The following is a 57,671-nucleotide window of genomic DNA, read 5'->3' as shown; positions in this document are numbered from 1 at the left end:
CCCGCGCACCTCGTGCTGGACGACGACACCGCCGTCGCGTTCCTCGACACCCGGCCGGTGTTCAAGGGGCACGTGCTGGTGATCCCGCGTCTCCACGTCGAGACCCTGACCGACCTGCCGGTCCCCGTCGTGGGGCCGTTCTTCGAGCGGGTGCGGCAGGTGGCGGGGGCCGTCGAGGAGGGGCTGTCGGCGGCGGGCACGTTCGTGGCCATGAACAACCGGATCAGCCAGAGCGTGCCGCACCTGCACGTGCACGTGGTGCCGCGCAACCGCAAGGACGGCCTGCGGGGATTCTTCTGGCCAAGGGTGAAATACGCGGATGACGCCGAGGCCGCGGCTTACGCGGAAAAGATCCGCTCCGCTCTTCACCTCTGAGGGGTTAGCCTGCCGCTGTGGCAACAGTGGAACCCCTCGTCGCGGTGCTGGTCGTGACCTTCCTGCTGGTGGTGCCCGCGTTCGTGCTGTGGCGCCTACTCGGCGGGCGTCGTGAGCTGGGCAGCAGCCCCGCCGAACGGGCCACCTTCGAGACCCTGCACACCGCCTCGCTGGCCGCGCCGCCGCTGCGGGCCGGGCTGACCGAGACCGGGGCCACCAAGGCGTCGCGCTACCTGCGCGAACTGCTCGGCTCGCACGCCCTGGCGATCACCGACGGCGAGCGCCCGCTGGTCTACGATGGCGCGGGCGAGCACCACGCCGCCGCCGCCTTCGACCTGGCGGGCGTCACCTTCAAGGACGGCAGGACTCACGTCTTCGGCCCCGACGTGGTCACCTGCGACGTCCCGGAGTGCCCGATCAGGTTCGCGATCGTGGTCCCGCTGACGCCCGACGACCGCGTGGTGGGCACCCTGACCTCCTACGGCGACCACGCCTCCGCCGGACTCGTCCGCGCCGCCCAGGAGGTCGCCCGCTGGGTCGACTCCCAGCTCGAACTGGCCGAGCTCGACCGCTCGCGGACCCTGCTGATGGAGGCCGAGGTCCGCGCGCTGCGGGCGCAGATCTCCCCGCACTTCATCTACAACTCGCTGACCACGATCGGCTCGTTCGTCCGCACCGACCCCGAGCGGGCCAGGGAACTGCTGCTGGAGTTCGCCGACTTCACCCGCTACTCCTTCCGCAGGCACGGCGACTTCACCACGCTCGCCGAGGAACTGCGCTCCATCGACCGCTACCTCATTCTGGAACGCGCCAGGTTCGGCGACCAGCTCCAGGTCACGCTGCGCATCGCCCCCGAGGTGCTGCCGGTGGCCGTGCCGTTCCTGTGCCTGCAGCCGCTGGTGGAGAACGCGGTGCGCCACGGCCTGGAGAGCAAGCCGGGCACCGGCCGGATCGCGATCGTCGCCGAGGACGCCGGGGCGGAGTGCTCGATCAGCGTCGAGGACGACGGCGTCGGCATGGACCCCGAACGGCTGCGGCTCATCCTGTCGGGCGACGGGGCCGATCGCTCCGGCGCGGGCGGGGTCGGCCTGGCCAACGTGGACGTGCGGCTGCGCCAGGTCTACGGCGACGAGTACGGCCTGGTCGTGGAAACCGCCTCCGGCGCGGGCACCAAGGTCAACGTGCGGGTGCCCAAGTACCATCCGGGTGTCTCGGTGCGTTGATCTTCGGTCCACCGTTGACTTCTGGTGCCGGTTTCATCACTCTCTAGTGCATTCGCACGTAAGGAGGAACCCGGTGGTCGGCCTGCGCGTACTGGCGGTGGACGACGAACTGCCCGCGCTGGAGGACCTCGCGTACCTGCTGCGGGCCGACACGAGGATCACGGAAGTGGAGACCGCCCGCGACGGCGCCGCCGCGCTGCGGCTGCTGGACCGCGGCATCGCCGAGGGCCGCCCGATCGACGCCGTCTTCCTCGACATCCGCATGCGCGGCCTGGACGGCGTGGTCCTCGGGCGCCTGCTGTCCCGCTTCGCCAACCCGCCGAAGGTCGTCTTCGTCACCGCCTACGAGGAGCACGCGGTGGACGCCTTCGAGATCAAGGCCGAGGACTACCTGCTCAAACCGGTCAGGCCGGAACGGCTGGCCGAGGCGATCCGTCGCGTGTGCGTGGCCGCCGACCTGCCGGAATCCGACGCGGCCGGCCGCGAGCCCGACACCATCCCGGTCGAGCTGGGCGGCGTGACCCGCTTCGTGTCCAGCACCGACGTCAAGTTCGTGGAGGCCCAGGGCGACTACGCCCGGCTGCACACCTCCACCGGCAGCCACCTGGTCCGGATCTCGCTGGCCACGCTGGAGGAGCGGTGGGCCATCGCCGGCTTCGTCCGCGTCCACCGCAGCCACCTGGTGGCCGTCAAGCACATCGACGAACTGCACATCGACTCCGGCCGCTGCGTGGTGCGGGTCGGCGACACGGAGATCCCGGTCAGCCGCCGTCACACCAGGGGGCTGCGCGATCTGCTCGTCCGCAGGGCCCGCCGCGCGCAGGCCTAGACCCAAGCACGACCACCAGGGGAGACGATGACAGACAGATCGCGTAGGATCTCCGCGTCCGGCGACCGTTCGCGCCGGGTGGTCGTGACCAGCCCGCGCACCGTCGCGGCGCGCCGTCCGCGCTATCCGGTCGCCCGCGAGATCGACGAGCAGACCCGGCTGGGCGAGGTCTACCTGCGCTCGCTGATCAGGACCCAGCTCCGGCTGGCGGTGTTCGTCTGCACGCTGCTCGGCTGCGTGATCGGCGGGCTGCCGCTGCTGTTCCTGCTGGTGCCCGAGCTGGGCGCGGTCCGCCTGGCCGGGATCCCGTTGCCCTGGGCGGTGCTGGCCGGTCTGATCTTCCCCGCCTTCGTGATCGGGGCCTGGCTCTACGTCCGGCAGGCCGAGCGCAACGAGCGCCACTTCGCCGACCTGGTGGACGGCGGCGAGTGAGCACCGCGTACGGCCTCACGTCGGTCGTCCTCGTGGTGCTCGCGGCGGTGCTCATCGGCGCGTTCGGGCTGCGCCTGTCACGCACCACGTCGGACTTCTACGTCGCCTCCCGGACCGTCTCCCCGCTGTGGAACGCCTCCGCGATCGGCGGCGAGTACCTGTCGGCCGCGTCGTTCCTCGGCGCGGCCGGGCTGATCCTCGCCTACGGCGCCGACATGCTCTGGCTGCCGGTCGGCTGGACCGGCGGCTACCTGGTGCTGCTCGTGCTGGTCTCCGCCCCGCTGCGCCGCTCCGGGGCCTACACCCTCCCCGACTTCGCCGAGGCGCGGCTGTCGTCGATGACGGTCCGCCGTACGGCCAGCGTGCTCGTGGTGCTCATCGGCTGGCTGTACCTGATGCCGCAGTTCCAGAGCGCGGGCCTGGTGCTGCGCACGGTCACCGGCGCGCCGGTGTGGGTCGGCGGCGTGCTGGTGGCGGTGGTGGTCGCGGTCAACGTGCTGTCCGGCGGCATGCGCTCGATCACGTTCGTGCAGGCGTTCCAGTACTGGCTGAAGCTGACCGCGCTGGCCTTCCCGGCGATCTTCCTGCTGCTCGCCTGGCGCTCCGGCGGCTCGCCGGGCATCAGCGAACAGGACGCGTCCACCTGGGCGCTGCCGCTGGCCAGCGAGCGGGAGTACCCGCTGTACTCGACGTACTCGCAGATCCTGGCGACCTTCCTGGGCACGATGGGGCTGCCGCACGTGCTGGTGCGGTTCTACACCAACCCGGACGGGCGGGCGGCGCGCCGTACGACGCTGGTGGTGCTGTGCCTGCTCGGGGCGTTCTACCTGCTGCCCGCCGTGTACGGCGCGCTCGGCAGGCTGTACGCGGCGGACCTGATCGGCAGCGGGCGCACCGACGCCGTCGTGCTCACCCTTCCGGGCCGGCTGATCGCCGGGTCGTTCGGCGAACTGCTGTCCGCGCTGGTCACGGCCGGGGCCTTCGCCGCGTTCCTGTCCACCTCCTCGGGCCTGACGGTCTCGGTGGCCGGCGTGATCGCCCAGGACATCCTGCGCGGCGGCGTTCGGTCGTTCCGCGTCGCCACGGTGCTGGCGGTGATCGTCCCGCTGGTGCTGGCCGGCGCCGCGCGCTCGCTGCCGGTGGCCGACGTGGTGGGACTGGCCTTCGCGGTGGCCGCCTCGTCGTTCTGCCCGCTGCTCGTCCTGGGCATCTGGTGGTGGCGGCTGACCTCCACGGGCGCCATGGCCGGGCTCCTGGCGGGCGGCGGGCTCGCCTCGGTCGCCGTGCTGACCACCATCGCGATCGGCCCGCACGACGGCTGGCCGGGGGCGATGCTCGCCCAGCCGGCCGCCTGGACGGTGCCGGTGGCGTTCGTGGTGATGATCGTGGTCTCGCTCGCCACGCCGAGCCGCGTGCCCCCCGACGTGGCCCGCACGATGGTGCGCCTGCACGCCCCCGAGACCCTCAACCTGAACCGCGGCGACTGGCGTCCCCGCCGGTCGTAGAACGGTCATCGGCCCCGGTCGTGAGGGGAGCGGCGACCGTTCGTCGTGGATATCCGACCTTTCACCGCATTGCCCCGCCTGCTGAACGCCACGCGCCGACGACTCGGCGAACGGCACCGCCGCGCCTCTTCTGAGGGGGTGACTTCGCCTCTTACCGTATCCGTGATCCACATCACAGCCTCGGGAGGGCTCGGTGACCACCAGAGAACATGACGCGTCCGTCTACGAACAGGTGCAGTCCAGTCAGGAGTTCCAGGAGCTGAAACGCCGCTTCCGCTCATGGACCTTCCCGATGACCGTGGCCTTCCTGGTGTGGTACCTGCTCTATGTGGTGCTCTCCGGCTGGGCGCGGGACTTCATGGGCATCAAGCTGTTCGGCAACGTCAACGTGGCGTTGGTGTTCGGCGTACTCCAGTTCGTCTCCACGTTCTGGATCGCCTGGGCGTACTCCAGGCACGCGGCGAAGAAGCTTGACCCCCTTGCCGACAAGCTCCGTCATGAGGTCGAGGAGAGGCAGCAGTGAGTTCTCAGGCCCTTTCCACCACACTGTTCCTGCTGTTCGTCGCGGCGACGCTGGCGATCACCTTCTGGGCCAGCAGGAACACCAAGGACGCGACCGACTTCTACGCCGGCGGGCGCTCGTTCAGCGGCGCGCAGAACGGCCTGGCGATCGGCGGCGACTACATGTCGGCCGCCTCGTTCCTCGGCATCGCCGGCATCATCGCACTGTCGGGCTACGACGGCTTCCTCTACTCCATCGGGTTCCTGGTCGCGTGGCTGGTGGCGCTGCTGCTGGTCGCCGAGCTGATGCGGAACTCCGGCAAGTTCACCATGGCCGACGTGCTGGCCTTCCGGATGAGCCCGCGCCCGGTGCGGACCGCCGCGGGCGTGTCCACGATCACGGTCAGCATCTTCTACCTGCTGGCCCAGATGGTCGGCGCGGGAGCGCTGGTAGGCCTGCTGCTGGGCGTCGAGAGCGCCGCCGGCAAGGCGCTGACCATCGTCGGCGTCGGCGTGCTGATGATCGTGTACGTGGTCTTCGGCGGCATGAAGGGCACCACCTGGGTGCAGATCGTCAAGGCCGTGCTGCTGATGAGCGGCGCGGCTCTGATCACGATCCTGGTGCTCTCGCACTACGGGTTCAACTTCTCCGGACTGCTCGGCGACGCCGCCGCGCAGAGCGGCAAGGGCGCGGCGTTCCTGGAGCCCGGCCTGAAGTACGGAACCGAGGCGCAGGGGCTGGCCGGGAAGATCGACCTGATCAGCCTGGGCCTGGCGCTGGTGCTGGGCACCGCGGGCCTGCCGCACATCCTGATCCGCTTCTACACGGTGCCGACGGCCAAGGACGCCCGTAAGTCGGTCATGTGGGGCATCGGCATCATCGGCGTCTTCTACCTGCTCACCCTGGTCCTCGGCTTCGGCGCCGCGGCGCTGGTCGGCGGGAAGGCGATCGCCGCGCAGGACAAGGCGGGCAACGCGGCGGCGCCACAGCTCGCCAGGGCCATCGGCGACCTGCTGTTCGGCAGCGTGGGCGGCACGATCCTGCTGGCGGTGATCGCGGCGGTGGCCTTCGCCACCATCCTGGCCGTGGTCGCGGGCCTGACCCTGGCCTCCTCCTCCAGTTTCGCCCACGACCTGTACGCCCACGTGATCAAGCGGGGCAAGGCCACGGAACGCGACGAGGTGAGGGTCGCCCGGATCTCCGCCTTCGTGATCGGCGCGGTGGCCATCGGGCTGGGCATCCTGGCCCAGGGCCAGAACGTGGCCTTCCTGGTCGCGCTGGCCTTCGCGGTGGCTGCCTCGGGCAACCTGCCCGCGATCCTCTACAGCCTGTTCTGGAAGAGGTTCAACACGGTGGGCGCGGTCTCGGCCATCTACGGCGGCCTGGGGTCCGCGCTGGTGCTGGTCATCTTCTCACCAGTGGTGTCCGGCAGCGCCACGGCGCTGTTCCCGGGCGCCGACTTCTCCTGGTTCCCGCTGCAGAACCCGGGCATCGTGTCCATCCCGCTCGGCTTCCTGGCCGGCTGGATCGGCACCCGGCTCAGCAAGGAGTACAACGCCGCCAAGTACGCCGAGATCGAGGTGCGCTCGCTCACCGGCGTCGGCGCCGAGCAGGCCGTGAAGCACTGATCGGCCCGGCCTTGGCGTTCACAGTGTGCAAGGTGTGCAAGGTGTGCAAGGTGTTCACCGTGTGATCCGCGGCGTGCGGACGGGGCCCCGGCGAGCGACGCTCGCCGGGGTCTCGCCGTCCCTAGGCGGGCACGCGGACCTTGGCCCGCTCACCGGGCACCGGCGGCGGACCGGCGAGCGCGGTCAGCTCCGTGAGAGCCGCGCGCAGATGCCCGAACAGCCGCCACACGTCGTCCACGTGGCGGGGGCAGGCCAGCAGCCCGAAGCAGAGCGAGCCGTCGTAGGAGAAGCAGGTGACGCTGAGCCCGCCGCTCAGGTCGGTGACCACCGACATCGGGTAGTACGCCTCGACCCGGCCGCCGCACAGGTACAGCGGGAATCTCGGGCCTGGCACGTTGGAGACGATCAGGTTGATCGGCGGGAACGCCATACCGGCCAGGCGGAAGACCGGCGCGGTGGCCAGCGCGGTCACCGGCGGCGGCAGGATCGTGGACAGGTCGCTCAGCCAGGTCGCGGGCGACGACGCGAAACGCCGCTTGGCGGCGGCCATCGCGCTCTTGGTGGCCAGCAGGCGGCGCAGCGGATCGGCCACGTCGGTGGCGATCGGCACGGCCATGGCCGAGATCCGGTTGCCCGGCTCGCCGGAGCCGCGCCTGCGTGCGCCGACCGGCACGGCGGCGATCAGCGGGCGCTCCGGCAGCGCGTCGCGCTCGCGCAGCCAGGTGCGCAGAGCCGAGGCGCACAGCGCCATGACGACGTCGTTGACGCTCATCCCGAAGGCCCTGCCGACGCGCCTCAGCTCGGCCAGCGGCAGTGAGCCGTACGCGAACCGGCGCTGGCCGCTCACCGGGCCCGTGAGCGGCGTACGGGGCACGTCCAGCGGGGGCAGGGCGGGCACGTCCGGCTCGCCGCCGAGCAACCGCGCCGCGCGCGCCACCCAGCGCGCCCCGGGCAGTGTGGCGGCGACCGGCACCGCGTCCAGATCGGCCGCCGTACGGCGGAGCGAGTCCAGCGCGCGCACCGGATGCGTCACCGAGCGCATCGCCGCCCCGGCCAGCATGGTCAGCGGCCCAGGTGCCGTGACCGGCTCGGCGGGCTCGGCCGGAGCGGGCTCGCGGCCCTCCGGGGCGAGGTCCAGCACGGCGGCCAGGGCCTCCGCCCCCGACACGCCGTCGATCGCGCAGTGGTGGACCTTGGTGTAGATGGCGACCCGCCCGCCCGACAACCCGTGGATCAGGTGCATCTCCCACAGTGGGCGGTCCCGGTCCAGGCGCCGCTCGTGGATGCGGGCCACGACGTCGGTGAGCAGCTCGGGGGCGGGCAGCGTTGTCTCGTAGACGTGTTCCGCGGGGTCGAAGCCCGGATCCTCGGTCCAGTAGGGGAGGTCCAGGCCGAACGGCACCTCGGCCAGGCGCATCCGCAGTGCCGGTGCCAGATGGATCCGGCGGCGCAGCAACGCCGCCAGTGTCCTCGCGGTGATCGCGCCAGAGGGGGCGCGGGCCGGATCGACGATCGCCACACCCGCCACGTGGGCGGTGGTCGTCGGCGACTCGGCGTGGAGGAACTGCGCGTCGAGCGCGGTGAGCTGGCGCATCATCTCCACCCTCCTGCCGGGAACGTCCGTGGGATCATCATCGTGCCGTCGCGTTTCTGGGATGTTTCATACCGGTCTCGGGGATATTCTCCCAGGTGAAATCCCGGCAATTAGCCGTTAAGCGTGGTATTTCTTAGTGATTCTTTGCGGTCCGGACCCGTGTGTGGAAAAAATTATCCCTGATCATCGGTGCCGTTACGGTTTGTGAGCCATGCTCATGCACGTACGACACGCACCGGATGCGACACTACCGCCCCGAACATGTACCCATGGACGTTGAAGGGCATGTATCCGGGTTGTGTGCCACCGGTCTCATCGGCCGCGCGGGCGAGCAACGTGTGCGCGCCGGGCCGCGGTGACCTCCACGTATACCGCCAGCGGACCCACCCGGCGGCCGGCCGTGGACCGCGCAGCCGGGCGCGTTCCCAGCTCGCGCCGCCGTCCGTGCTGACCTCCACCCGCACCACGCGGCCCGCGCCCGACCACGACCTGCCGCGCAGCACCAGCGTCCGGTGGGCGGGCAGCACGGCGTCCCAGGGCAGCTCGAAGGCGCTCTTGACCCCCTGAGCGGTCAACGGCGGACCACCGCCGGGCGGGTGGTCCGGGCCGAACATCCGGTAGAAGCGGGTGTTCCACGGCGAGAAGAGCGGCTCGGCCGACACCTCGATGTCGCCCACCCACTTGATCGACGCGACCCCCACCCAGGACGGCACGACCAGCCGTACCGGGAAACCGTGGTCGGGCGGCAGCGGCTCGCCGTTCATCTCATAGGCCAGCAGCACGTCGTCGCACGCCTTGGCGATCGGCAGCGGCCGGCGGACCCTGCCGTAGTCGATCCCCTCGCAGACGTAGGGAGCGTCCAGCCCGCTGGGCAACACGTCCACCGCCTCCGGTGAGAGCCCGGCCCGCCGCAGCACCTCCACCAACGGCACCCCCCGCCACCGCGCCACCCCGACCCCACCCAACCGCCACGGCACCCCGGGAACCGGAGTCCCCTGCTGCTCCCCGAACAGCACCCGCCCATTCCCCGCACACTCAATGGCGGCGTCCACGGTCACGGCCGGCATCTCCAGGATCTCGCCGTACCCGAAGGAACAGTCCTCGCGCACCCCCGCCCCATGAACCCGCAACCGCCATCCCGCCGCGTCGATCACCGGCGTAGCGGTGTGATTCCGTACAAAGAACCGATCATTGGGCACGAAGTAGCCGGCATCCGCGAGCGCCTCCCAACGAGTCTCCGCACTGGCCCCATGCACAACGAACCACCCGTCCGGCAACGCTTTGACGATCCCACCCACCACCCCACCCCCCGTCCCCACCGGCCCGCCCCGACGCCAAGCACCACCCGCCCACGACCGGCCCCTCGCCCCCCGATCCGCCCGCCACCGGTTTCCCCCATTGCATCCGTCCCGGTATGGAGCGCCATCTCGCCCGCAACCTCGCCCTTCGGCCCCTTGCCCCGTCCGCGGCCTCCCCGCCTGGGTGGCCCGTGACTTCGTCCCGCGTCGCGTCCGCAGGTCGATCGGCCGTCCCTTCGCCTGGTCCACGGCGGCCTGTCGTCGCCTCTCTGTCTGGCCCCTCGCTGGTCGCGGGGTGGTTTTCCCGTATACCTACCAATCCGGCGGTGTGCCTTATGGGTGGTATGTGGGCAAATGTCGGTATGAGTGGTGAGTCGAAGGATCTGGACGGCACGCGGGCGAGGCGGGCCGATGTTGAGCCTGGGGGGCGTGGGCGGCGGCGGGTGGTGCGGCGGCCGCATCGAGGGAAGGGGCGGTTGGCCGCGCCGCCGGCGGACGGCGAGTTGGCCGCCACGTTCCAGCGCGGGCCGATGCCGAGTTTCCTTGGGATGAACACGTTTCTCGGGGTTCCCTACCTGGAGGATCCGCTGCGCGTCGGTGAGCATGAGGTGGCCGTGGCCGGAGCGCCGTTGGACACCGGTGCCGCGCATCGGCCCGGTCCCCGGTACGGCCCGCAGGGGATGCGGCGTGCCTCGTCGCGCAGCGCCCCCGCCGACACCGCGCTGCGCGACCGCCTGGACATCGTGGACGTCGGCGACGTCTTCATCGCCCCCGCCGACACCGCGAAGGCGTTCGACCAGATCACCAAGGCCGTGCAGCACATCGTGTCGAACGGCGTGTTCCCCGTGATCCTCGGTGGTGACCACTCGATCGGGTTCGCGACCGCGCGCGGGGTGACGAACGCGCTGGGGGAGCGGATCGGGGTGATCCATTTTGACCGGCATCTGAGCGCCGGGGGGAGCGGCTCCAGTGATCGGCCGCCCGCCGTCCAGGGGTGCTGGGCGGCGCACGAGGTGCACTTCGACGCGGGCAACCTGGTGCAGATCGGAGCCCGGCAGGCCCCCACGGACGACGCACGCGCAAGTGGCGGCGGTGGCCTGGTGATCACAGTGGCGGATGTCGAGGAACGCGGTCTGGAGGCCGTCGCGGATGTCGCGCTGGAGGCGGCCTGGGCAGGCGGGGCGCGCGGGGTGTTCCTGTCGTTCGACGTCGACGTGGTGGATCCGGGGTTCGCGCCGGGGACGGCGTGGCCCGAGCCGGGCGGGCTGACCCCCCGGGAGGTGCTCCGCCTGGTGCGGCGGTTCGCGGCGGAAGGGCTGGCCGGAATGGAAGTGGTGGAGGTCTGCCCGCCGTACGACTCTTCGGACGTGACCTCGCTGCTCGGGGTGCGGCTGGTCTGCGAGGTGCTCACGGCCTCGGCGGACGCCGGGCACCTCGGCCGCGCACGGCCCTGACGCTCGGCCGCGAAGGGCGCTAGCGCCCCTCGCGGCCGAGGAACGCGAGCAGCCGGTCGAGCGGCCAGGTGTTGATGACGTCGTCGGTGGTCAGCCAGGCCCGCTGGGCGATGCCGACGCCGTAGCGCTGGTTGACCAGGTGCGGGATGGCGTGGGAGTCGCTGTCGATGGAGAACTTCACCCCGTGGTGCCTGGCCAGGCGGACCAGGTCGTCGGGCAGGTCGGAGCGGTCGGGGTAGGAGTCGATCTCCATGGCGGTGCCGGTGGCGGCGGCGCGGCGGAAGACGGCGTCCCAGTCGGCGTCCACCGGGCCGCGCTTGCCGATCTTCCGGGTGGTCGGGTGCCCGATGATGTGCACCTGCGGGTTGTCGCAGGCCGCGATGAACCTGGCCGTCATCTCGTCGCGGGACTGGTTGAAGTGGGAGTGGACGCTCGCCACCGTGACGTCGAAGCCGGCAAGGACCTCGGCGGGCCAGTCGACCGAGCCGTCGGGGCCGATGTTGAGCTCGGTGCCGTGCAGCAGTCGCATGCCGGGATACGACTCCTGCAGCCGGGCCAGCCGCTCCCGCTGGGCGAGCGCCTTGTCCAGCGTCATCCGCTGCATGACCAGGTCAGGGGCGTGGTCGGTGACGGCGTAGTAGGAGTAGCCCAGCCCGGCCGCCGCGGCGACCATGTCGCCGAGCGATGCGATGCCGTCGGTGAGGTCGGTATGGGTGTGCAGGTCGCCCCGCAGGTCGTCGAGGGTCACCACCTCGGGCAGCTCGCCGCGCAGCGCGGCGGCGACCTCGCCGCCGTCTTCGCGCATGGTGGGCGGGATCCACGGCATGCCGAGGGCCTCGTAGATCTCCTCCTCGGTGCGGGAGGCGATCACCCGCTCGCCCTCGAACAGGCCGTACTCCGACAGCTTCCAGCCCTTCTTCACGGCCATCTCGCGGATGCGGACGTTGTGCTCCTTGGAGCCGGTGAAGTACTGCATCGCCGCGCCCCACGACTCGGCGGGTATCAGCCGGAGATCGACCTGCACGCCGCCCGTGGTGCGGATCGAGGTCTTCTTCTCCCCGGCCGCGATCACCTCGGCGACGTAGGGCATCGCGCGGAAGTCGGCCATCAGCTCGGCGGGCCCGACCGCCAGCACGTCGATGTCGCCGATGGTGTCCTTCATCCGGCGCAGCGAGCCCGCGTAGGCGATGCGCTCCACCCGGTCGTCCGACAGCGAGGCGATGACCTTTTCGGCCAGCTCGGTGGCGATGCCGATGTGCACCCGGCGGCCCGCCTGCTCCATCTGCTCGATGCCCTTGAGCAGGTTCTCGGCGGTGCGCGGGCCGAGGCCCTTCACCCCGCTCAGCCGCCCGGCGGTGATCGCCTCGCGCAGCGCGTCGGGCGAGTCGATGCCCAGCTCGGTGAACAGGAAGACGGCCTTCTTCGGGCCGAGGCCGGGGATGCGCGTCATCCGCCGCACGCCCTCGGGGATCCGCCCGCGCAGGTCGTCGAGCTGACGGAAGCTGCCGCGCTGCAGGAACTCCTCGATCTTCTTGGCGATCGCCTCGCCGACCCCCGGCACCGAGCGGACGTCGCCGCCCGCGATGTCCTCCGGATGCCCGGCGATGGCCTTCGCCGCCTTCTGGTAGCTGCGCACGCGGAAGGCGTCGCCCCCCGTCATCGCGAACAGGTCGGCGTATTCCTGCAGTGCCGCCGCGGCCTCATCGTTTGCCCGAGCCATGCCCTCAGCGTAGGGGGTGACTCCGACGTTTCCGGGACGGGCGCTCCGGACGGCTCCCGGACGCGCTCAGTGCCGGGTATAGCGGTGTTTGACCCCGGGCGGGAAGTGCTCGGGGTCGCCCGCGGGCCGCAGGCGGATCACCGGCGGCTGCCTGTCCGGCGGTACGTAGGTGGCGAACTCGCCGTTGAGCCTGCGGAGCTGGGCCAGGACGGCCACGCCGATCGCGAGCTCGGCGCCCCGGTCGCCCGCGAGGTCGAGCCCGGGGGCCGCCTCGACGGTGATGTGCAGGCGGCGGTCCCTGGACTCGTCCTCGACCACCTCCATCACGAACTTCCCGGTGACCATGGCGTTGACCTCGGGTTGCTCCAGGCCGACCGAGACGTTCTCCGGGTATACGTTGGCCCCGTAGTAGGAGACGGCGAACCGGCCGCGCCCGAAGACGTAGACGAACGGCAGGGCGGGCTCGGTGGGGACGGCCGGGCGGTGGCCGCGGGCGCGCAGGAAGGACAGCAGCTCCTCGTGGCCGATCAGGCCGCCCTCGTCGGCGATGTGGTACCTGATCAGTGGCACGCCGTTGTCGCCGGTGAACAGCAGCGTGCCGCCGTCCGTCTCGAACAGGCGGCTGTAGGGGTCGTACTGGGCCAGCGTGGGCAGCCGCGCCGCGCCGAACAGCTCGCGGGCGGCCTCGGGACGCGACGCCAGGAAACGGCGGGCGTCGATGGACAGGGGCGTCTCGTTGGCGAGCACCCCGGCGTCGGCGGTGCCGTACAGGGAGGCGGTGCGCAGCACCGGGTCGGGGATCCCGGCGCGCTCGCAGACCAGCGTGCGCCACTCCTCGCTGAACACCTCGCCCGCGGTGACCAGCCCGAGCCGGTAGTCGGCCCAGGGCACGCCCGCGGCGGCCCCGGCGTCGATGACATCCTTCAGGAACGGCGGATAGCCGAGCAGCACCACCTGGTCGAAGTGCGGCGCCAGCTCGGGGATCACCCGCAGGATCTCCCGCTTGTCGGTGCCCGGCGCGATCGCGGTGATCGGCAGCCCCCTGGCGGCGAGGTGGCGGCAGCACGCGAGGGTGAACAGCCCGCCGACCCAGGTGCCGAGCGCGAAGCACACCACGGCGAGGGTGCGCTCTCCGCGTGCGCCGAACGCGTCGGCGAGGACCTGCTCGAAGCGGTCGGCCACGGCCGCCTCGTCGGCGGCCGAGCGGGGCCAGAAGGTCGGCGCGCCGGTGGAGCCGGAGGAGACCGCGATCATGTCGCCGATCACGCCGTCCCGGCAGACGGCGGGCAGCGGATGACGCCGGATGTAGTTCTCCTTGGTGGTCATCGGCAGGCGAGCGAAGTCGGCGGGCGTCGTGACGTCACCGGGACGCACGCCGTGCTCGGCCAGAAACGCGCCATACCCCGGCACCCGCTCCGCCACCTGCCGGAACAGCGCCAACGCCGCCTGCTCGGGAGACCCGCCACGCTCGGAAGTGTTCGCCACGGCCCGACCTTAACGCGCCCCCGCCCGCCGGGGGTTCATACGCGACCGGCCACGTGGCGGGCCCCGGCCCGTTCCCGCATGACGCCGCCGTGGCTCATCCTGATGATCTCTATTCGTATGTGTTGACATGGCCTGACTTACCCTGACTTAGGCGTATTTGCAGGGCTTCGGGGACCTATCGGACTCCGTGATGCCGAGGATCCCGCTCAAGCGCCCTGCCAGGGAGCCCGTATCGCGTGGGCATCGTGCGATCCGCCGGATTGCCTTTACAGAATCTGTTAGATCCGCAGGATTGGAGGAAGGATAGGCCCGTCCGCGCTTCCCGCCGAGCACCCTGGCCCCCGGCGGCGGGTCGTGGCGACCTTGCCAACCTTGCGTGTCCGGCGGATACGGCTGCACGAACGTTGTTGGGATGCGATGGAGCGATTGCAAGGGAGTGACGCGCCGCGCCCGGCGCGACTCCGGCGGCTCGGCGCCACCTGGCTGGGCCGCCTGCCCCTCTTACCCCGTTTACCGGAACTGTCTCCCGCGTGGCTGAGCGGTCTGGCGCTGGCCACCGGCATCGCCGGTCTCGTCGGCCGCGTCCTCGCGGGCGTGGCGGCGCCGTCCGCCGAGGGAACCCAGACGATCCAGACGGTTCAGAGCATGGACACGATATGGCCGGTGGTCGCGATCGCGCTGCCGGCCTTTCTGCTGCTGCACGCGGGAGCGGTCCAGCGGGCGCTCTGCGGCGGCGGCGCCCCTTGGTGGGCGATCGGCGGGCAGGCCGCCCTGCTCTACCTGCCGCTGCCGCTGCTCGGGCCCGGCTGGAGCCCGTTGTGCGGCCTGCTGACCGGCGCCGTGCTGGTCACGGCGGGCCGGCGTCGTTCACCGCTGATCCTGGCCCTGGCCCTCGCGTGCGGCCCGGCGCTGCTGATCGTGCCGGGCGAGGCGAGCGCCGTGTGGGCCGCCGCCGCGCCGGGGGTCGGCCTGGCCGAGTACGCGCTGATCGCGCTGGCCGTACGGGCCCGGCGGCTGCAGGACGCCCAGGGCGAGCTGGTACGGCGGACCGTCGGCCTGGAACGCCGCAGGTTCAACCGTGACCTGCACGACCTTGTCGGACACCGGCTGGCCGTGCTGGTCCTGAAGATCGAGCTGTCCCAGCGGCTGTACGACGACGGCGACGCCCGCGTCCGGGACGAGATCAAGGAGCTCCTCGACCTCGCCAGGAACCTGACCGGCGACGTGCGCTCGGTGGCCCACGGGCTGCGCTCCTCCTCGCTGGAGACCGAGCTGAGCTCGGCCCGCGCCGTGCTGGAGTCGACGGGCGTGCGCTGTCAGATCAAGGTGGTATGCCGCACCCTGCCCGCCGAGGCCGCCGACGTGCTCATTCACGTGCTCCGTGAGGGCGTGACCAACATCCTGCGGCATACCCGCGCCCGTGAATGCGCGATTCATCTAGTCGAGCGCGACGGGCTCGTGCGGTTGTCGATGACCAATGACGGAGTGCTGCCCGCCTATCGCCGTAATCGGGAGGATTCCGCCACTGGCGGTAACGGCCTGTCGAATCTCAGCGAGCGGGTGTCCGAGCTGGGCGGATGGCTCGACGCCGTCGCCAGCCAACGCGGACTTTTCCGACTTGCCGTATATTTCCCCCGAAACTTATAAGGCGCTCCACACCCTCATATTTCACAGAACGTCCACGCCTTTTGTGTAAATCTCACATACGACTGTGAAGGAAATCTATCCTAGTAATGTGACCTGTAACTAGACGAAACCCCGCCTCAGTCGGCAGTCTTTCTTACGTAATCCAAGCGTGATCGGCGACCGGGAGGACAAGGGCGATGGACCAGTATGAGCTCTACTGCCTCGCGGATCCCAATTTCTACGACACGCTTGAGCACAGCACCGCGCAGGACGCCGACTTCGCGATCGTCCGCCGGCCGGTCCCGGACAACTGGGTCCACCACCCGACCGACACCTGGATGTACTACGCCCCGACCGGCGAGGCCCCGCTGCCCGCCCAGGGCTGGAAGATCCACGTGTCCGCCCGCGTCGACGACGCCGAGCGCGCGCTCGCCACGATCTGGGACTACTGCGTCCCGCGCGGCATCGCCTTCAAGTTCCTGCGCGGCGCTCCCGTCCTGATCATGCTGAACTCCAAGGCCGCGTCCCGTGCCTCCAGCGGCAAGCTGGTCACCATCTACCCCAGGGACGAGGGCCAGCTCGAACTCGTGCTCAAGGAACTGCACGAGCTGCTGGACGGCGTCGCCGGCCCCTACATCCTCAGCGACCTGCGCTACGGCGAGGGCCCCCTGTTCGTGCGCTACGGCGGCTTCGCCGAGCGGCACACCCTGTCCGGCTCCGGCGAGCGCGTGCTCGCCGTGGAGGACGGCGACGGCAACCTCGTCCCCGACGTGCGCAACGCCGTCTTCGCCGTCCCGCCGTGGACCACCCTGCCGGAGTTCCTGGAGCCGCACCTGGCCGCCCGCAACGCGGTGACCACCCAGGAACTGCCCTACCAGGTCGAGAGCGTGCTGCACTTCTCCAACGGCGGCGGCGTATACCTGGCCAAGGACACTCGCACCGGCGAACGGGTGGTGCTCAAGGAGGCCCGGCCGTACGCGGGCCTGGACGCCGCCGGACGCGACGCCGTCGCCCGCCTCGCCCATGAGCGCGACGTGCTCGAACGCCTGGCCGGCCTTCCCGCCGCCCCCGAGCTGCGCGACTACTTCGCCCTCGGCGAGCACCGCTTCCTGGTCATGGAGTTCGTGGACGGCAACCCCCTGCAGCGCAGGCTGGTGCAGCGCTACCCGTTCACCCGCGCGGACTGCGACGCCGACGCCGTCGCCGACTACACGCGCTGGGCGCTGGCCACCCTCGAACGCGTGCAGCACGCGGTGGACTCCATCCACGAGCGCGGGGTCGTCTTCGGCGACCTGCACCCCGACAACATCCTGATCACCGAGGACGAGCGGGTCGTGCTGATCGACTACGAGGTCGCCACCCTCGCCGGCGAGGGCGCACGCGCCGCGCTGGCCCACCCGGCCTTCAGCGCCCCGCCCGACCGGCAGGGCCTCGACGTGGACCGCTACGCCATGGCCTGCCTGCGCCTGGGCCTGTTCGCCCCGCAGTGCACGATCATGCTGCCGCTGCACCGGCCCAAGGTCAGGCACCTGGGCGCCCTCGCGACCGGCGCCTTCCCGGTGCCTCCCGCGGTGCTCGACGTGGCCGTGGCCACGATCGAGGGCCCCGCGCCCGGCGACCAGGACCCGATGACGGACCTGCCCTTACCCGGCACGGCGAGCTGGCCCGAGCTCCGCGAAGCCATGGGCCGCGCGATCGCCGCCGCCGCCACCCCCGAACGCCAGGACCGGCTCTTCCCGGGCGACATCGCCCAGTTCCGGCCCGGCCGGGGACTGAGCTTCGCCTACGGCGCGGCCGGGGTCCTCTGGGCCCTCACCGAGGCCGGCCTGCCGACCGACCCGGCGCACCACGACTGGCTGCGCGCCCGGGCCAAGGAACCCGTCCAGGGATCCGGCCTCGGGTTCTACGACGGCCTGCACGGCGTCGCCTACGCCCTGGACCGCCTCGGCCATCGGCAGGACGCCCTCGACCTGGTGGACGTCTGCCTGCGGGAGAACTGGGAGAAGCTGGAGCCCGCGCTGTCCACCGGCGTGGCCGGCATCGGGCTCAACCTGATGCACCTGGGCGAGGTCACCGGCGAGGCCGGGCTGACCGCCGCCGCCCGCAAGGCCGTGGACATCTGCGCCGAGCGCCTCGGCGGCCCGGACGACGTGCCCACCACCAGCGGCGGCTCCAACCCGAGGGCCGGGCTGATGCACGGTTCGTCGGGACCGGCGCTGCTCTTCCTCAACGCCTACCGGCGCACCGGCGAGGCCGCGCTGCTCGACCTGGCCGCGACCGCCATCCGCCAGGACCTGCGCCGCTGCCGCCGCGCAGCCGACGGCTCGCTCCAGGTGGACCAGGGCTGGCGGCTGCTGCCGTACCTCGACGAGGGATCCGTCGGCGTCGGCGTGGTCCTCTCCGACTACCTCACCTGCCGCCGGGACGACGAGCTGGCCGGGGAACTGGCGGATCTGCGCCGCGTGGCGGGATCCGGGTTCTTCGTCCAGCCGGGGCTGTTCACCGGCAGGGCCGGGATCGTCGCCGCGCTCGGCATGGGCCTGCGCGGCCCGGCCGTCGGCCCCGATCCCCTCATCGACCAGCAGGTGCGCGGGCTGAGCTGGCACGCGCTGCCCTTTCGGGGCGGTCTCGCCTTCCCCGGGGACCAGTTGCTGCGGCTCTCCATGGATCTCGCGACCGGGACGGCGGGCGTGCTCCTCGCCCTCGCCACGGTGATGTCCGAGAACCCGGCGCACCTGCCGTTCTTCCGGCCCGCGTCCGCGAAGCCGGTCGGTCACCAGGATGGGGAGGAGGTGTAAAGCAAATGGTTCTTCTCGACCTGCAGGGTATGGAGGCTCCTTCGAGCAGCGACGTCGCCAGCGGTGGCAGCACGCTCACGGTCCTCAGCTGCCACTCCGGCAAGCCGAGCAACCTCAGTGTCGCCCTCTGCCACTGATGACTGCTCATCCCCCGGGCGGCCCCGCAAAGGGCCGCCCGGTCCTTATCCACGATTCTACGCGCCAGGAGGCGTTTGTGGAGGCGAAGGAGCCGGATCCGCGAGCCGGTGACCGGCTTGTCGCCGCGACGGTAAGGCGCGGCGGGCCGTGGCCGGTCGTCCTCGCGGTGGCCTCCGTAGCCGGAGCCGCCTGTGAACTGGCGCTTCCCTTCGCCGCCGGCCGGACCATCGACGGTTTCGTCACCGCCGCCCCCGGCCGCGTCACCTGGCTCGCCGTCTGCGCCGCGCTCGTCGCGGGCGTGATCGTCTGTGAGACCGCCGCCGTGTGGGCCAGAGGCGCGAGCGGCGCGCACGCGTCGGCCCGGTTGCGCCGCGCGGTGGTGCGCCACGTCCTCGGCGCGGGCCTGGCCGTGCGCGGCCGGTTCGCCGCAGGGGACCTCGTCACCCGCGCCGGGATGAACGCCGAAGAGGTGGGCCGCGCCCCCGAGTCGGTGGTCGGCGCGGTGGCGCTGCTGGTCCCGACCGCCGGTGGGCTCGTCGCCCTCACCCTCATCGACCCACTGCTCACCCTCGCCCTGGCCGGGGGCATCGCCGTGGTGCTGCTGGTGCTGCGCGCCTTCCTGCGCGCGGGCACCGCCATCGCGGGCGGCTACCAGGAGGAGCAGGGGAGGATCGCCGCCCGCCTGCTGGACGCCCTGGAGGGCGTCCGCACCATCGCCGCCGCCGGGACCGAGCGGCGCGAGACGCGGCGCGTCCTCGCCTCGCTGCCCCGCCTGCGCGCTCACGGCATGGACCTGTGGCGGGCCACCGCCGACGCCGGGGCCAAGGCGGGCGTGATGGTGCCCGTGGTGGAACTGGCCGTGCTGGCGGTCGGCGGACTGCGCCTGGCCGGAGGCGACCTGACCGTCGGCGAGCTGTACGCGGCGGCCAGATACGCCGTGCTCGGCCTGGCGCTGAGCACGGTGCTCGGATACGCGGGCGGCCTGGCGAGGGCTCGTTCGGCGGCCGGACGCGTGGCGGAGGTGCTCGCCGTGCCGTCCGGCCGTCACGGGACGCGCACGCTCCCCGAAGGGCCGGGCACGCTGGAGTTCACCGGGGTCTCCGCGCCCGGCCTGGCGATCGGCGACCTCGTGGTGGCCGGCGGATCGACGACGGCCGTGGTGGGCCGTTCGGGATCCGGCAAATCCCTGCTGGCCGCCCTCGCCGGACGGCTGGCCGACCCCGAGCACGGCACGGTCACCCTGGACGGCGTGCCCCTCGCGGACCTGTCCAGGGCGGAGCTGCGGCACGCGGTCGGCTTCGCGTTCGCCCGGCCCGCGTTGTTCGGCGGCACCCTGGAGGAGGCCATCGGCCTGGAGGCCTCCTACGGCAGGACACGGGAGGCGGCGGTGGCCGCCTGCGCCGACGGGTTCATCCGCCGTCTGCCGGAGGGATACGCCACACCGCCCGCCGAGGCCCCCATGTCCGGCGGCGAGCGCCAGCGGATCGGCCTGGCCCGCGCCTTCGCGCAGGCGGAACGGCTCCTGGTGCTCGACGACGCCACCTCAAGCCTGGACACGGTCACCGAGCGCCGCGTCAGCGACGCCCTCACCGGCGGCGCCGGGGCGCCGACCCGCCTCATCGTCGCGCACCGCCCCGGGACCGCCGCCCGCGCCGACCGGGTGATCTGGCTGCACGACGGCCGGGTGCGCGCCCACGCGCCGCACCGCGAGCTGTGGCGGGACCCCGGCTACCGCGCCGTCTTCCGCGCGGCCGAGTCCCCGGTCCCGGAGGGAGAGGGGCGCTCCGGGCCCCCGGACGGCCTGGCGGACCGGCAGGCGGCGGAGGTCGTCACGTGACCCCGCGACAGGTGCTCTGGGGCGTGCTGCGGGCACGGCCCCGCACGCTCGCCAGGCTCGCCGCCTGGTCGGTGGTCGAGAGCGCGCCCGCCTTCCTGATCGGCTTCGTCGTCGCCCGCGCCATCGACGACGGGTTCGCGGCGGGCCTTCCGGGGACCGGGCTGGCCTGGCTGGGCGTGCTCGCCGTGGCCTGGGGGGCGGCGGCGTTCGGCGCGCGCCAGGTGGTGCTGGCCGTGGCCGGGATCGCCGAGCCGCTGCGCGACGAACTACTCGGCCATGTGGTCGAGGGCGCCCTCCGCCGCGCCTCTGACGCCTTCCAGGCGCCCGCCCCCGGCGGCAGCGCCGCCGTGGCGCGGGCCAACCTCCAGGTCGAGCTGGCGAGAGACGCCTTCGCGGCGGTCGTCACCGTGGTCCGGGGGTTCGCCTTCATCCTCATCAGCGTCACCCTCGGCATGCTGACCCTGCTCCCGCAGGTCGCCCTTCTGGTGCTGCCGCCCTTCGCCGCCGGGCTCGCGCTGTTCCTCCTTTCGCTGCCCGCACTGGCCCGCCGTCAGCGCGCCTACCTGCTGGCCGACGAACGCACCGCCGAGGAGCTGACCGGCCTCGCGGGCGGGTTGCGCGACATCGCCGCCTGCGGCGCGGAGGACCGCGTCGCCGCCACCGTGGAACGCCAGGTGGACGCGCAGGCGACCGCCGCCCGCTCGCTGGCCCGCGTCACCGCCGCGCGCACGGCCGCGCTCGCGGTGGGCGGCTGGCTCCCCGTGGTCCTGGTGCTCGCCGGAACCCCGTGGCTGCTGGACAACGGCGCCGCGGCGGGCACCATCGTCGGCGCGCTGGCCTACGTCACCCAGTCGCTCTCACCCGCGCTCAACGGCCTGGTGGAGGGCGTCGGCGTCAGCGGCGTCCGCCTGATGGCGTCCCTGGACCGGATCCTCCGCTCCTCCCCGCCGGCCGTCGCGCCGGATACCACCGCGCCGCCGCCCGGCGACGGGTTCGCGGTCGAGCTGCGGGGCGTGACGTTCGCCTACGGGCCGCACGCCGAGCCGGTCGTCGACGCTCTGGACCTGGTCGTCCCCGAGGGGGACCACCTGGCCGTGGTCGGGCCGAGCGGCGCCGGGAAGTCCACGCTGACCGCGCTGATCACCGGCATGCTGCGGCCCGGCGACGGCGAGGTGCTGGTCGGCGGGATCCCCGCCGACCGCGTCCCCCCCGACCGGCGGGTGCTGATCCCGCAGGAGGCGTACGTCTTCCGGGGCACGCTGGAGGAGAACCTTACCTACCTGTCCGGCGCGGCCCGCGCGGATGTCGAGGCGGCCGTGGCGGCGCTGGGCGCGGGCCCGGTCGTGGACCGCTGCGGCGGCTACGGCGCCGAGGTCGATCCCGGGGCGCTGTCGGCCGGGCAGCGCCAGCTCGTCGCGCTGGTGCGCGCCTACCTCTCCGACGCCCGTCTGGTCATCCTGGACGAGGCCACCGGCGGCCTGGACCCAGCCGCCGAGGAACTGGTGGAGCGGGCCTTCGCGGCGCGCGGCGGCACCCTGATCGTCGTCGCGCACCGGCTCACCTCGGCGCTGCGCGCCCGTCGCGTGCTGCTCATGGACGGCGGGCGGGTCCGTCTCGGCACGCACGACGAGCTGGTCCGTTCCGCCCCGCCGTACGCCGACCTGGTCGGCCACTGGGAACCGGAGTATGCCTGATGAGATATCCCGCCGCGCAGCGGCTGCCGATCGTGGACTACCCGCACGGCCACCGGGTCGCCGACCCATACCGGTGGCTGGAGGACCCGGGCGACCCGGCCACCGGCGCCTGGCTGGAGGAACAGGACGCCCTGTGCCGCGAGCAGGCGGCCCGATTGTCGGCGCGCGAGCGGTTCCGCACCCGGCTGGCCGAGCTGGGCGCGATCGGCTCCATCACGGCCCCCGAGTGGCGCGGCCCGCACGCGTTCACCGTGCGCCGGGAGCCCGGCCAGGAGCATCCTGCGCTGTGCAGGGACGGCGACGTGCTGCTGGACCCGACGCTGCTGGACCCGACCGGCCTGACCACCCTGGACGCCTGGCAGCCCGACCTCGAAGGGCGGCTGCTGGCCTACCAGGTCTCCCAGCGGGGCGACGAGCGGGCGGTCATGCACGTCATGGACGTGGCGACCGGCGCGGTGGTGGACGGCCCCATCGGCGGCTGCCGCTACTCTCCGGTGTCCTGGCTGCCCGGCGGTGAGCGCTTCTACTACGTGCGCTTCCATCAGGGCGTCTACCTGCACACGGTGGGCACGCCGTCCGAGCTGGACGAGTGCGTGCTCACGGCGGGCGAGGGCTTCTCCTACGGCCTGGGCATCAGCCCGGACGGCCGCTGGCTGATCGTGTCGGCCGCCCCCGGCCCGTCCATGCCTAACGACCTGTGGCTGGCCGACCTCTCGGCGGCGGGCCCGCCGGACTTCCGGGTGATCCAGGCGAGCGACGCGGGCGCCAGGGGCGCGGCGGCGGTCGGCCGGGACGGCCGGCTGTACGTGATCACCGACCGGGACGCCCCGCGCGGCAGGCTGCTCGTGGGCGACCCGGCGGAACCGGGCGACCTCACCGTGCTGCTCCCGGAGGATCCACAGGCGGTGCTCGGCTCGTTCACGATCGTGGACGGCCCGGAGAGGCCCCTGCTGCTGGCCGTGTGGATCCGCCACGCGATCGGCGAGATCGGCGTGCACGACGCGGCGGGCGGGCGGCGCGTGGGCACGGTCGAGACGCCGGGCAGCGGCACGATCGGCTCCCTGACCGCCCGCGCGGACGGCGGGCACGAGGCGTGGTTCACCTACACCGACGCGGTGACCCCCGCCGCCGTGTGGCGCTACGACGCCCACGCGGGCACGGCGGAGCGGTGGGCCGAGCCGCCGGGAGCGGTCCCGCTGCCGGAGGTGGAACGCCGCCAGGTCTCCTTCCAGTCGGCCGACGGCACCCGGATCCGCATGATCGTGATCGCCCGGCCCGCGTCCGGGCGGCGGCCCCGCCCGGCGATCCTGACCGGCTACGGCGGTTTCGGCGTGCCGCTCACGCCCGGCTACGCCGCCGACTCCCTGGCCTGGGTGGAGGCCGGCGGGGTGCTGGCCGTCGCGCACGTCAGGGGTGGGGGAGAGGAGGGCGAGGGCTGGCACCGCGACGGCATGCGCGACCGCAAGCAGAACTGCTTCGACGACTTCGCCGCCGCCGCGGAGAAGCTGATCGCCGACGGCTGGACGACCCCCGCCGAGCTGGGCATCTGGGGAGAGTCCAACGGCGGCCTGCTGGTCGGCGCCGCGCTGACCCAGCGGCCCGAGCTGTTCGGCGCGGCGGTCTGCGCGGCGCCGCTGCTGGACATGGTCCGCTACGAGCGGTCCGGTCTCGGCCCGGCCTGGCGCGGCGAGTACGGCTCGGCCGCCGACCCGGACGAGCTGCCCTGGCTGCTCGCCTACTCGCCCTACCACCGGGTGAGTCGCGGCACCGACTATCCGGCGACGCTGTTCACCGTGTCGGCCGCCGACTCCCGCGTCGATCCGATGCACGCCCGCAAGATGTGCGCGGCCCTGCAGTGGGCCACGGCGGGGCGGCGGCCGATCGTGCTGCGCCACGAGCCCGACGTGGGGCACGGGGCGCGCGCGGTCAGCCGTTCGGTCGCCCTGGCCGCCGACGCGCTGGCCTTCCTGGCGGCGCACACCGGTCTGGTCCCCGGCGGTTCCGGGCCGGATCCGACGCCGGATCCGGTGCGATCAGATCCAGCCGGACTCGCGGGCGATGCGGATGGCGTCGATGCTGCTGCGGGCGCCGAGCTTCGCCCGCGTCTTTGACAGGTAGTTGCGGACCGTTCCCTCCGAGAGGAACAGCGACGCGGCGATCTCGGAGATCGAGGCCCCGTCGGCGGCGGCGCCGATCACGTCCAGCTCCCTGCGCGTGAGCGGGGAGTCGGGCGCGCCCATCGCGGCGATGGCGATCTCGGAGTCGATCACCCGCTCGCCGCACGCGACCCTGCGGATGGCGTCGGCGAGCTGGTGCGGTGGCGCGTCCTTGGCCAGGAAACCGCGAACGTGCGCGTCCAGGGCACGGCGCAGCGTGCCCGGCGTTCCCACCCCGGTGAGGATCAGTACCCCGCACTCGGGGAGTTCCTGGTGCAGCGCGTGCGCGGCGGTCAGGCCGTCCATGCCGGGCATCGCGATGTCGATCACCGCGACGTCCGGTTTGGTGGCGGTCGCCGCCGCCACCACCCGATCGCCTCTGTCCACCTCGGCGACGACCTCGATGTCGTCCTCATAGGCGAGCAGGGCGACGATCGCCCCGCGCACCAGATCCATGTCCTCGGCGAGCAACGTTCGGATCACGGTGTTCCTTGCGCTCCGGGAGAGGTTAGTTTCCGGTTTTTAATACTGTCTGATCGATCGGTATAAGAAAAGCGGTAATGGGTGGAGGTTTTCCCCATTTCTACTTTCGCCGGAAGCGGAACGTGAACTGAATGAGATTTCAGCCGCAGCGGGTGCCGTCGCGCGGCACCTTCCCCTCCAGGAGATAGCCGTCCACGGCCGCGCGCACGCAGGGATCGCCGGTGTCGTAGGAACCGTGCCCCTCGCCTTTCAGGGTGACGAGCACCCCGGTGCCCAGTTCCCTGGCGAGGGCGGGCGCCCAGGCGTACGGCGTCGCCGGGTCGCCGGTGTTGCCGAGGACCAGGATCGGCGGCGAGCCCTTGGCGCTGACCTCCTTGGCCGAATCGTCGCCCGGCACCGGCCAGCCGGTGCACTGCATCACACCCCACGCCATGGACTCGCCGAAGACGGGCGAGGCGTTACGGAATTTCGGCAGCACCCGCCGCACGTCGGCCACGGTGCGCCGCTCGGTGGTGTCGGCACAGGTGATCGCGGTGTTGGCGGCCATGATGTTGCTGAAGTGGCCGTTCTCGTCGCGCCCGCTCTGCACGTCGGCCAGGGTGAGCAGGATCGTGCCGTCGCCCTGCTCGGCCATGGTCAGCCCCTGGCTGAGCGCCGGCCACAACTGCCTGGAGTACAGCGCGGTGGCCACGCCGCTCATCCCGAGCGTCTGGCTCAACCTGCGGCCCAGCGTGGTCTCCAGCGGCTTGCGCTCCAGGCTCTTCAGCAGGTTCCCCACGTCGTTGACGATCTCCTCGGGGGTCTTGACGTCCTTGGTCGCGCCCCGCTTGGCGGGCGAGCAGAGCTGCGGCCCCGCCTTGACGCAGGCTTCGGCGTAGTGCTGAAGGGCGAGCTGGAACCCCGCGGCCTGCTGGAGGCCGAGTGAGATCTTGTCCAGCTTGGTGTCCACGGCAGCGTCGAGCACCGTGCGCCCGACGTTCTCGGGGAACTGGTGGGCGTAGTTCGCGCCGAGCATCGTGCCGTAGGAGATGCCGAAGTAGTCGAGGGTGCGCTGACCGAGCGCGACGCGCAGGCGGTCCATGTCGCGGGCGGCGTTGACGGTGCCCACGTGCGGCAGGAGCCGGCCCGACCTGGCCACGCAGGCGTTCACCATGTTCCGCAGCTCGGCCTCGAAGGTGGCGATCTCCTGCGGGGTGTTCGGCGTGGACTCGGTCTGCTGCCCGGCGTCGATCTGGGCGTCGTCCAGGCAGTTCACCGGGGCGCTCAGGCCGACCCCGCGGGGGTCGAAGCCGACCAGGTCGTAGCGGGTGTTCAGGGTGGAGAAGCGGGGGGCGGCCTGCACGAGCGTGTCCACGCCTGAGCCGCCGGGGCCGCCGAAGTTGAACACCAGTGAGCCGATCCGCTGCCCCGGGCCCGTGGCCGGGATCCGCACCAGCGCGATCTCGATGGTGTCGCCCTCGGGCTTGGCGTAGTCGAGCGGGACCTTCAGGCGCGCGCACTCCGGTTTGCGGGGGGAGGCGGTGCCCGTCCCCGTCGCGGCGGGGCTCTGCTCGGCGGGGGGCTGCTCGGCGGGCGTGCCGCCGATGTCGCAGGGCGTCCATTCCAGGGAGTCGGTGGGGCCGTCGGAGCCGAGGGCCACGTCCTCGGCGCCTCGCTGGCCCGCGCATCCCGTGACGGCCAAGGCCATCGCCCCGGCAGCGACCATCGGACCTGCCCACCTCATGAAGCCCCCCAAGACGCGCTGATTTCGGGGGACAAGGCCACCTTAACGGTCGCTTCCGGAAACTCCGGGTGACGCGCCGAAAATGCCGGGGGTGCTTTAGGGCATGAACCAGCCAAATACTTTTTGAGCGTCGTGCCTGGCTTGTGGCGGTAGTGACGTCAAGTAACGAGGGCGAGCGTCCTCGAAGTGAGGTGCGAGAAGATGTCGGCAAAACAGGCCATTGCCCGAATTGCGTTCGGTTCCCGCTTTGATGCGGTCCCCTGGGGCCAGCGCATCTACGTCAGGCCGGGCGAGCGTCAGGCGCGGGAACTGGGCTGGCGACTGCTGCTGCGCCGCTCGCCGATCATCCCCCTGGAACGCTACGCCGAGCGGGTGCCGCTCGGCCCCATCGAGGAGTTCATCACCTGCCACCTGTGCGGTGAGTCACGTCAGCAGCCGCTGTTCTCGCCCACCGGGGCCCGCGAGGACGGCACGCAGCCCTGGACCTACCGCGTCGTGCGCTGCCCCTCGTGCGGCTTCCTCTACCGCAACCCCAACGTGCGCCCCGAGCGCCTGGGCGACCTCTACGCCACCGGCTACAGCGGCTTCCTGACCGGCGACTACGCGGCCGGTCGCCGGCTTCGCTACCGGCTCACCATGGACGCCTTCGCGCCCGTCTTCGCCGGCGGACGCAAGCGCAGGCTCCTCGACTTCGGCTGCGGCGCCGGCCTCTTCCTCGAAGTGGCCGAGGAACTGGGCTTCGAGGCCTACGGCGTGGACCTGTCCCCGGACTCCGTCGTCCAGGCCAACGCGCGCCTGTCCTCGGCCGTCGCCTACCACGGCTCACCTGAGGACGTGCCGGAGGTCGCCGCCGGCGGGTTCGACGTGATCACGCTGTGGTCGGTGCTGGCGCACCTGCCCCGCCCGCTGGACGAGTTCGCGCGGCTGCGCCGTCTGCTCGCGCCCGGCGGCGTGCTGCTGGTGTTCACCGTCAACGCCGGGTCGCTCCTGCTCAAGGCGCACGGCCCCGCGTGGAGCGGGTTCACCAAGAACCACCTGATGTTCTACTCCGCGCGCACGATGCCCGCCCTGCTGCGGCGCACCGGCTTCGCGGGGGTGGCCTTCACGCCGTTCTACGGCGACGCGCTGGAGTCAGGGACGGCCCGCATGCCCGCCCGCATGGACGAACGGCTGCGGCGGACGATCGCCGCCACCGACGGCGGCAACATGCTGCGTGCCCTGGCCTTCGCCGACGAGACGGCGATCGGCCGCTGGGGGGCCGGGCTCGGGGTCCTGCGCCTGCCGTGAGCCCCCCGCCGGGTCAGACCGCGTGCCGGGCCCTGAGCAGCCGCAGGACGCCCCCGTGGCCCTCGCCGGGCAGCTCGGTGTAGAAGACCACTCGCTGGTCGCGGTCGGGCATGTGCAGGACCTGGCAGATCAACTGGAACTCGCCGACGTCCGGGTGGTAGGCGAGCTTGCGCTGGTCCGTGCGCACCGCGACCTCGTGCCGCGACCACAGCTCGGAGAACTCGGGGCTGAGCGCCAGCATCTCGGCGACCAGGGCCCGGATGCCCGGGTCGTGCGGATAGCGGGCCGCGCTCGCCCGCAGGTCGGCCACCGCGGTGCGGGCGAAGCCGCAGCGCTCCTCCCCGTGGCTGACGAACGCGAACGGCTGCGGGCCGACGAAGACCTGGCGGATCACGTTCCGCTCGGCTCCGGGCGCGCCGAGCTCGCCCATGATCAGCTCGGCCATGCGGTTCCAGGCGAGAATGTCGTACTTGACGTCTAGGACGTAGGCGGGCACGTCCTCCAGGCTGTCCAGCAGGGCGCGCACCGCCTCGGGCACCCGGGCGGGCGCGGCATGCGCGGCGGACGGGGGGATCGAGTCGCCGGACAGGTGGAACAGGTGCGCCCGCTCGTCGGCCGAGAGCATCAGCGCCCGGGCCAGCGCGCCGAGCACCTGTCGCGACGGATTCGGGCCCCTGCCCTGTTCCAGCCGGATGTAGTAGTCGATCGACATCCCGGCGAGCTGGGCGACCTCCTGACGGCGCAGGCCGGGGGTGCGGCGGCGCCCGCCGTCCGGCAGCCCGACCTCGCGCGGCGTCACGCGGGCGCGGCGGCTGCGCAGGAACTCGGCCAGTTGTCTCCTGTCCATTTATCCAGCATGACCGATATGCCGTGACTGGTGCCGCGTTCTTGGGTGGTATCGGGAATCCCAGCCTGGGCGAGTCCCTCCCACGGCGGCACGTGCCACGACAGCCTGTAACCCATGACAACCGTACGCACAGCGCTCGTCACGGGCGCGAACAAGGGAATCGGATACGAGATCGTCAAGCGGTTCGGAAAGGAGGGGGTCACGGCGATCATCGGAGCGAGGAGCGAGGAGCGCGGCAGGAAGGCCGCGGAAGAGCTGGGAACGGTCCACGTCCGGCTCGACGTGACCGACCAGGAGTCGGCGGCCGCCGCGGCGAAGTGGATCGAGGCCCGGTACGGCGGGCTCGACATCCTGGTCAACAACGCCGGGATCATGCTGGAGGAGGGCGATCCCCTCACCGACCCCGGTGCCGTGGACGCGATGCGGAGAACCTACGAGACCAACGTCTTCGGGCTGATGACCGTCACGCAGGCGATGCTGCCGCTGTTGCGCGCGTCACAGAGCGCGAGGATCGTCAACGTCAGCAGCGAGCTGGGATCGTTCGCGCTCGCGACCGACCCGGCGAGCACCACGTACCCGCACAACTACGCCGCCTACAACTCCTCCAAGTCGGCGGTCAACATGATCACCGTCTCGATGGCCAAATACCTCGCGGGCAGCCGGATCAAGGTCAACGCGGTCTGCCCCGGCTACTGCGCGACCGACCTCAACGGGCACAGCGGGCACCGCACCCCGGCCCAGGGCGCGGTCGAGCCGGTTCGCCTGGCCCTGATCGGCGACGACGGCCCCACGGGGGCCTACTCCCAGGACACCGGTCCGCTGCCCTGGTGATTCCGCCGCGCTGATGTGTGGATCCGGCCGGACGGGACAGGAGGTGGGTTATTCAGTGACACCGACCTTGAGGAGCCGGGCGGATGGGGCAGGAAGTCGACAGGGAGAGCTTCTCCGAGCGGGAGTTCGCCAGGTTCGGCGAGCGGCTTGAGGCATCGCTCGCCGCCCTGCGCGAGCTGCTCGCCAGGCCGGGCTTCGGCGTCGGCCCCGGCAGCGTCGGGGCCGAGCTGGAGCTGTTCCTGGTGAGACCGGACGGCGGGCCGCTACCGCGCAACGAGGAGGTCCGCGCGGCACTCGGCGACGACCGGGTCGTGCTGGAACTCGGCCGGTTCAACCTGGAGATCAACCTGACCCCGGTGCCGCTGGCCGGCCGGCCGTTCTCCGCGCTGGACGGCGAGATCAGGGAGATGGTCGCGGCGGTCGACGGGGCCGCCGCGACCCAGGGCGGCGGGGTGGTGGCCATCGGCATCCTGCCCACGCTGTCCGAGTCCGACTTCACCCGCGACGCCATGAGCGACGAGCACCGCTACCGCGCGCTCAGCCGGGGCATCCGGCGGCTGCGCCCCGAGCCGTTCCGGGTCAGCATCCACGGCGCCGAACGCCTGGAACTGCAGGTTGAGGACGTCATCCTGGAGAGCGCCAACACCTCGTGGCAGGTCCACGTGCGCACCGAGCCCGCGAGGTTCGACCGGGTCTACAACGCGGCGCAGCTCGCCATCGCCCCGGTGCTCGCGGCGTCCGGCAACTCGCCGTTCTTCCTGGGCCGGGAGCTGTGGGAGGAGACCAGGATCGCGCTGTTCGAGAAATCGGCCGACGACCGCGACATCGAACGGCGCTGGCGCAGGGACGGCCGGGTGGCGTTCGGCTCCGAGTGGTCCTCGGGCGGGGCGGAGGAACTGTTCGCGCGATACGTCCGCGACTACGAGCCGCTGGTCCCCGTGCTCGGCGACGAGGAGGACCCGCTGGCCATCGTCAAGGAGGGCGGTCTGCCCGGTCTCGCCGAGCTGCGCATGCACCAGGGCACCGTGTGGCAGTGGAACCGGCCGGTCTACGACCCGGCGGACGGCGGTCACCTGCGGGTCGAGATGCGCGCGCTGCCCGCCGGCCCCACCGCCGCCGACATGGCGGCCAACGCGGCGTTCCTGGTCGGGCTGACGCTGGCCATGGCCGACCGTCCCGGCTGGACCGACGAGCTGCCGTTCGCGGCGGCGTACCGCAACTTCTACCGCGCCGCCACGCTGGGGCTGGACGCGCCGATGACCTGGCCGGGCGTGGGCGGCGAGACGCGCGCCTCTGAGCTGGCCCTGAGCCTGCTGCCGCTCGCGGCGGAGGGGCTGGAGCGGGCGGAGGTGGACCGTGCGGAGATCGACAGGGCCATGGAGATCGTCCGCGAGCGGATCGAGCGCCGCCGCACCGGGGCGGCCTGGCAGCGGCGCGCGATGGCGGCGCTGCGCGACACCCCCGGAGCCTGGGAGCGAATGATCGGCCGTTACCGGGAGCTGGCGTTCACCGACCAGCCTGTCCACACTTGGCCGGATATGTCAACATGAGTTCTTTGCCATCCCGTGAGTCACACCCGTAAGCCGGGTAGTGTCCGTGGTGACGGAAGGGCGTCAGATGACTACGGGCATGAGAACGGCGGACCCCGCGCCGTTCACGCTGCGGCGGGCCACGGGCGACCACGCCGCCGGGGCCGACGCGCTCGAACGCGAACTCCGGCGGGCCGGGCTCGAAGCGGTCCTCGCCGGCGCCAACCGGCGGGCGGCCAGGCGGCCGGCCACCAAGGCGTTCGCCGGCATGAAGCCGAAGCCGGCAGACTGGTACACCTTCGACCCCGCCGACGACGACACCGCCGACTGGTACCCGCAGGGCGTCACCTGCGCGTCCGACGGCGGGTTCGCCACCCCCGCGTTCGCGGTGAGCTGGTACTGGCGGCCGCCCTCGGGTGAGCGCGGCGCGCGGGTCAGCTTCCTCGACACCGCCTCGCTGCGCTATCGGCACGTCCTGCTCGTCGAGGTGAGGCCCGACGGCTCGTTCGGCCCGGTGCCCGTCCACGCGGGCGGCATCGTCTGGTACGCCGGGCGGCTCTACGTCGCCGACACCGAGAACGGGCTGCGCGTCTTCGACCTCGCGAGGTTCCTCGACATGCGCACCGGGCGCGACGACGTCGGCGACCCCGAGAAGATCGGCTTCCACGACGGCCGGGCGCACGCCTTCGGCTACCGCTACGTGCTGCCGCAGACCGACTCCTGGCAGGTGGACCCCGGTTCGGCGCGGTTCTCCTACGTCACGCTCGACCGCAGCGGCGAGCGCGACCTGCTGCTTTCCGGGGAGTACACCGACGATCCCGGCGAGACCGGGCGCGTGGCGCGGTGGGCGCTCGACGGCGAGACCCTGGCCGAGACCGGCGGCGAGGCCGAGCCGGTGGACGCCTACACCGCGCCCGACGCGGGCATCCAGGGCGCGCTGTCCCACGCGGGACGCTGGTACTTCAGCCGGGGGCGCGGCGCGTCGGCCAACGGCTCACTGATCGTGACCGCGCCCGAGGGCGAACCGGTCAGCAGGTCTTATCCGATCGGCCCGGAAGACCTCACCTGCTGGCGCGAGCAGGGCACGCTGTGGAGCGTGACCGAGTTCCGGGGCAGACGCGCGCTCTTCGCGGTGCCCCTGTAGCCAGATCGGTAGCGAGACCTGTGGCTAGATCGGCGGGTCAGCTCTCCTCCAGGCAGCCGCCGTAGTTGCTGGCGGCGAGCTGGACCACGGCCGAGTGCGCGCCGATGGCCTCGGAGAACCCGGCGCCGATCGCCTCGGCGGCGGTGGCGACCTTGCCCAGGTCGCCCTCCGGCCCGATCACGTAGGGCGCGATGGCCAGCTTGGAGGCCCCGATCCGGTGCAGGCGCTCCGCGGCGTCGCCGATGCTCGGCGACGCGTCGATGGCGGCGGCCACGACCGGCACGGCCAGGCGCGCGGCCAGCAGGACGGCGGTGGTCTCGGCGGCCCGCGCCGCCTCGTCGCCGCCCGCCGTGGCGACGATCACGCCGTCCATCGGCGCGCCGATGTTGAACAGCCGCATCCGGTCGGCCCTGGCCAGGCCCTTGTCGGCCAGCCGAACGTGCAGGGCCTCGGCGAGCATCGGGTGCGGTCCGAGCGGATCGGTGATGATCACGTGCACGCCGCTCTGCGCGACCGCCTCGCGGATGATCCGGAAGACCCGGGGGTAGGGGCCGGTCACCAGGGGCACCACCACGGCGGCCGTCGCGCCCTCTGGGCGCTCGTCGGCCAGCTCCGCGAGCTGCTTGGCCACGCATTCCGCGCCGTCCTCCAGGTGCGCCACCCGGACGTCGACATGCGGGTTCTCCACGATGAGGGCGCTCGCCACCTCGGCCGACACCTCGTCGCCCGAACCTGGCACGGCCAGGACGAACGCAGGGGCGTTCGGCGGTAGCTGGGCGGGGACCGGACGGCGGTGCCGTCCCGTCACCGGCCGCGGCGACCGCTCGCGGATCGGCAACCTCTCGGGAGATTGGTTCACATCGGCGGATTTTAGGTGGATTTGCGGTCCCTGGTGTACAGAAAACTGCCGGAGGTCTACGACCTGCGCAAATGCCGGACGCTCTCAGGAGGGAACGGAGGCACGAAAAACCGTGCCGCGACCTGAGAGGCGAATCGGCCCGGATGCCGCGGTGACGAACACCGAGGCGCCCTGCGCGAGACCGAGCCCGGACGGACCGGGCCGAGTCCCATTCTGCCGCGATTCACCGCGTGTTGATAGCAGGTTGTCATAAACCGTGATTTTTCCGCTTATGCCAAGCAAGACCGAGGGCCCGAAAGCGGGCAGCACGGCCTCGCCGTCCACCTGGACCCTGGACAGGCGGAACTCGCGCGCCGGGGTCTCGTAGACCTCCTCGTCACCATGGCGCACCGGGCGCACCACGACCGGGTCGCCCGCCGCCGGCGACAGGATCCGCAGCAGCTCGGGGATGTCGATGTGCTTGCCGGTGAGCCCGCCGCGCAGCACGTTGTCCGAAGCGCTCATGATCTCCACGCCGACCCCGCGCAAATAGCTGTGCGGCTCCCCGGCGGGCACGTACAGGGCCTCGCCCGGAGCGAGGCGCAACCGGTGCATGAGCAGCGCGATCACCACCCCCGGGTCGCCCGGGTAGTGCCCCGCCAGGTCGCTCGCCCAGGCCAGCTCGTCATCTGCCGCGCACGCCGCCGCGACCGCGTTCACCACCGGCTCGCGCCGTCCAGGCGGCAGCGTGAGCAGTCCGGAGACCACGGAGTGGATCTCCCCGGCGCGCAGCGCCGCGACGAACGGATCCAGCGCGGCCACCCCCAGTTCGGCGAGCAGGGCGGCCGACGCGGCCGGGTCGCGGAACCCGCACAGCGCCTCGAAGGGCTCCAGCGCGCACAGGAGCTCGGGCTTGGCGTACGGGTCGCGGTAGTTGCGGTGGGGGGCGTCCACCGGGATCCCCGCGAGGTCCTCGGCCGCGTACCCCTCCCGTGCCTGCGCCGGGGTCGGGTGGACCTGCAGCGACAGCGGCGTCTCCGCAGCCAGCACCTTCAGCAGGTACGGCAGGCGCGGCCCGAACGCGCCGACCGCCGCGTCGCCCAGCGCCTCCAGCGGCTCGGCGGCGAGCAGGTCGCCCATCGGGACGTCGCCCGAGGAGGTGCGCAGCAGCGAGGGCGCGCCGGGATGCGCGCCCATCCACAGCTCGGCCTCCGGCCCCGGCGAGGGGGCCCTGCCCTGCAGCGCGGCGATGGCCGCGCGCGAACCCCACGCGTACGGCCGGATCGGGTTGGCCATGGGCAGCACACTGGGCAGAACGTGGGTCATCGGCACTCCGGCGTCGAGGTCGTCGGGACGTCGGCCGCGAGCAACGCCGCCCGCGCCGCGCCGATCAGCCCCGCGTCACCGCCGAGCGAGCCCGGCGTGACCCGCAGGCGCCGCGTGAACGCGAGGTGGGTCCGCTGTTCGACATGCCGCCGCAGCGGACCGAGAAGTGTCTCGCCCGCACCGGCCACGCCCCCTCCCACGACCACCTGGTCGAGGTCGCAGATCGTGGCAACCGCCACGATACCGGCCGCCAGCGCCGCCGCCCCCCGATCGAACGCGGCGATCGCGACCTCGTCGCCGTCCCGCGCGTCCACGGCCAGTTCCCGTGCGCCCGCGCCGTCCGCCGCGCCCGGCCGCCAGCCCTGGGATCGGGCCCATCGCACCATGGCGGGTCCGCTGGCGCTCGCCTCGACGCACCCGCGCCCGCCGCACGCGCACGCGGGCCCCGCCGGGTCGGCGACGATGTGCCCGAAGAACCCGGCGTTGCCGGTGGGCCCCGGGTAAGGCCTGCCGGAAAGGACCAGCCCGCCGCCGATGCCGGTGGACACCACGACGCCCAGGAGCGAGGCCGCCCCGCTGCCCGCGCCCCGCCAGTGCTCGCCCGTGGCGGCGGCCACGGCGTCGCCGACCAGCACGGCGGGCGGCCCCGGCACGGCCCGCCGGACCTTGCCGAGCAGCGGGAAGTCGCGCCAGGCCGGGATGTTCACCGGGCTGACCGTGCCCAGGACCGGATCGATGGGACCGGCCGACCCGATCCCGATCGCCGCGTGCGACGCGCCCGCCGACGCCTCGGCGACCAGTCCGAGCAGGGCGGTGGCCACGACCTCGGGATCGGCGGAGCCGGGAGTGGGGGCCTGGGCCCGCCGCAGGATCTCACCGGACGGGCTCACCGAGGCGGCGGCGAACTTGGTGCCGCCGATGTCGATCGCGAGCACCGGAGCGGCGGAGGTGGATGTCATGCGGGTGTCCTGCCGGGTTGGGGCGCGGCGACGTACGCGGGAGCGAGTCTAGCCGCCGGTCCGGATCCCGGCCCGGCAGCGCACCGCTCAGGGGACGATGACCGTCACGCCGGGGGAGGCGCCCAGCGAGACCAGCGCCTCCCCGGCCTCGGGCAGGCCGATGGTCCTGGTGACGAGCCGGTCGGGCCGCAGCGTCCCCGCGTCGATCATGGTGAGCATCCGGGGGTAGTCGTGCGCGGCCATGCCGTGGCTGCCGAGCACGGCCAGCTCGTGGCCGATCACCCGGTCCATTGGCAGCGCCGCGCCGCCGGGCAGCAGGCCGACCTGCACGTGCCGGCCGCGGCGGCGCAGCCCGAGTATCGAGGCGGCGGCCGTCGCCGCCGAGCCCAGGGCGTCCAGTGACAGGCCCGCGCCCCCGCCGGTCAGCTCGCGGACCCGCTCGGCGGCGTCGCCGTCCCGCGCGTCCACGGTGGCCGCCGCCCCGAACCGGACGGCCAGCGCGAGCGCGCCGGGCGAGACGTCCACGGCCACCACCCGAGCCCCGGCCGCCGAGGCGATCATCACCGCCGACAGGCCCACCCCGCCGCAGCCGTGCACCGCCACCCACTCACCGGGCGTGACCGCCCCGACCGCCGTGACCGCCCGGAACGCCGTGGCGAACCGGCAGCCCAGCCCCGCCGCCGCGACCGGCGTCGTGGCCCCGCCGATCCGGACCAGGTTCACGTCGGCGTGCTCGATCGCTACATACTCCGCGAACGACCCCCAGTGCGTGAAACCGGGCTGCGTCTGGCGCTCGCAGACCTGCTGGTCGCCGCGCGCGCAGCTCGCGCACGTACCGCAGGCGCAGACGAACGGGACCGTCACCCGGTCGCCCGCCCGCCACCCGGCGACGTCCGGCCCGGTCGCCTCGACCACGCCCGCCAGCTCGTGCCCGGGGACATGAGGGAAGACCCGGATGTCGGGATCGTGCCCCTGCCAGCCGTGCCAGTCGCTCCGGCAGAGCCCGGTGGCCTCGACCCGCAGCACCGCCCCCGACCGGGACGGAACGGGGTCCGGAACCTCGGCGAGCGTCAGGTCGCCGCCGAACTCGTGATACACCACCGCGCGCATCGGCTCACCGTATCCCTCCGTGTGATCCCGGTCCCCGGCTGACGGCCGGGCCGATAGTGATCTACCCTGCTTTGGTGGACAGCGAGAGCCGGGCGGCGGCCGACCTCCTCCTCGCGCTGTGCCGCGCGGCGGAGGGGTTCGCGGGGTTGCGGCACCCTTTAGTCAGGCGTGAGCCGCTCTCCCGGCTCGACCCGGACCGCGCGATGGCCGGCGCGGAGTTCGTCCTGCCCGACGGCCGCGTGGTGCGCTTCGCCGTCACCCTGGCGGTCACCGGAGAGTCCTTCCAGGTCGGCGGCGAGGTCTTCGCCGAGGAGCGGGTGCTGCTCGACCTGCCCTCGCGCTCGCTGCCGGAGGCCGCCCAGGCGCTGGCCGTCTTCGAGGAGTACACGCAGGAGGTACTCTCCCGCGCCCCCTGGTTCCTGGAGGAACTGATCGAGGAACTGAGCGCCTGAGCCGTCCGGCTCATGGGGCGGGGAACGGGAAGCGCGGGGCGCCGGCGTCCAGCAGCGCGGTCAGCGGCTCGGCGTGCCACACCTCGGCCAGTTCGGCGGTGAGCACGGCCAGCAGCTCCGAGACGTCGGCGCGCGCCGACGCGTGCACGGCCTCGGCCACGATCAGCACCGACCGGGTGGCGTCCCGTACGGCCGACAGGCCGCTCTGGCGGTTCGTCCAGCGCCGCGCGTGCGCCCGCCCGGCGTGGTCCACGAAGATCACCTCACCCACGGCGGGGTGCTCCTTCTCGCCGGAGAAGGTCAAGTAGTCCTCGTCGCCCCGTGCGTGCCTGACGTCCAGGCCGCCCTCGACCTCCGCCAGGTCCAGCACCGCGATCGGGATCGCGAAGGCGAGCGACACCGCGTTGCACAGGTCGATCAGCGGGTGGATCCGCGGGAGCGTCCCCTCCTTCTTGAAACGGCGCAGCAGCGACTCCGCCGCGCAGCGGTACTGCGTGGGCCGCAGCCCCATCCGCGCGAAGGTCCGCCGCCACGCCTGGATCTCCGGAAACCCGCTCTCCGGGCCGGAGACCAGCCGGTCGGCCGCGATGGTGTGGAACGCGTCGACCCGGCCGCCCACCGAGACGTCCGGGTGAATGCCGGTGACGTGCACCACCCCGGCCACCAGCTCGGGATGCCCGGACCAGATAGCCGGGTCGTGCTGGAAGTACATGGTCCCCCACCTTGGCCATCCCGGGGCCCGTCGAACAGGTCCAATCCGGCCACCGCCGACTGGTCCATTCTCCGATGGCCGCAGCACAATGGGCGGATGACTCGATCACCACTGACCGGGGCGATCCGCCTGCCGGGCGGCGCATGGGTCCGGGGGCGCGGCCTGCGCAACCCGCCGCCCGGCGGCCCCACTCCCGAGTTCGGCCTCTACCTCGGGTCGGCCCGGCTCCGCAGGACTCACGAGGGCGCGATCCACTGGACCTCGCGGTGGCTGGACTGGCCCGACTTCCTGCTGCCGCGGGACCGCGAGCAGGCCGTGCGCGGCATTCGGCTGCTGCGCGAGCAGGCCCAGAGTGGACTGCCTGCCGAGGTCGCCTGCGGCGGCGGCGTGGGCCGCACGGGCACCGTCCTCGCCTGCCTGGCCGTGCTGGACGGCCTGGACCCCGACGAGGCCGTCGCCTGGGTGCGCGCGGCCCACCACCCCAGGGCCGTCGAGACGCCCTGGCAGCGCCGGTGGGTGCGGCGCTTCCCCCGTGATTGAGCCCTCCGCGCTCGGGGTCAGCGGCGGGCGAAGGCCCGGCGCGGCAGGTGGTAGGCCAGATCGGCGGCCGGCCCGGCCACCGTGGAACGCGTGCGCCGGGCCGCCGCCGCCCTCGGCTATGAGCCCAACCCGGTGGCCAGGGGCCTGATCACGGCCGTACCGCGGTGGTCGCGCACAACGACGTGATGGCCCTCGGCCTGATGAAGTGGAGCCGCCCGGCGCTCTCGCCGGTGGGTGACGCCCGCCGCCCACACCTCCATCCGCGCGTCCACCGGGGGCAGCGGCCGGACGTGGGCGGCGTCGTGGACGGTGACGCCGTCGGAGACGCCCACCGACGGCGTGCCGTCACCCCGAGCGACGAAGCGGACGATGTGCACGGCTGAACCTCGCGATCCTTGGGTATCCGGACCTCGTACCAATGTCCACTCAGACGCTAGCCGCCGGCCGGACGACCTCGATCGGCGGTGCAGCGCCGTTAGGTAGATTCCGGTTGTCCGATATTGGCAGGCGTGCGATGTGGTAGCTACCCTGTGCACGAACCTGAAGGGATGAAGAATGTCGGGGGACACTACTTCACCTGCGAACATATATCGGATCGAGATGTCGCGCGGGCAGCGCGCCGCCGCCTCCGCCCTGTTCGTAGTCGCACTGCTTGTTAGCATTTCGGTCACTCTGTGGGCCCCGGAGCCCGGCCTCTGGGGGCTCGTCCCCGTGGTCGTCTACGCCTTCCTCGCCCTCTGCGGCGTGGACATGGTGCTCGCCACGCTGGCCGCCATCGTCTGCGGCGTCATCCTCGCCCGCGTACCTCTGCTCCAGATGGGCGAGGTCCTGCTGACCTCGCTCGGCGACTTCATCGCCCTGCTCGGCGTGATCATCATGCTCGGCGCCGGGCTCGGCGAGGTGATCCGCCGCGCGGGCGTCGCCGACTACCTCGTGGTCGGCATCGTCCGCAGGATCGGCGTGCACACCCGCGTCCAGGTCCGCATCAGCGTCATGCTGGCCTGCGGCGTCCTGGCCTTCGCCCTCGGCACCCTCGCCGGATCGGTGGCGATCGTCGCGCCCATCATCATCCCGATCGCCGCCCTGGTCGGCTATACCCCGCCCGCCACCGCCGCCATGTTCTTCTTCAGCGGCCTGGCCGGGCTGATCCTCAGCCCGTTCGCGCCCGCCACCATCGCGGTCTTCTCCTCGGCCAAGGTGAGCTGGGCCGAATACGTCATCACCGCCGGCGGACCCGTGGCCGTGGTCATCTGGATCGCCGGATTCTTCGTGGTGGCCTGGAACCAGCGCCGCACCGAGGGCCGCTTCGCCTACCCTCCGGAGCGCGCCGCGCACCCCGAGGACGCCAAGGCGACGCCCGCGGTCAAGCGCGCCACCGCGGCCTTCCTGGTGACGTTCGCCGTGCTGGTCGCCTTCGCCGCCGCCACCAAGGCCGGGGCCACCTTCGTGCCCATCGCCATGGTCGCCCTGATGGCCGTGGTCGGGCTCGCCTCCTGGACCGGCCCCGGGAAGATCATGGACGCGCTCTACGCCGGGGCCTCCCGGCTGCTCGGCATCTTCTTCCTGTTCTGGATGCTGGCCGTGCTCTTCACACTGATCGACATGATGAAGCCGTACGACACCATCGTGGCGCAGTACGGCGACAGCCTCTCCTCCCTCGGCCCCTACCTGTTCGCCGTGGCGGTCGCCCTGGTCGGCTGGGTCGGCGTGGCCGGCGCGGCGGCGGCACAGGCCGTGCTGCTGTCCAAGGTGTTCGGCCCCGTCGCCACCGCGCTCGGGATCAGCCCGGAGGCGTGGACGACGGTGCTGCTGGCCAGCGCCCAGACCGACGGGCTCGGCCCCTTCCCCAACCCCGACATGATCGGCCAGATGGGCCTGGCCGAATCCAGCTCGCTGAAGTGGCAGCTCCTGTCGTCCTGGCTGGTCATGATCCCCGTCGTCGGCCTCTACCTGCTGCTGCTGGCGATCTACACGTGAGCCGCCGATGAGCTTCGACGAGATCTTCCGCGGCCTGCCGCCCGGCGCGGGCGCCCAGGCCGCCGGGCTCACGCTCGGCTACGGCGGAGCGCCCGCCCGCTCGGTGTCCGCCCGCCACGGCCCCACGCGGCTGCGCTGCGCCTCACTCCTCAAGCCGCTGTACGCCTGGGCGGCCCACCCCTCACTCGGAACCGGCCCGTTCCCGGAGGAGCGCTGGAACGCCACGGCCGAGCCCGCCGTCCGGGTCTCCGACAACACCGCGACCCTGGACCTCTGGTACTCCGCCGGCCCCCGCGTCATCCTCGACCGGCTGGCCGGCCGTACCGGGGTGAACTGGGTCCCCTCGTCCGCGGATCCGCACTGGTTCGGCGGGGTCGAGGTCACCGCCGAAGAGGTCGTCACCGCCTACGGGGCGCTCGCGCTCGCCGAGATCGGCTCCGACCTCGCCGCCACCGCCCTGCTGACCTGGATGCGCGGGGCAGAGCAGGGCTTCGGCGTGCCCGACGTGGTCGCCGAGGCCGTCGGCGCCGCGCCGGGCGCGGTCGCGGTCAAGTGCGGCTGGGCGGGCTTCGCCGACGAGATCGCGCTGCGCACGCACGCCGTGGCCGTCGCGCGGTCCGGCCCCCGTGCCGTGGTCGTCGCGGCGCTGACCGCGGTGCCGTACATCGACGGGCGCGACGCCTACGCCGAGGGCGTCGCCACCGGCGACGAGATGCTCGACGTGCACGAGGCCGTCGCGGGCGGGGTGCTGCGCGCCCTGGCCGGGCGCACGCTCGCCGAACTGGGCCTTCGGTGAGGCGCCACGCCGTCACCGGCGGCCTGGTGGCCGACGGCGACGGCGGTGAGCCGCAGGCGCTCGACGTCCTGATCGAAGGCGAGCGGATCGCCGCCGTGGCCACGCCGGGCTCCTTCGCCGGAATCCCCGCGACCGACGCGAGCGGGCTGGTCGTCGCCCCCGGGTTCATCGACGCCCACTCCCACGCCGACAACGCCCCCTTCCTGACCCGCGACGACACCACGAAGATCCTCCAGGGGGTCACCACCGAGATCGTCGGCAACTGCGGCTTCAGCCTCGCGCCCCGCGCAGGGACCGCCATCGACGACGACCACGCCGCCCGGCTCTTCCCGCCCGTCGCCGCCTCCTGGACCGGTTTTCCCGGCTTCCTCGCCGAAGCCGACGCCAGGGGATACGTCACCAACCACTGCCCGCTGGTCGGACACGGCACCCTGCGGGTCGCCGCCTTCGGCGTCGTGGACCGGCCGCCCGCGCCCCACGAACTCGCCGGCATGCGCCGATCGCTGCGCGAGGCGCTGGACGCCGGGGCGTTCGGCCTGTCCAGCGGGCTGATCTACCCGCCCGGCGCTTACGCCGGCACCGAGGAACTGGCGGCCCTCGTCTCCTGCCTCGGCCCCGGCCACATCTACGCCACCCACCTGCGCGCTGAGGGCGGCCACCTGATCCCGGCGATCGAGGAGGCGCTGACCGTCGCGGAGAAGACCGGACGCCGCACCCAGATCTCCCACCTGAAGTCGGTGGGACGGCCCAACCGGGGCGGGGTGGAGCGGGCGCTGGCCCTGCTCGACCGCGCCCGCGCCACGGGCGTCGCCGTGCGGCAGGACGCCTATCCCTACGACGCGTCCTCGACCTCGCTCACCGCCGCGCTGCCGCCGCACTACCTGGAGGGCGGCGCGCCCGCCGTCCTGGCGAGGCTGCGGAGGCCCGGCGCGGCCCGCCGTCTCGCCGCCGACCTGGCGGCGGAGAACCCGGGCTGGGAGAACCGGGTGGCGCTGGCGGGCTGGGACGCCCTGCTCGTCACCGACACCCCGAGCGGCGCGTTCGTCGGGCGCACCCTGGCCGAGATCGCCCGCGACCTGGCCGCCGAACCCGTCGAAGCGCTGGTCCACGTGCTGGTGTCGCAGGAACTGCGGGTGTCGTCGGTGACCTTCTGGATGGACGAGCGGGACGTGCGCGCCGCGCTGGCCCACCCCTGCACCATGATCGGCAGCGACGGCCTGCCGCCTGGCACCGGCGGGCGTCCCCATCCCCGGCTCTACGGCACCTTTCCCCGGATCCTCGGCCGCTACGTGCGGGAGGCCGGGCTGTTCACGCTCGGCGAGGCCGTCCATCGGATGACCGCGCTGCCCGCCGCCTGGTTCGGGGTGCCGGAACGCGGCAGGGTCGCCCCGGGGACGGTCGCCGACCTGGTCGCCTTCGACCCGGCCACCGTCCGCGACACCGGCGACTACCGGCACCCGGACCGCGCTCCCGAGGGGATCGCCTGGGTGGCCCAGGCGGGCCGCTTCACCGTGCGGCAGGGCCGCCACCTCGGAGTCAGGGCCGGACGCCGCCTGCTGCCCGCCTGACCCGAGAAGGGCAGGCACCCGCTCGCCGGGGCGGCCCGGACACGCGGAAGCCGCGCCCGGGGGACCGGGCACGGCTTCCGGTGAACGGCGGGTGGATCACATGGCCGGGCGGACCGGGAACCGGGTGGACGCCGTCTCGGACGTCGTCTCGGACATCGGCTCCGCGGTCTCCTCGGTGTCGCTCATCCCGCGCGACTCCGAGGAAGCGGTCTTCTTGGTGGAGGCCTGGTCGGTGACGTTGCTCAGCCACCAGTCCGAGCTCTCCTCCTCCTGCTCCTGCTGCTCATCGGCGGTGGTGGGGGAGGAGGACGACGACTGGCCGGTGCTCTCCTTCCACTTCTTCTCCCACCACTTGTCGTCCCACCATTTGTCGCCCTCGGACTTGGGGTCCTTGTACGACTTCTTGTCCTTGGGGGACTTCTCCTCGTGCCACGGGTCCTTGTCCCACTCGTCCTCGTGGGACTTCTCGTCATCCCACTTGTCCTCGTGCGACTTGTCCTTGTGCCACTTATCCTTATCCCACTTGTCCTTGTCCCACTTGTCGTCGTCGTGCCACTTGTCGTCGTGCCACTTGTCGCCGTCCTGCCACTTGTCGTCGTGCTTCTTTCCGGGAGGACCGGGAGGGCCAGGGGGGCCCGCCGGGCCGGCCGGGCCGCGGTCGCCCTTGTCGCCCTTCGGACCCTTGATCACGCGGTGGTGATGACGGTGGCAGCGCTTGCCGTGGCAGCGGCGGAAGCAGGGCCGCCTCCAGCAGCCGCCCCTGCACCCGCGACCGCGGCAGCCCCCGAGAAGCGGCTTCTCGCCTGCGGTGTTGATCTGTGTGACGACGGCCTGCGACGTGGCGCCGGAGGCCATGGCGGGCGTCTGCGCGGACGCCGCCAGTGCGGCGCCCGCCAGTGTCATGGCGGTCGCCGTGGCCAGGACGCGCGAACCGGCGCGGAACACCGGCGCCCATCTCTTAGTGTGAGAAGTCATGTGTTTCCCGTGTCATTCACGATCCCGGAGGACCGACATATCGTTACTCCGCGATAGCGGGGCAGCCGAGAGATACCCCCAGTTCGCGAAGGCCACGCGTCGATATCCGCTAGCTACGGCAATGAATGTCACAGTAAACGGAAATGTGTACGTGCTCGAATCCTTCCGGATTCCAAGGTCGTTGTGCCATGTTAACCGCGAATAGGCGGCAGTAGCACGGAATTTCCGTTTTATCCTGATATGCACATGTGATCGGTCGAAACTTTGCGACCAATCTAAATTGGTCTGGGCTGCTTGCTAGTGCATTCCGGGTAACGGATAGATTGTGTTGAAATTTCTAGCGCCTCTCGCCACCGCCCTCGCGCTCACCGGAGCCGCGGGAGCCGCCGGGATCGTCGCCGCCGCTCCCGCCAACGCCGACTCAGGAGTCCTACGCCCGGGCGACCGGGGCTTCGAGGTCAAACGCCTGCAACGCGAACTCTCCCGCCGGGGCTTCGACCCCGGCCCCGTCAACGGCCGCTTCGGCGACGAGACCGTGTCCGCCCTGTGGGCCTTCCAGAAGGCCAAGGGACTGCCCACCCGAGGCGCGGCCGACTTCTATACCTGGCGCGCGCTCGACCGGTACCGACGCACCCGGCCGATGGTCGCGGGCGGCGCGCCGAACAGGATCGAGATCAACCTCGGGCGCCAGGTCCTCACCGTCTACCGGGACGGCAAGCCGGTGCTGGTCTCGCACATCTCGACCGGAGCCAAGGTGCACTACTGCGAGAACGGCCGGTGCGGCGACGCCGTCACCCCCGTCGGCGACTTCCGGGTCACCAGCAAGGCCCCCGGGTGGACCACGGGCCCGCTCGGGTCGATGTACAACTCGCTCTACTTCAACGGCGGGATCGCCATCCACGGCTCGACCAAGGTGCCGACCCGGCCCGCGTCACACGGGTGCGTACGGCTGCCGATGCACATCGCCGACCGCGTCTACCGAATGGTGGGCGTCGGCGAACCCGTCTACGTGCGCGAGGGCCGCGAGGTCTGGAACCTCCAGCGGGCACGGCGCAGGCACTAGACGACCGCCGCCGGCCGTCCGGCCATCCGGCCGGACGGCTCGCCGTCCGCGGAAACCGCTACCAGGGGACCGGTTTGCGGTCGCGGAAGAAGCCGCCGGTCGGCCCGCCGTCGGGAAGCGTCGCCGCCCAGACGATGCCCGCCGCGCCCTCGGCCACCGGCCGCCCGCCAGGGCCGCCCATGTCGGTGGCCACCCAGCCCGGGCAGATCGCGTTCACCAGCACGCCGTCGATCCGCAGCTCGTCGGCGAGGACGCAGGTCAGCGCGTTGAGCGCGGTCTTCGACACCCGGTAGGCGGGACTGCCGGCCCCCATGGTGGTCAGCGAGGCCAGGCCGCTCGACACGTTGACGATCCTCGGATGGCCGCTCGCGCGCAGCAGGGGGAGCACCCCGAGGATCACCTGCCAGGCGCCGTAGAGGTTGGTGTCCATCGCCTCCCGCACGACCCCGAGGTCGGGCGAGGACGCCCGCTGCCAGGTGTCGTAGGTGATTGCCGCGTTGTTGACCAGGACGTCGAGCCCGCCGAACCGCTCGGCGAGTTCCCCGGCCAGGCGCCCGGAATCGGCTGGATCGGTGACGTCGAGCCGTATCGGATGGACGCGCAGCCCGTCGGCCGCGAGGACGCCCGCCGCCTCTCGCGCCTTGTCCTCCGACCGCGCGGTGAGCACCACCGTGTGGCCCGCCCGCGCGAGCTGCCGGCAGACCTCCAGCCCGATGCCCCGGTTCCCCCCGGTGACCAGCGCGACAACGTCCATCCTCATCCCTTCGACCGAGTCGGCGACCATCATGCCTGGTAACAGATCGGTTTCCGGCGACCGCCGCGACCTCGCCCGTACATACCTTGAGGACGCAGGGACGTATGGGGCGATCACGGAATCGGATCGCGCACATCTCCAGCGCCCTGAGCTGGTCGGCGGGCAGACGCTCGGCCAGCGCGGCGGGGTCGTCGGCGTACAGCGGGCCGGCGGCCAGCGCGCGGACGCCCAGTTCGGCCGCCTCGGCGGTGAACCCGGAGGCGCCGCCCGCGCAGTCCAGCACGACGCCGTCTCCTCGGCCGCGCGGAACGACGTCACACACGGTACTGCGGGCGGCGTATGGCGAACCTATAGACGGCGTAGGCAATGTGGGCGCGCCGCCGATCCGGGAGTCTGACATCGGCGCGGATAAATAGGTCTTTCGGCCGACCGGGCGACCACGCACGGTGGCCTCCCGGCCGATCCGGCAGGGGGTGCCGGATCGGCAGGCTTGTGCGCCATGAGTGAAGGTGTCGTTCTCGAAGGCCGGTCACTGGTCAAGCGTTTCGGCCCGGCCGTCGCGCTGGCCGGGGTGGACATCGCGGTCCGCCAGGGGGAGTCGGTCGCGATCATGGGCCCGTCGGGGTCGGGCAAGTCCACGCTGCTGCACTGCCTGGCGGGGATCATGAAACCGGACGCGGGTGAGGTCGTCCTGCTCGGGCAGCGGGTCGACGCCATGCGCGAGCGGGAGCGCAGCGCGCTGCGCCGTACCCGGTTCGGGTTCGTCTTCCAGTTCGGGCAGCTCCTGCCCGAACTGCCGGCGGAGGAGAACGTCGCGCTGCCGCTCATGCTGGGCGGCGCGTCGCGCCGCGCGGCCGTGGACCAGGCCCGTGCCTGGTTCGGTCCGCTCGGCCTCGCCGGGATGGAGGGCCGCCGTCCCGGCGAGCTGTCCGGCGGCCAGGCCCAGCGGGTCGCGATCGCGCGGGCCCTGGTCACCCGCCCGGCCGTGGTCTTCGCCGACGAGCCCACCGGCGCCCTCGACCAGGCGACCGGACGGGCGACGATGGAGATCCTGGTGAACGCGACCAGGGGCAACGACTCCGCGCTGGTGCTGGTCACCCATGATCCGCAGGTGGCGCGCTGGTGCGACGGCATGGTCGAGGTGCGCGACGGGCTGATCGTCTCCACGGCGGCGGTGTCGTCGTGAAGAACTCGATCGAGCTGAGCTGGCGGCTCCTGCGGGGCGGGGGACGGCAGGGGCTCACCGGCGCGGTGCTGACGCTGGCGGCGGTGGCCGTGTCCACCACGCTGCTGTTGTTCGCGGTCGGGATGAACGTGGCGTTCCAGTCCCGCGCGGACCGTGAGGCGTGGCGGAACCCGGTTCCCACCGCGATGCGGGACGCGGTGGCGGTGCAGTCGTCGCGCTCCGAGTTCGTCGCGGACCGGACCGTCGCGCTGGTCGAGGTGGCCGTGCTGCGGCCGGGGGTCGCTCCGCCGCCGGGTCTGGACCGCGTCCCGGCGCCGGGCGAGGTGTGGATGTCGCCCGCGCTCGCCGAACTGGCCCGTGAACTGCCGCGCGACCGGCTCGCCGGGCGTTTCCCGCCCGGCACTCCGAAGGTCATCGGGGATGCCGGGCTGGTCCACTCCGGGGAACTGGTGGCGGTGGTGGGCAGGACGGCCGACGACCTGGCGATGGCCGTGCCCGCGACGCGGCCCGACTGGCGGGACCCCGTGTCCGTCGCCCCGCCGACCCCCATCGCCGGATTCACCGGGAAGCACGGCGAGGTGGCCGTGGTCTACCAGATCCTGGCGCTGATCGCGACCGTTCTCGTCGTGGTCCCGCTGCTGGTGTTCGGCGGGGCGGCGGCGCGGCTCACCGTGGCCCGGCGTGACCAGCGGCTGGCCGCGCTGCGGCTGGTGGGCGCGACGCCGGGGCAGGTGGTGGCGATGACGGTGGCGGAGGCAGTGGTCGTGGCGTCCGCGGGGGCCGCCGCGGGCCTGGCCGTGTACGGCCTGACCATGCCGCTGCTGGCCATGATCCCGGTCGGCGGGGGCGGCTGGTACACCGCCGACCTGTGGCCGGGCGTGCTTCCGGTGGCGGCGGTGCTCCTGGCCGTACCCGTGCTGGTCGGCCTGTCGGCGGCGGCCGGACTGCGCCAGGTCGTGGTGAGCCCGCTGGGCGTCGCCAGGAGGCAGACCCCGCCCGGGATGCGGATGATCCGGCTCGTCGCGATGCTGGCCGCGCTCGGCGCGGTGCCGCTGGTCAGCGGTGCGGGCGCGGGGTGGGGCGTGTTCGTGGTGGTCCTCGGGCTGGCGTTCCTGTCGATCAACCTGGCCGGTCCGTGGGTCGTCGGGGTGCTCGGCCGGATGGTCTCGGCGTCGGCGCGAAAGCCCGCGCGGCTGCTGGCGGGCCGACGCATGACCGACGATCCCCGCTCGGCCTGGCGGACGGTGAGCGGGGTCGCGCTCACCGGGTTCGTGGCCGGTTTTTTGGGGCTCCTCTCGCCGGCCGGCGGGCTGTTCGGTGACGCGCCCGTGGGTCACCTGATGCTCAGCGCCCCGGCCGCGAAGGCCGAGACGGTCGCCAAGGAGGCGGACACCCGGCTGGACCGCGCGGGCGTCGCCGCGACCGTCGTGCTGTCGAAGGACGGCGACCGCAAGATCGTCACCGCCAAGCTGACGCGCCAGGACGCCGCCACCATCGACCGGGCGCGCACCGTTCTCGGCGGCCTGGTCCCTGGGCGGTCGGCGACCTCGCCCGCCGACACCGATCGTGAGGGGAGCATGATGCTCGGCGACGTCCGCACCGGCACGATCGTGGTGCTGGCGGTGTCGTTCCTGGTGGCGACGGCGAGCGCGGGCATCACCGCGGCGTCCTCGATCCTGGACCGCAGGCAGACCTACGGGCTGCTGCGCCTGGCCGGGACCCCGCTGGAGGTGCTGGACCGGGCGCGGCGTTCCGAGACGCTGATCCCGCTCACCGTGATGGGCGGCGGCGCGGTACTGGCGGGCCTGCTGTGCGGGCTGCCACTCGCGTCGGGCGGCGTGAGCGGCACCGGGCTCGTGGTGCTCGGCGCGTGTCTCGCGCTGGGGTTCGGCGGGGTGATCGCGGCGGGGGCGCTGAGCCGTCCGCTGCTGCGCTCGGTCACCGCGAACCCGGCGCCCCGGCCGGACTGATCGCGTCCCGGCCTGACCGCCCGGGTTTACCGGGCTTGCCGGTTGACCGCGCGGGCCGGTGGGCGTCCGACTGGGGTTTCCAGCCGCGCGGTTCAATCACAGGGGGCCCATTTTGAACCTGTTCGGAGAGGGCTTTCCGGCCGGATGTGCAGCTCACTGGTTCCCATAACACCGCGATAGAGGTTTTTCAGTACATCCCGGTCTAGCGTTCGCCCGCTAGCTTGACAGCACCCCCAGCAAGGAGTGCATATGTCAAGTCAACGCTCCGCTATCATCGGCACGGCCTTGATGGCCGTGTGCCTGGCCGCCACCGCGGCCCCCGCCGCCGCATCCGTCTCCGCACCGGCCGAACCGGCGCCGCCCGCGGTGATCGACGCTCTCGAGCGCGACCTGGGCCTCACCGAGCAGCAGGTCGTCCAGCGGCTGGCCAACGAGGACCGCGCGGCGAAGGTCGAGGCCGACCTCACCGTCTCCCTCGGCGCCTCGTACGCGGGATCCTGGCTCAACGGCGACGCCTCCAGGCTGCTGGTCGCCACCACCGACGCGGCCGCCGCGCCGGGCATCCAGGCAAAGGGCGCCCAGCCCGTGGTCGTCAGCCGTTCCAAGGCCCAGCTCGACGCCGTGCAGCGGCAGCTCGACAACGCCCCCGCACGGGCCAAGGCCGGCGCCTCGCTCTGGTACGTGGACGTGACCACCAACAGCGTCGTCGTCCTCGCCCCGCAGCAGGCGGCCGGTGACGCCCTCGTCGCCGCCGCCGGCGTGGACAAGAACCTGGTTCGCGTGTCCGTGTCCAACGAGCGCCCGCAGACCTACATCAACCTGGTCGGCGGGGCCGCCTACTACATCGGCTCCAGCCGGTGCAGCATCGGCTTCCCCGTCACCCGCGGCGGCACCCCCGGCTTCGTGACCGCCGGGCACTGCGGCCGGACCGGCTCCAGGACCACCTCCCCCACCGGCACCTTCCAGGGGTCGTCGTTCCCCGGTAACGACTACGCGTACGTGACCGCGCCCGGCAACACCGCCACGCCGTACGTGCGCGGCTCGGGCGGCGCGAACGTCACCGTCCGCGGCTCCACCCAGGCGTCGGTCGGCGCGTCGATCTGCCGCTCCGGCTCCACCACCGGCTGGCGCTGCGGCACGATCCAGCAGCACAACACCAGCGTGACCTACCCGCAGGGCACCGTCAGCGGCGTCACCCGCACCTCGGCGTGCGCGCAGCCCGGCGACTCCGGCGGCTCGTTCATCTCCGGCAGCCAGGCCCAGGGCGTGACGTCCGGCGGTTCCGGCAACTGCTCCAGCGGAGGCACGACCTACCACCAGCCGGTCAACGAGATCCTGAGCACGTACGGCCTCACCCTGCGCACCGGCTGACCGACTGACCCTCGGATGACCGGTTCCCGGACGGACCCCTAGTCCGCTCGCACCCCCCAGAACGTGCCCGGCGCCCCGCGCCGGGCACGTCCTTTTCCACCCCCAGCGCCCTCCCCGCCCGATCTCCCGCAGTGCCGCGCCGCAGGGAAGCGTTCGAGGAACGGTGGATCTTCTGAGGCGGAGGCTGAGGAAGGCGCCGTGAAATGGCAAACGTGTCGCCTCGCGTCGTACGGTCCGATGGTCGCCGTGAGGGTGATCCGGCCGCTGGGGGCGGCCGGATCGGGGGTGGAAGGAGAGGTTAGGGGAGGGGGCCGGTGATGCTTTCGATCCAGGTGCGGTGGGCGGGGGCGTTGGCGTAGACGCCGGCGCCGGCGTCGCAACTCGGACTCATCCGGTTGAAGGTGCCGACCAGTCTCCAGCCGCTGGGGGTGGGCGTCACGAGCGGGCCGCCGGAGTCACGGCGGCAGGGGCCTTCCTGGGCCTCCGGGTTGCCGGTGCAGACTTCCCAGCCCGGATTCACCGGGCCGCCGGACGGGTCGCAGGTGCTGTCCGGCCGGATCTGGGAGTCGAGCTGCTGGAGCACGGCAGGAGGTTCCGCGCAGAGGAAGATGTCCGGCCTGGTGCATCCCCAGCCCAGGAGCCGGACCGGCAGGCCTTCGGCCGGGGCGGCGCCGATCCGGATCGGGGTGTTGGTCACCGGGGCGTTGAGCTTGATCAGCGCGATGTCGTACACGTCCGTGCCGTCCGGGTGCAGCACGATCCGCTCCGCGGTGCGGGTCGTTCCGCCGCTCGCCCAGCGCAGGCTGCCGATCCGGATCTTCTCCGGAACCTCTTCCTCGGAGTCGAGGCAGTGGCGCGCGGTGAGTACCCACGAGGGTGAGATGAGGCTGCCGCCGCAGTCGTGAAGGAGGGTGCCCTCCCTCTCCTGCTGGATCGAGACCATGAACGAGTACGGTTTTGTCGCGTCCTTCCCGCCGACGATGGCCTGTGCCGATGGGCCGCCGGCGAGGATGACGGTGAGCGTCGAGAAGCAGATGGCCAGGAATAGGCCGAGCTTACGCAAGATCGCTTCCTTCGTTCGGGGACATGGCAGGACGGGATCGTCGAGACGTGAACCCGTCCGATGCGGCGGTTCGTCGTGGTGGCGAAGAGCCGCCAGAAGAACTGTCAGGCACACCACTGGCCATCTGACAGCCCGATCGATGCTCATCTTCTGACCATTCGGGCAGCCCCACCTGGTGATCAGGCGAAACGCGGGGCCGGCGCGCCAATCGGATGGCCGAGCATGCGCGATCGCACCGTGCTCGGGATGGCGGCGGCGACGTGTGCTGGACAGTGCGGCGATCGATTCTGCGGATGCGGGAGCGTGCCGGAGGTTCGCCGCGGACCGTGCGTGGTGGACGGCAGGGTCCGCGTGGTCGAAGAGCTCGGTGGCGCGGTGCTTCTGCGTACAAGGGGGGAGCGCCCCGGAGGGGCGGTTAGGGAGTGGCGGGGGGCGGCAGCCGGGTCTGGGGCCGCTCGCCGCCGTGAGGGTGCCGCCCGTTCGTGGTGTCAGGTGGCGGGCGGGAACCGGACGCTCAGGAAGTGGGCGTCGGGGTGGGGGTCGGGGTCACGGTCGGGGTGACGCTGGGGATCGGGGTCGTGGTGGGCACGTCGGTGGGGATTTCGGTCGGGGTTCCGGATGGGATGTCCGTCGGAACGTCGGTGGGGATGTCGGTGGGGATGTCGGTCGGGGGCAGCGTGGTCGTGGGGGACGGGATGGGCGGAGTCGGGCACGGGGTCGGGGTGCGCCACTTGGGTGTGCGGTCCCACCAGTGGCCGCCGGGCCACCAGCGGTTCTTTTCGCGCCAGAGGTTCTTGTGCGGGCGGGTCAGGTCGAAGACGTAGCCCGCGGTCGCCGAGGTCCCGTTGCCCGTGGCGGTCACGGAGACCCAGTCGCCCTGGCGTACCTCGCCGCCGCCCCTGCGGCCCGCCACGATCTTGGTGTTGTCGTCGATCGCGTAGACCTGCTCGTAGCCGTCCTGGCTGCGCACCGTGATCGAGTTCTCGGCCAGTGCCGTGGCCTCCCCGGTGTGGGTGAACAGCGTGACGAAGACGCACGGATCCTTGGTTCCCACCACGAACTCCCCGTGCGGTGTGCCGAGGAAGGCGAGTGCCTGCGACCGTGACACCGTCGCGGTGGGGCTCGGGGTGGGCGTCGGGGGCGTCGGTTCCACGGTGGGCGGAACCGTGCCGGAGTCGGTCGGGGTCGGCTCGGGCGGGCTGATCGTGCCGGTCGGCGTCTCGCTGACGGTCACGGTGGGCTCGGGGGTGGGGGGCGTCGGGCCAGGGGATGACGCGCTGGCCGCGGCGACGCCGATGCCGCTCCCCGCCACGAGCACGACCGTGGTGGCGAGGACGGCCGGACGCGACACGCGTCTATGTGGCCGCTTGGGGCCGTCCTGCGGCTCGTTGGTTGACTTTTCGGGATTTGATGGCATACCCATGTCCTCCAGCTAAGCGCGTCACGGTATAACGGCGGCGTTAAGACGCATACCGCCGTGCCGCGCCGAAGAGAACTCCTGCCGTGCCGAGGCGTCCCTCCGGCGGGCGCGGGAAAGCCTGCCCGCGTCAACGCGGCCCATGCGGGCCGTTATCGCGCCGGAGGTGCTCTGGAAGGACTTCTAGCAGCTCAACCGGGTGTCGAAAATCTTGTCAATCTGTGGGATCGGTGGGATTTCGTCCGGAAATCGAAGTAGGTAGCCCGGTTCGACGGAGGTTTCTCGCCCGCCGTCGCGCCCAGCCCCGGCCCAGCAGCACCGAACCCGGAATGACGGCCATGCCCAGCAGGTTGGTCGTGAGGTCGCGCAGGAGATTGCCGTCCAGCAACGGGATCTTCTTCGGCTTGAACACCGGCAGGCCGATCGACGCGGAGATCTCGATCCGCAGCAGCGGCGGCCGGATCGGCTGGGGACGCTCCGGCTCGGGCGGCCGGATCGGCTCGGCGCGCGGCGGTGCCGGTCTCGGCCGTTCGGGTACGTCCGGCGGCGGCTGCTGAATGCTCGGCTGGGGCCGGAAGGTCTGCGTCGGCCCGGGATTCTGCGGCTGCGGTCGCGGCTCCTCCGGCGGCTGGGAACGCGGCGGCCTGGAGACGGTCGGGGCGGGCACGCGCGGCCTGCGCGTCTCGTCCGGACGCGACGCGCTCGGCCGGGGGACCGGTGCCCGCGTCCGTGCCTCCTCCTGCGGCGGCAGGACCGCGATCGGCAGGGTGGCGACGGACGAGGACTCCACTCTGGGGCGTTCGCTCCTGGTCGGTAAGCCGGGCGACGGCTTCGCCCGCGGCGGGTCGGCCGTGGCGACCGATGTGGCGGCGGGCGTGCGCGGAGCGGCCAGCACGGGCGTGGGAGCCGGGTCCTCGGAGTTGACCACGGCCACGGTGGCCACGGCCCCGGTCACCGCGGCGATCGCCAGCGTCCCGGCGATGACCGCCTTGGGCCGCAGGACCGGCCGCAGCATCGTCCGAGCCAGGGACGTGCTCATGGTCAGCTCGGGCGGTGCGTGCACGCCGAACCCGACGAGCGCCGCCGCCAGGCCGCCCAGCCCCAGGCGGCCCTCCCGCTCCCAGTCGTCCCCGTAGGCGGCTCGGGCGGTCTCTTCCAGCTCGACCAGGAAGGCCGCCGCCGACGGCGGGCGGTCCGCGGGATCCTTGGCCAGGCCGTGCCCGACCAGTTCGCGCAGCGGCTCCTCGACCCGCTCGACGGGCGGCGGCGAGTGCGCGTGGCGGTGGGCCAGCACCGTGATGTCCCCGTCGAACGGCCGGGTCCCAGACAGGCACTCGAAGAACACGGCGGTCGCCGCGTAGACGTCGGTGGCCGGGCTCGCGGGATCGTTCCGCCAGAGCTCCGGGGCCATGTACGGCGGCGAGCCCGCCACCCCGGCCGCGTCCCCCGAGGGCACCGCGATGCCGAAGTCCACGAGACGGCTGCCGCCGTCCACGGTGACCAGCACGTTCTCGGGCTTGAAGTCCCGGTGCACCACGCCCGCCTCGTGCGCGGCGGCCAGCCCGAGCAGCGCGCCCTTGAGCACGGCGAGCGCGGCCTGCGGCCCGGTCGCCCCGCGTTCCCTGATCAGGCGGCGCAGGGTGACACCGTCCACCAGTTCCATGACGATGGCCGCGCCGTCCGGGGTCTCCACGTAGTCCAGCAGCCGGGCGATGTGCGGGCCGCCGAGGGTGGCGATGAACCGTGCCTCTTCCCTGAAGCGGGCGACGAAGCGCGGGTCGGCGAGCAGGTCGCCGGACAGGTACTTGACGGCGACGTGGGTGCCGTCCGCGTCGTATCGCGCGAGCACCACCCGCCCTGAGGCACCCGACCCCAGCTCACGGAGATGGGTGTGACCGGGCACCTGCCAGCCCTGGGGGCGGTTCGCCACAGCGGACTCCCTACGCACGAATCGGCGGGGAAAGATCTGGTTATGGTCGGAAGTTATCCGCAAGATGACCTTATGTCGAGATAAGTGTTTCTATTCGTGACTATTTGTTTCAGTCGTCGAGGCGGCCCTCGTGGGCGATGTCCTCGGCCGCCCTGATGAAGTCGCCGATGTACGCCGCGGTGGCCGCCCGCGGCCAGGCGACGGCGACGACGCTGGGGCTGAGATCGGCCATCGGGACGTATACGACATTCGCCAACGGATGGCGTTCGGCCATTGAAAGTGGAACATAGGCGACGGCCTCTCCGGAGGCGACGGTTTCGATCGCCTGCGCGAGGTCGCACACCGCCGGACCCTGCCGGACCGGAACGCGGGGCAGAGTGGGCCGGTCCCGCCCGCTCCAGTAGGCGGCGACGTCGGCTCCGGCCCCCGGCCGGTGCGGGAAGATCTCCTCCGCCAGGTCGGAGCGCTCCAGTCGATCACGCCCGGCGAGCCGGTGCCCGGCGGGCAGCGCGGCCACACGGGGCTCGCTGTGCAGCGGCTCGAAGTCGAGCCCGGTCGCGTCGAACGGGCTGCGCAGCAGGGCCACGTCCGCCTCGCCCCGGTGCACCAGGGCGGCGGGGTCCTGCCAGCCGGTGACCATGGCGCTGACCGCCCGCCGTCCGGGCACGGCCTGGTAGCGGGTGCGGATCCTGGCCAGCAGCGCGGCGTCCGCCGACCGGGCGGCGACCAGCAGCGGCGGCCGGCCCGTCGCGGTACGGCGGGCGCGGCGCAGCGCCCCGTCGAAGGCGGTGAGGACGAAACGGGCGGAATCGAGCAGTTCCTCGGCTTCCGGGGTGAGGGAGACCAGGCGGGTGGTCCGATCGAAGAGCCTGAGGCCGAGCTTGGCCTCCAGTCGCCGGATGCTGCGGGAGAGCGGGGGCTGGGCGATGCCCAGGCGCTCTGCCGCCCGGCTGAAGCTCAGCTCCTCGGCCACGGAGACGAAGTAGCGGAGCTCCCGGATCTCCACGTTATTCATACTCGATCACAATAAATCCCATTGATGCAGATATTTCCCTTAGAGGTTGGTATCTGATGGATGCGGCCACTGTGGGATGTTGAGGAGACGGTGGTGGCCCAGGGCCGGAGGGCTCAGCGGGCGCTGGTCACGATGGCGCTGGTCGCTGTTGCGTCTATGACGGTTGCGTCTGTGACGGTCGCGCCCATGACAGAGGCGCGTGTGATGGTGGCGCGGGCCATGTCGCCCGGCTCCGGCCCGGCCTGGGCGACCTGCTCGCCCCCGGGCGCCCAGACGCCGGAACGGCCCGTCGTCCGCTCGTATCCGCCCCCGGTCGGCCCCGCGAACGCGGCGACCACCGCCCAGACGCCGTGTCCGGCGGCGATCTCGCGGGCGCGGGCCGCCATGGCGTCCGCCTCGGAGTCGAACTTCAGCGCCGCGGCCACGTAGACGTCGATGCCGAGGGCCGCCGTGTCGCGGGCGTGCCGCGCGACGTTCAGGTCCTTGCAGACGGCGAGGCCGAGGCGCAGGCCGTCCACCTCGACGGCGACCGGTTCGGCTCCCGGGGCGAACCGCGCGGCCTCCGCGTCGCCCAGCCATACCTTGCGGTACGCCACCGTTACCCCGTCGCCGTCGATCATCAGCGTCGCGATGTGCGGACGGCCGGACGCGCCCTCTACAGGCGCGCCCGCGAACGCCACCGAGCCGGTCCGCGCGCACGCGTCCACCAGCGGCGCGAGCCGCGGATCGGCGGGGCCGACCGCCGGGGCGTCCAGTTCGTATCCGGTCAGCGACATCTCCGGGAAGACCACCACCCGCGACCGCGCCGACCTCACCGCCGTCGCGTGCGCGAGCGCGTTCGCCGTGAGGTCGTACGGCACGCACCGCGGCTGGGCGGCCGCGATGCCGAGCCGGTCGTGCATGGGCCGCCCCCTTTAACCGGTCAGACCCGCCAATCATAGGTGGAAGCGGTCAACCCGCATCGCTCAGGCGGACGGTGTGCCACTCGGGTCGTCACCGGGGCATCATTCAGGGCGGCCGCGCCCCGGGGCGCGGGATGATCGATGCGGAGCCGTCCGCCGGTATCGGCCGGATGGGTCCATGCATCTCATATACGGTACTGAATGCACTGATGACTTTGTGATTGCAAGGAATGCCGGGGCTTGCGGCCGGTATCTACGAAGATAGGGTGATGGACATGACGACGTTTCGAATCAGCGAGGCCGCCGCGCTGCTCGGGGTCAGCGCGGACACGGTGCGGCGCTGGATCGACGCCGGTCGGCTGCCCGCGCGGCGTGACGTGCTCGGCCACCGCATGGTGGCGGGCACCGACCTGGCCGCGTTCGCCAGGGCCCAGGTCGCGACGGAGGACGGCACGGGTTTCTCCTCGGCCCGCAACCGCTTCCGCGGCATCGTGACCGAGGTGGTCAAGGACGCGGTGATGGCCCAGGTGGAGATCGCCGCCGGGCCGTTCCGCGTGGTCTCCCTGATGAGCCGCCAGGCCGTGGACGAACTCGGCCTGGAGGTCGGGGTGATGGCCGTCGCGGTGATCAAGTCCACCAACGTCGTCGTGGAGATTCCCGACAACGCTCGCACAGCGAGTCATTAAGGAGTGCCAGGTGATCAGGCGTCCTTCCCGCTGGGCCCTCACCGTCCCCGCCCTCGCCCTGACGCTGGGCCTTTCGGCCTGCGGAACCAGCGGCCCCACCCCGGCAGGCGCCGGAGCCTTGCCGTCCGGCTCCGCCAAGGGGGCCACGTCGCTGACGGTCTTCGCCGCCGCCTCGCTGACCGGCACCTTCACGGAGCTGGGCAAGGCGTTCGAGGCCGCCCACCCCGGCACCAAAGTGACCTTCAACTTCGGCTCCAGCGCCACGCTCGCCCAGCAGATCACCCAGGGCGCGCCGGCCGACGTGTTCGCCGCCGCCAGCCCGGCGACGATGGAGTCCGTGACCGACGCGTCGCTCGCCGCCGCACCGGCCACGTTCGTGCGCAACAAGCTGGAGATCGCGGTCCCGGCCGACAACCCGGCGAAGGTGGACGACCTGAAGGACCTCACCAGCCCCGACGTCAAGGTCGCGCTGTGCGCGGAGCAGGTGCCGTGCGGCGCGGCGGCGGTCAAGGCGCTGGACGCCGCCGGGCTCAAGGTCACCCCGGTGACCCTGGAGCAGGACGTCAAGGCCACGCTGACCAAGGTCGAGCTGGGCGAGGTGGACGCCGCGCTGGTCTACAAGACCGACGTGATCGCCGCGGCGGGCAAGGTAACCGGCATCGAGTTCCCCGAGGCCGACAGGGCGATCAACGACTATCCGATCGCCGCCCTGTCCAAGGCGCCCGCGCCGGACCTGGCCAAGGGATTCGTCGAGCTGGTGCTGTCACCGCAGGGGAAGGACGTGCTGACCAAGGCCGGATTCCAGGCCCCCTGACCGGCATGACGCGGATGGGAGCACGGATGTGACACCGCAGAGGCGGGCCGGGCGGGGTGGGCGGCGTGAGGCCGCCTGCCGGTCCGCCGCCAATGCCGTCTGCCTGGGC

The 57,671-nt window shown here is 72.3% G+C and carries 50 protein-coding genes (2 of these 50 only partly in view); 30 read left to right on the top strand and 20 right to left on the bottom strand.

Annotated features, from left to right (window positions below; genetic code table 11):
• The 7 genes from P3X83_RS06780 to P3X83_RS06750 form a co-directional block, all read left to right on the top strand.
• Positions 1–375, top strand: the 3' portion of a protein-coding gene (locus tag P3X83_RS06780; RefSeq protein ID WP_346742686.1) for an HIT family protein. Its footprint begins 39 nt before the window's first position; only the last 375 of its 414 coding nucleotides appear in the window; the start codon falls outside the window, past its left edge; the stop codon is at positions 373–375.
• Between the two features lie 26 nt (positions 376–401).
• Complete coding sequence (locus P3X83_RS06775) at positions 402–1,598, top strand: histidine kinase (RefSeq protein ID WP_277304118.1); 1,197 nt, start codon at positions 402–404, stop codon at positions 1,596–1,598.
• A gap of 73 nt (positions 1,599–1,671) precedes the next feature.
• Positions 1,672–2,427, top strand: a complete 756-nt coding sequence (locus tag P3X83_RS06770) for a LytTR family DNA-binding domain-containing protein (RefSeq protein WP_277303991.1) — start codon at positions 1,672–1,674, stop codon at positions 2,425–2,427.
• A 27-nt stretch (positions 2,428–2,454) separates the two neighbouring features.
• On the top strand, positions 2,455–2,859 hold the full coding sequence (locus P3X83_RS06765) for a hypothetical protein (RefSeq protein WP_277303990.1): 405 nt from the start codon (positions 2,455–2,457) through the stop codon (positions 2,857–2,859).
• Positions 2,856–4,364 (top strand): cation acetate symporter, encoded by a 1,509-nt coding sequence (locus P3X83_RS06760; protein WP_277303989.1) that lies wholly within the window; start codon positions 2,856–2,858, stop codon positions 4,362–4,364. The genes P3X83_RS06765 and P3X83_RS06760 overlap by 4 nt, the downstream gene beginning before the upstream one ends.
• 193 nt (positions 4,365–4,557) lie before the next feature.
• Entirely contained in the window at positions 4,558–4,887 is a 330-nt protein-coding gene (locus P3X83_RS06755) for a DUF485 domain-containing protein (protein WP_277303988.1), read from the top strand.
• Positions 4,884–6,494, top strand: a complete 1,611-nt coding sequence (locus tag P3X83_RS06750; protein ID WP_277303987.1) for a cation acetate symporter — start codon at positions 4,884–4,886, stop codon at positions 6,492–6,494. Before P3X83_RS06755 ends, P3X83_RS06750 begins: the two co-directional genes overlap by 4 nt.
• A 121-nt stretch (positions 6,495–6,615) precedes the next feature.
• Here the strand turns inward: P3X83_RS06750 and P3X83_RS06745 are convergent, their stop codons facing one another.
• Positions 6,616–8,091: a wax ester/triacylglycerol synthase family O-acyltransferase gene (locus P3X83_RS06745; protein WP_346742685.1), complete on the bottom strand. Its 1,476-nt coding sequence runs from the start codon at positions 8,089–8,091 to the stop codon at positions 6,616–6,618.
• A 212-nt stretch (positions 8,092–8,303) separates the two neighbouring features.
• Positions 8,304–9,344 carry a sulfite oxidase gene (locus tag P3X83_RS06740; protein WP_277303986.1) on the bottom strand — a complete coding sequence of 347 codons (1,041 nt, stop codon included), beginning with the start codon at positions 9,342–9,344 and terminating at the stop codon, positions 8,304–8,306.
• A gap of 590 nt (positions 9,345–9,934) precedes the next feature.
• Between P3X83_RS06740 and P3X83_RS06735 the strand changes: the two genes are divergently transcribed.
• Complete coding sequence (locus P3X83_RS06735) at positions 9,935–10,840, top strand: agmatinase family protein (protein WP_277303985.1); 906 nt, start codon at positions 9,935–9,937, stop codon at positions 10,838–10,840.
• Positions 10,841–10,859: 19 nt separating this feature from the next.
• On the opposite strand, the gene polX is transcribed toward P3X83_RS06735, so the two are convergent.
• Together polX and P3X83_RS06725 are read right to left on the bottom strand one after the other, a co-directional pair.
• Complete coding sequence (polX, locus tag P3X83_RS06730; RefSeq protein WP_277303984.1) at positions 10,860–12,560, bottom strand: DNA polymerase/3'-5' exonuclease PolX; 1,701 nt, start codon at positions 12,558–12,560, stop codon at positions 10,860–10,862.
• A gap of 66 nt (positions 12,561–12,626) precedes the next feature.
• On the bottom strand, positions 12,627–14,045 hold the full coding sequence (locus P3X83_RS06725) for a phenylacetate--CoA ligase family protein (protein WP_277303983.1): 1,419 nt from the start codon (positions 14,043–14,045) through the stop codon (positions 12,627–12,629).
• Positions 14,046–14,462: 417 nt separating this feature from the next.
• On the opposite strand from P3X83_RS06725, the gene P3X83_RS06720 reads away from it, so the two are divergent.
• From P3X83_RS06720 to P3X83_RS06695, 6 genes are all read left to right on the top strand, one after another.
• Positions 14,463–15,692 (top strand): histidine kinase, encoded by a 1,230-nt coding sequence (locus P3X83_RS06720; protein WP_277303982.1) that lies wholly within the window; start codon positions 14,463–14,465, stop codon positions 15,690–15,692.
• A gap of 176 nt (positions 15,693–15,868) precedes the next feature.
• On the top strand, positions 15,869–18,469 hold the full coding sequence (lanKC, locus tag P3X83_RS06715; RefSeq protein ID WP_277303981.1) for a class III lanthionine synthetase LanKC: 2,601 nt from the start codon (positions 15,869–15,871) through the stop codon (positions 18,467–18,469).
• 5 nt (positions 18,470–18,474) lie between these two features.
• Positions 18,475–18,606: a SapB/AmfS family lanthipeptide gene (locus P3X83_RS06710; RefSeq protein ID WP_277303980.1), complete on the top strand. Its 132-nt coding sequence runs from the start codon at positions 18,475–18,477 to the stop codon at positions 18,604–18,606.
• Positions 18,607–18,683: 77 nt separating this feature from the next.
• The gene (locus P3X83_RS06705; RefSeq protein ID WP_277303979.1) at positions 18,684–20,444 is read left to right on the top strand and encodes an ABC transporter ATP-binding protein; all 1,761 of its coding nucleotides are present in this window, start codon (positions 18,684–18,686) and stop codon (positions 20,442–20,444) included.
• Positions 20,441–22,138 (top strand): ABC transporter ATP-binding protein, encoded by a 1,698-nt coding sequence (locus tag P3X83_RS06700; RefSeq protein WP_277303978.1) that lies wholly within the window; start codon positions 20,441–20,443, stop codon positions 22,136–22,138. The genes P3X83_RS06705 and P3X83_RS06700 overlap by 4 nt, the downstream gene beginning before the upstream one ends.
• Positions 22,138–24,249 carry a prolyl oligopeptidase family serine peptidase gene (locus P3X83_RS06695; protein WP_277303977.1) on the top strand — a complete coding sequence of 704 codons (2,112 nt, stop codon included), beginning with the start codon at positions 22,138–22,140 and terminating at the stop codon, positions 24,247–24,249. The genes P3X83_RS06700 and P3X83_RS06695 overlap by 1 nt, the downstream gene beginning before the upstream one ends.
• On the opposite strand, the gene P3X83_RS06690 is transcribed toward P3X83_RS06695, so the two are convergent.
• Positions 24,172–24,777, bottom strand: a complete 606-nt coding sequence (locus tag P3X83_RS06690) for a response regulator transcription factor (protein WP_277303976.1) — start codon at positions 24,775–24,777, stop codon at positions 24,172–24,174. The two genes, P3X83_RS06695 and P3X83_RS06690, sit on opposite strands and share 78 nt — an antisense overlap.
• 139 nt (positions 24,778–24,916) lie before the next feature.
• The gene (locus P3X83_RS06685) at positions 24,917–26,482 is read right to left on the bottom strand and encodes an alpha/beta hydrolase (RefSeq protein WP_277303975.1); all 1,566 of its coding nucleotides are present in this window, start codon (positions 26,480–26,482) and stop codon (positions 24,917–24,919) included.
• Positions 26,483–26,701: 219 nt separating this feature from the next.
• Here P3X83_RS06685 and P3X83_RS06680 point away from each other — a divergent pair, with 219 nt between their 5' ends.
• Positions 26,702–27,787, top strand: coding sequence for a class I SAM-dependent methyltransferase (locus tag P3X83_RS06680; protein ID WP_277303974.1), 1,086 nt, complete (start codon positions 26,702–26,704; stop codon positions 27,785–27,787).
• Positions 27,788–27,800: 13 nt separating this feature from the next.
• Here the strand turns inward: P3X83_RS06680 and P3X83_RS06675 are convergent, their stop codons facing one another.
• Positions 27,801–28,634 (bottom strand): helix-turn-helix transcriptional regulator, encoded by an 834-nt coding sequence (locus P3X83_RS06675; protein ID WP_277303973.1) that lies wholly within the window; start codon positions 28,632–28,634, stop codon positions 27,801–27,803.
• A gap of 114 nt (positions 28,635–28,748) precedes the next feature.
• Between P3X83_RS06675 and P3X83_RS06670 the strand changes: the two genes are divergently transcribed.
• From P3X83_RS06670 to P3X83_RS06660, 3 genes are all read left to right on the top strand, one after another.
• Positions 28,749–29,465: an SDR family oxidoreductase gene (locus P3X83_RS06670; RefSeq protein WP_277303972.1), complete on the top strand. Its 717-nt coding sequence runs from the start codon at positions 28,749–28,751 to the stop codon at positions 29,463–29,465.
• Positions 29,466–29,548: 83 nt separating this feature from the next.
• Positions 29,549–31,015 (top strand): glutamate--cysteine ligase, encoded by a 1,467-nt coding sequence (locus P3X83_RS06665; RefSeq protein WP_277303971.1) that lies wholly within the window; start codon positions 29,549–29,551, stop codon positions 31,013–31,015.
• Between the two features lie 79 nt (positions 31,016–31,094).
• Positions 31,095–32,138, top strand: a complete 1,044-nt coding sequence (locus tag P3X83_RS06660) for a hypothetical protein (protein ID WP_277303970.1) — start codon at positions 31,095–31,097, stop codon at positions 32,136–32,138.
• Between the two features lie 37 nt (positions 32,139–32,175).
• Here the strand turns inward: P3X83_RS06660 and P3X83_RS06655 are convergent, their stop codons facing one another.
• From P3X83_RS06655 to P3X83_RS06640, 4 genes are all read right to left on the bottom strand, one after another.
• On the bottom strand, positions 32,176–32,997 hold the full coding sequence (locus tag P3X83_RS06655) for a CbiX/SirB N-terminal domain-containing protein (protein WP_277303969.1): 822 nt from the start codon (positions 32,995–32,997) through the stop codon (positions 32,176–32,178).
• An 84-nt stretch (positions 32,998–33,081) separates the two neighbouring features.
• Complete coding sequence (gene manA, locus P3X83_RS06650) at positions 33,082–34,302, bottom strand: mannose-6-phosphate isomerase, class I (protein WP_277303968.1); 1,221 nt, start codon at positions 34,300–34,302, stop codon at positions 33,082–33,084.
• Positions 34,299–35,261 (bottom strand): ROK family protein, encoded by a 963-nt coding sequence (locus P3X83_RS06645; protein WP_277303967.1) that lies wholly within the window; start codon positions 35,259–35,261, stop codon positions 34,299–34,301. Before P3X83_RS06645 ends, manA begins: the two co-directional genes overlap by 4 nt.
• A gap of 87 nt (positions 35,262–35,348) precedes the next feature.
• Positions 35,349–36,371, bottom strand: coding sequence for a zinc-dependent alcohol dehydrogenase family protein (locus P3X83_RS06640; RefSeq protein WP_277303966.1), 1,023 nt, complete (start codon positions 36,369–36,371; stop codon positions 35,349–35,351).
• Between the two features lie 74 nt (positions 36,372–36,445).
• Here P3X83_RS06640 and P3X83_RS06635 point away from each other — a divergent pair, with 74 nt between their 5' ends.
• Positions 36,446–36,823, top strand: a complete 378-nt coding sequence (locus tag P3X83_RS06635; protein ID WP_277303965.1) for a hypothetical protein — start codon at positions 36,446–36,448, stop codon at positions 36,821–36,823.
• A 10-nt stretch (positions 36,824–36,833) separates the two neighbouring features.
• On the opposite strand, the gene P3X83_RS06630 is transcribed toward P3X83_RS06635, so the two are convergent.
• Entirely contained in the window at positions 36,834–37,535 is a 702-nt protein-coding gene (locus tag P3X83_RS06630; protein ID WP_277303964.1) for a phenylalanine--tRNA ligase beta subunit-related protein, read from the bottom strand.
• Between the two features lie 96 nt (positions 37,536–37,631).
• Between P3X83_RS06630 and P3X83_RS06625 the strand changes: the two genes are divergently transcribed.
• Positions 37,632–38,075 carry a protein-tyrosine phosphatase family protein gene (locus tag P3X83_RS06625; RefSeq protein WP_277303963.1) on the top strand — a complete coding sequence of 148 codons (444 nt, stop codon included), beginning with the start codon at positions 37,632–37,634 and terminating at the stop codon, positions 38,073–38,075.
• 116 nt (positions 38,076–38,191) lie between these two features.
• Here P3X83_RS06625 and P3X83_RS06620 read toward each other — a convergent pair whose 3' ends face one another.
• The gene (locus P3X83_RS06620; protein ID WP_277303962.1) at positions 38,192–38,452 is read right to left on the bottom strand and encodes a hypothetical protein; all 261 of its coding nucleotides are present in this window, start codon (positions 38,450–38,452) and stop codon (positions 38,192–38,194) included.
• 223 nt (positions 38,453–38,675) lie between these two features.
• Here P3X83_RS06620 and P3X83_RS06615 point away from each other — a divergent pair, with 223 nt between their 5' ends.
• Genes P3X83_RS06615 through P3X83_RS06605 form a run of 3 tightly spaced genes read left to right on the top strand, consistent with a single transcriptional unit; the run spans position 38,676 to position 42,416 of the window.
• Entirely contained in the window at positions 38,676–40,052 is a 1,377-nt protein-coding gene (locus tag P3X83_RS06615; protein WP_277303961.1) for a Na+/H+ antiporter NhaC family protein, read from the top strand.
• A 7-nt stretch (positions 40,053–40,059) separates the two neighbouring features.
• Positions 40,060–40,848: a hypothetical protein gene (locus P3X83_RS06610; RefSeq protein WP_277303960.1), complete on the top strand. Its 789-nt coding sequence runs from the start codon at positions 40,060–40,062 to the stop codon at positions 40,846–40,848.
• Positions 40,845–42,416: a D-aminoacylase gene (locus P3X83_RS06605; protein ID WP_277303959.1), complete on the top strand. Its 1,572-nt coding sequence runs from the start codon at positions 40,845–40,847 to the stop codon at positions 42,414–42,416. The genes P3X83_RS06610 and P3X83_RS06605 overlap by 4 nt, the downstream gene beginning before the upstream one ends.
• A 96-nt stretch (positions 42,417–42,512) precedes the next feature.
• Here the strand turns inward: P3X83_RS06605 and P3X83_RS06600 are convergent, their stop codons facing one another.
• The gene (locus tag P3X83_RS06600) at positions 42,513–43,391 is read right to left on the bottom strand and encodes a hypothetical protein (RefSeq protein ID WP_277303958.1); all 879 of its coding nucleotides are present in this window, start codon (positions 43,389–43,391) and stop codon (positions 42,513–42,515) included.
• Positions 43,392–43,719: 328 nt separating this feature from the next.
• Here P3X83_RS06600 and P3X83_RS06595 point away from each other — a divergent pair, with 328 nt between their 5' ends.
• Entirely contained in the window at positions 43,720–44,454 is a 735-nt protein-coding gene (locus tag P3X83_RS06595; protein ID WP_277303957.1) for a L,D-transpeptidase family protein, read from the top strand.
• Positions 44,455–44,512: 58 nt separating this feature from the next.
• On the opposite strand, the gene P3X83_RS06590 is transcribed toward P3X83_RS06595, so the two are convergent.
• On the bottom strand, positions 44,513–45,208 hold the full coding sequence (locus P3X83_RS06590) for an SDR family oxidoreductase (RefSeq protein ID WP_277303956.1): 696 nt from the start codon (positions 45,206–45,208) through the stop codon (positions 44,513–44,515).
• Between the two features lie 499 nt (positions 45,209–45,707).
• On the opposite strand from P3X83_RS06590, the gene P3X83_RS06585 reads away from it, so the two are divergent.
• The 3 genes from P3X83_RS06585 (at position 45,708) to P3X83_RS06575 (ending at position 49,735) form a co-directional block, all read left to right on the top strand.
• Entirely contained in the window at positions 45,708–46,394 is a 687-nt protein-coding gene (locus tag P3X83_RS06585; RefSeq protein WP_277303955.1) for an ABC transporter ATP-binding protein, read from the top strand.
• On the top strand, positions 46,391–48,364 hold the full coding sequence (locus P3X83_RS06580; protein ID WP_277303954.1) for an ABC transporter permease: 1,974 nt from the start codon (positions 46,391–46,393) through the stop codon (positions 48,362–48,364). Before P3X83_RS06585 ends, P3X83_RS06580 begins: the two co-directional genes overlap by 4 nt.
• Positions 48,365–48,613: 249 nt before the next feature.
• Positions 48,614–49,735 carry a S1 family peptidase gene (locus P3X83_RS06575; RefSeq protein WP_277303953.1) on the top strand — a complete coding sequence of 374 codons (1,122 nt, stop codon included), beginning with the start codon at positions 48,614–48,616 and terminating at the stop codon, positions 49,733–49,735.
• Positions 49,736–50,033: 298 nt separating this feature from the next.
• On the opposite strand, the gene P3X83_RS06570 is transcribed toward P3X83_RS06575, so the two are convergent.
• The 5 genes from P3X83_RS06570 to P3X83_RS06550 all read right to left on the bottom strand — a co-directional run bounded on the left by P3X83_RS06570 (position 50,034) and on the right by P3X83_RS06550 (position 56,062).
• Complete coding sequence (locus P3X83_RS06570; protein ID WP_277303952.1) at positions 50,034–50,798, bottom strand: serine protease; 765 nt, start codon at positions 50,796–50,798, stop codon at positions 50,034–50,036.
• 514 nt (positions 50,799–51,312) lie between these two features.
• Complete coding sequence (locus tag P3X83_RS06565) at positions 51,313–52,149, bottom strand: hypothetical protein (RefSeq protein ID WP_277303951.1); 837 nt, start codon at positions 52,147–52,149, stop codon at positions 51,313–51,315.
• 280 nt (positions 52,150–52,429) lie between these two features.
• Positions 52,430–54,145 carry a serine/threonine protein kinase gene (locus P3X83_RS06560; RefSeq protein WP_277303950.1) on the bottom strand — a complete coding sequence of 572 codons (1,716 nt, stop codon included), beginning with the start codon at positions 54,143–54,145 and terminating at the stop codon, positions 52,430–52,432.
• Between the two features lie 109 nt (positions 54,146–54,254).
• The gene (locus tag P3X83_RS06555; RefSeq protein ID WP_277303949.1) at positions 54,255–55,151 is read right to left on the bottom strand and encodes a LysR family transcriptional regulator; all 897 of its coding nucleotides are present in this window, start codon (positions 55,149–55,151) and stop codon (positions 54,255–54,257) included.
• Positions 55,152–55,273: 122 nt separating this feature from the next.
• Positions 55,274–56,062: a carbon-nitrogen hydrolase family protein gene (locus tag P3X83_RS06550; RefSeq protein ID WP_277303948.1), complete on the bottom strand. Its 789-nt coding sequence runs from the start codon at positions 56,060–56,062 to the stop codon at positions 55,274–55,276.
• Between the two features lie 275 nt (positions 56,063–56,337).
• Between P3X83_RS06550 and P3X83_RS06545 the strand changes: the two genes are divergently transcribed.
• The 3 genes in view from P3X83_RS06545 to P3X83_RS06535 are tightly spaced (at most 28 nt apart) and all read left to right on the top strand, a layout consistent with a single transcriptional unit that may run on beyond the window.
• Positions 56,338–56,748 carry a TOBE domain-containing protein gene (locus P3X83_RS06545; protein WP_277303947.1) on the top strand — a complete coding sequence of 137 codons (411 nt, stop codon included), beginning with the start codon at positions 56,338–56,340 and terminating at the stop codon, positions 56,746–56,748.
• 10 nt (positions 56,749–56,758) lie between these two features.
• Positions 56,759–57,562 (top strand): molybdate ABC transporter substrate-binding protein, encoded by an 804-nt coding sequence (gene modA / locus P3X83_RS06540; protein WP_277303946.1) that lies wholly within the window; start codon positions 56,759–56,761, stop codon positions 57,560–57,562.
• 28 nt (positions 57,563–57,590) lie between these two features.
• Positions 57,591–57,671: the beginning of a hypothetical protein gene (locus tag P3X83_RS06535; RefSeq protein ID WP_277303945.1), read on the top strand. It continues 225 nt past the right edge of the window; 81 of the gene's 306 nt are visible here — the first part of the coding sequence; it begins with the start codon at positions 57,591–57,593; its stop codon lies beyond the right edge, outside the window.

Source organism: Spongiactinospora sp. TRM90649 (assembly GCF_029382225.1).
GTDB lineage: Bacteria > Actinomycetota > Actinomycetes > Streptosporangiales > Streptosporangiaceae > Spongiactinospora.
The sequence above is the reverse complement of the archived record's forward strand: the minus strand, read 5'-3'. Positions and strand labels throughout refer to the sequence as shown.

Excerpts from the sequence above, each read along its gene's own strand:
- P3X83_RS06765 (WP_277303990.1), top strand. The coding sequence starts at position 2,455 with ATGACAGACAGATCGCGTAGGATCTCCGCGTCCGGCGACCGTTCGCGC.
- P3X83_RS06575 (WP_277303953.1), top strand. The coding sequence starts at position 48,614 with ATGTCAAGTCAACGCTCCGCTATCATCGGCACGGCCTTGATGGCCGTG.
- P3X83_RS06545 (WP_277303947.1), top strand. The coding sequence starts at position 56,338 with ATGACGACGTTTCGAATCAGCGAGGCCGCCGCGCTGCTCGGGGTCAGC.
- P3X83_RS06695 (WP_277303977.1), top strand. The coding sequence starts at position 22,138 with ATGAGATATCCCGCCGCGCAGCGGCTGCCGATCGTGGACTACCCGCAC.
- P3X83_RS06685 (WP_277303975.1), bottom strand. The coding sequence starts at position 26,482 with ATGGTCGCTGCCGGGGCGATGGCCTTGGCCGTCACGGGATGCGCGGGC.
- polX (WP_277303984.1), bottom strand. The coding sequence starts at position 12,560 with ATGGCTCGGGCAAACGATGAGGCCGCGGCGGCACTGCAGGAATACGCC.
- P3X83_RS06735 (WP_277303985.1), top strand. The coding sequence starts at position 9,935 with ATGAACACGTTTCTCGGGGTTCCCTACCTGGAGGATCCGCTGCGCGTC.
- P3X83_RS06665 (WP_277303971.1), top strand. The coding sequence starts at position 29,549 with ATGGGGCAGGAAGTCGACAGGGAGAGCTTCTCCGAGCGGGAGTTCGCC.
- P3X83_RS06640 (WP_277303966.1), bottom strand. The coding sequence starts at position 36,371 with ATGCGCGCGGTGGTGTATCACGAGTTCGGCGGCGACCTGACGCTCGCC.
- P3X83_RS06670 (WP_277303972.1), top strand. The coding sequence starts at position 28,749 with ATGACAACCGTACGCACAGCGCTCGTCACGGGCGCGAACAAGGGAATC.
- P3X83_RS06710 (WP_277303980.1), top strand. The coding sequence starts at position 18,475 with ATGGTTCTTCTCGACCTGCAGGGTATGGAGGCTCCTTCGAGCAGCGAC.
- manA (WP_277303968.1), bottom strand. The coding sequence starts at position 34,302 with ATGACCCACGTTCTGCCCAGTGTGCTGCCCATGGCCAACCCGATCCGG.
- P3X83_RS06660 (WP_277303970.1), top strand. The coding sequence starts at position 31,095 with ATGAGAACGGCGGACCCCGCGCCGTTCACGCTGCGGCGGGCCACGGGC.
- P3X83_RS06550 (WP_277303948.1), bottom strand. The coding sequence starts at position 56,062 with ATGCACGACCGGCTCGGCATCGCGGCCGCCCAGCCGCGGTGCGTGCCG.
- P3X83_RS06615 (WP_277303961.1), top strand. The coding sequence starts at position 38,676 with ATGTCGCGCGGGCAGCGCGCCGCCGCCTCCGCCCTGTTCGTAGTCGCA.
- P3X83_RS06625 (WP_277303963.1), top strand. The coding sequence starts at position 37,632 with ATGACTCGATCACCACTGACCGGGGCGATCCGCCTGCCGGGCGGCGCA.
- P3X83_RS06600 (WP_277303958.1), bottom strand. The coding sequence starts at position 43,391 with ATGACTTCTCACACTAAGAGATGGGCGCCGGTGTTCCGCGCCGGTTCG.
- P3X83_RS06720 (WP_277303982.1), top strand. The coding sequence starts at position 14,463 with ATGGAGCGATTGCAAGGGAGTGACGCGCCGCGCCCGGCGCGACTCCGG.
- P3X83_RS06675 (WP_277303973.1), bottom strand. The coding sequence starts at position 28,634 with ATGGACAGGAGACAACTGGCCGAGTTCCTGCGCAGCCGCCGCGCCCGC.
- P3X83_RS06680 (WP_277303974.1), top strand. The coding sequence starts at position 26,702 with ATGTCGGCAAAACAGGCCATTGCCCGAATTGCGTTCGGTTCCCGCTTT.
- P3X83_RS06645 (WP_277303967.1), bottom strand. The coding sequence starts at position 35,261 with ATGACATCCACCTCCGCCGCTCCGGTGCTCGCGATCGACATCGGCGGC.
- P3X83_RS06630 (WP_277303964.1), bottom strand. The coding sequence starts at position 37,535 with ATGTACTTCCAGCACGACCCGGCTATCTGGTCCGGGCATCCCGAGCTG.
- P3X83_RS06745 (WP_346742685.1), bottom strand. The coding sequence starts at position 8,091 with ATGATGCGCCAGCTCACCGCGCTCGACGCGCAGTTCCTCCACGCCGAG.
- P3X83_RS06590 (WP_277303956.1), bottom strand. The coding sequence starts at position 45,208 with ATGGACGTTGTCGCGCTGGTCACCGGGGGGAACCGGGGCATCGGGCTG.
- P3X83_RS06610 (WP_277303960.1), top strand. The coding sequence starts at position 40,060 with ATGAGCTTCGACGAGATCTTCCGCGGCCTGCCGCCCGGCGCGGGCGCC.
- P3X83_RS06585 (WP_277303955.1), top strand. The coding sequence starts at position 45,708 with ATGAGTGAAGGTGTCGTTCTCGAAGGCCGGTCACTGGTCAAGCGTTTC.
- lanKC (WP_277303981.1), top strand. The coding sequence starts at position 15,869 with ATGGACCAGTATGAGCTCTACTGCCTCGCGGATCCCAATTTCTACGAC.